This is a genomic window from Methanobrevibacter sp. UBA412 (genome assembly GCA_002495685.1).
GTDB classification, from domain to species: domain Archaea; phylum Methanobacteriota; class Methanobacteria; order Methanobacteriales; family Methanobacteriaceae; genus Methanobrevibacter_A; species Methanobrevibacter_A acididurans.
Genome location: DAGJ01000012.1, coordinates 1 through 57,671 on the forward strand (window position 1 = coordinate 1; position 57,671 = coordinate 57,671).

Consider the following 57,671-nt stretch of genomic DNA (forward strand, 5'->3'; position numbering starts at 1 on the left):
TCAAAAATTATTTTATTATATATTTTTCATCAACATTTAAATCTTTTACTCTTTCATTATAAAGAGAACCTAATGTCCTATCACAGAATAATGATAAGAAGGGAGTTATAAACAATCCCATGATTACTAAAGTGACTAAACTAGTTAAAATAACTTGAGAACTAATCATCATTACACCAAGCATAATGAATGAAATAATCATGCTCGCAGCGATTCCAATAATTACACAAATAATAACAAGCATAAATAATGCTCCAATATACCTAATCCAAGAAATTGAATTAATAATATTTAAAATATCTTTAACTTTAAATGCAAAAGTTATTTTTCCATCATTTGCAATCATGTGATTTATTGCCATTATTTGAATTAATACCATTAATATTGCACATATTATTCCAACACATGACAATATGGATCCAATTGTTAAAAATATGCCTCCATATGTCATGATATAAAACCCAGTTACTAAAAGTATAATAGGCAAAATATCATATGCAATTTCTACAACTGTTATTTTTAATCCTTCAATAAACATTAATAAAAAATTATTAAATTTAGGTAAAAAATTATTTTTATTTATAGCTTCTTTTATTACTCTATAGTCATATCCTGTTGCTAAAATTCCCAATAAAATCATTACGATTCCTAAAATTATAGATTCATATAAATTTGTAGTTGGAATTTGTGCAAAAATATGATTAATCTGTTGATAAAAAGTAGTTGCAGTTTCATTTATTAAAGTAGAACTACTTGAAGTCATAAGTGGTGTTGAAATAAGATATGATATCCCTAAATTAATTGCACTTATTAAAGCATAAAATATTCCTAAAATTATTATTTTTTCTTTTTCAATGAAAGGATAATGTAAACTTTCTTTTAAAACATCTGTTACACTCATTAGTCATCACCGTCTAAAGGTTCATAAATTAATCCAATAGCCCTACTTTCAAATATAGTTAAATATGGAGATATCAAGAATAAGTAAACTGAAATAGTTATTAATAAACCTATAATTAACCCTATATTCAAACCAAATGCACTTACAAATGCTCCAGATATACCTAATGTAATCCATATTAATGCTAAAATTATACCTACAATGATTGAAATTACTGTAATTATAATTATTAGTCCTAAATAGAATCCTATATATCTTAACCATCCTACATTAGATATTATTTTCCAAATACTTTTATAATCAAATGCATCTTTAATTGATCCATTATTTGCAACCATATTAGATACTGCCATTATTGATAAGAAATAGAATAATATAGCTAAAATAATTGATATAATTATTCCTACAAACATTACCCCTGATCCTACATTATTATTTAATCCGGATATTTGCCCACCTATAATTAAACTAGCTAAAAAAATTATACATGGAATTAAAAGGTAAATAAATTTAACTAAGAATACTTTTAATCCATCAACAAACATTGAGGTTAAATCATCAAATTTTGGTAATTTATCATCCCCATTTATCATTCCATGAGTTGCTGTATCTAGCACCCGGTAATAATACCCTAAAACCAAAAATATTGGAAGTATTAAGAAGCTGAAAAACATCATTACTCCTAATTTTAAAAGAGTTTTCCCTTCTTGTAAGGAATACTCTAATGAATCTTTATAAATATCTAGTATCATTTTTATCACATTTTTATTTATTTTTAATTAATTTTCATCATTCATATTGTCATTTTCAAGGATAAATACGTCTTCAATATACTCACAATTTAGTGCTTTGGTTATTTTATAAGCCAAAATAAGAGATGGATTATAACGTGAATTTTCTAAAGCATTAATTGTTTGTCGAGTAACTCCAACTTTATTTGCTAATTCTTGTTGGTTAATACCCTTTTCTTGGCGTATATATCTTATTTTTGTTTTCAATTAACCACCTTCAAAGGTTTTTTTCTAGAATTTTCAATATTGAGGTTGTTAAAAATACATTACAAATGTAAAATATACATTCCATATGTAAAATATAGATTACATAATATATAAACATTATGGAAAAAACTAGAAAATAGCTAATTATATTTAACAAAAAAAGAAATAATATAACAATAGAATAACTATTAAAAAAAAAAAAATAGAATCTATTAAAAAAATTAACAATGATAAATAATCTAAAAAGGAGTATGAAAATGGCAATACACCCTATTGAATTTAGATATGGAACCCCCGAAATGAAAAATATATGGGAATCAGAAAATAAATTACAAAAGAAATTAGATGTAGAATCCGCTTTAGCACAAGCAGAAGCAGAACTAAATATATTACCAAAAAATATAGCTGATGAAATTTCATCAAAAGCAAATACAAAATATGTCACCTTAGAAAGAGTTAATGAAATAGAATCTCAAACAAAACATGACATAGCAGCATTAACCAAAGGACTAGCAGAACAATGTGAAGGTGAAGCCGGAGAATATGTACACTTTGGAGCAACTTCCAACGACATAGTAGATAGCTCAAATTCTTTATTAATTAAAGATAGTATAGAAGTCTTAGAAAATAAACTAAAAAAATTAACAGAAATTTTATTAAAATTAACTGAAGAAAAAAGAGACTTAGTTACCATAGGACGAACACATGGACAACACGCTCTTCCAACAACATATGGGATGAAATTTGGAATATGGGCAGATGAAATGCATAGACAATATGATAGACTATTAAATGCTAAAAAAAATGTATGTGTTGGAATGATGGATGGTGCAGTGGGTACTACTGCAGCTCTTGGAGAAGACGGTTGGGAGATACATAAAAAAACTTCAAAAATATTAGGATTAACCCCTGCTACAATAACAAACCAAGTCGTTCAAAGAGATAACCATGTCGAATTCATAATGGTTTTAGCAAACATAGCAACAACTATGGATAAAATAGGTGTTGAAATTAGAAGTTTACAAAGAACCGAAATTATGGAAGTTGGAGAATTTTTTGACCCTAAAAAACAAGTAGGCAGTAGTACCATGCCACATAAAATGAATCCAATAACTGCAGAAAGAATTTGTGGTATTTCTAGAATAATTAGATCATACGTTGTAGCTGCGATGGAAAATAATCCCCTTTGGCATGAACGAGATTTGACAAACTCTTCTTGTGAAAGAATAATGTTTCCAGAAGCATGCATATTAACAGATTATATATTAAATCTTGGAATTAAACTTTTAAGTAATCTTGAATTCCATGAAGATAACATAGAAAAGAACTTAAATTTAACAAATGGTTTAATAATGGCTGAAAGATTAATGGCAGAACTTACTAGAAAAGGAATGGGTAAACTAACCGCATATGGTATTGTACGAAAATGTGCAATCCAAGCTAAAGAAGAAAATGAATTACTTTCAGATCTTATATTAGCAGACAAAGATGCATCTAAATATTTAAGCAAAAAAGATGTTAAAGAAATTATGAACCCTCATACTTATTTAGGTTCATCAACTATAATTATAAATGAACTATTAGAAAGTTCAAAAAATTGGTTTTAAAACTATTATACAGGAGATGACAATTAATGTCTGAATTTTTAAATCTTAAATCCATTGACTTATCATCTTTAACAATAATTGGAACAGGAATAAATGTAATTTATGCAATTATACTTACATTAATTCTTTTAATTGTTGGAGGAATAAGTGCAGGATTTAATACTATTGGCAGTCTTTTAATGATTGCACCAACAATAATTTTTGGTACAATGATAGTATCTATATTTGAACTATTTACTAGATCATATATTTATAATATCCTTGCTTCAAAATTAGAGAACATAAAAATTAAACTTTTCGAAAATAAGGAAATAAAAGAAATTTCTGTTATTCCTACAGCTGTTATGGTAACTATAATCAGTACAATAATGTTTATAATATTTTATTTAATTAATTTATTCGTTGCACAATTAGTATTCAGTGTTATTTATCAAGTTTTAATGGTTGCGGGTAATTTAACTTTAGTTTATATGCTTTATCAAATGATTTATTTAATGAGTGATCCAATTATAATCATTCTTGCAATAATTTTTGTAGTAATTGCTACTTTTATAATAACTACAATAAGCTGTTATGTTTATAATATGCTTACAAACAAAATGTATGGTGTAATGTTAGGATTAGAAAAAGAAGATGATATGACTATTATTAATTCAATAAACCCTGTTAACAGTGCCTTAATCCTAAGTATTATTGGGTTAGTTATTAGTATAATCTTAGGCATAATATTATTAATTACAACACATAATGTTTATAGTTTAATTAGTGCCATTTTAATTGGATTTATTGGAACATTTTTATGTGTATTAATAACTAGTTATTTATATAACATATTAGCTCCAAAACTTGGAAAAATTAAAATTAAATTAACTGAAAATGTAGAATAAAATTATTCCACATTTTTAATTTTTTTATAAAAATATGAATTTCAAAACATACATAAAACTTAAAATAATGATTGATTAAATAAACAAAAAACTAATTACTACTTCTTTTAATTGGCGGTACATACCTTTTAAGCATTAATGATAATGAAATTACTGTAACTGAACTAAATGCCATAGCTAAAGCAGCAAATTCTGGACGAAACATAATTCCAAATGTAGGATATAAAACACCTGCTGAAATAGGTATTAAAATTCCATTATATGCAAATGCCCAAAAAATATTCTCTTTAATTCTAGACATTACTTTATTAGAAAGTTGAATAGAAGTAACTACACTTTCAAGATCTCCTCCTACAACAACAATATCCCCACTTTCCATAGCAACATCAGTACCATTACCCATTGCTACCCCAATATCTGATTGTGAAAGAGCAGGAGCATCATTTATACCATCCCCAACAAAAAGAACTTTACCTTTTTCATCATTTTTTTGGATATTTTTAACAATTTTTAATTTATCTTCAGGAAGTACATCAGCTTCAACATTATCAATATTTACTTCATCTGCAACAATTGTTGCAGTTTTTTCATTATCCCCTGTAACCATATAAGTAGATATATCCATAGAGTGCAAAGCATTAATTGTTTCTTTAGAATTATATTTAATTTTATCAACTAATGTTAAAATTCCTTTAACTTCTTCATCAATAGCTAAAAATATTACGGTTTTATTTTGAGAAACTAAATCATGATATGTTTCTAAGACCGATGATTCAATTTTAATATTTTCACTTTCTAAAAGATTTAAATTACCCACTAAAATATTTTGACCATTAATCTTACAGTTAAGACCTTTACCAGTAATATTATTGAAATCATCAATATCAAATAAATTAATATTTAATTCATTAGATTTATTGATAATAGCTTTAGCTATAGGATGTTGAGAATTATTTTCAATACTTACAACATACTTTAAAACTAAATTTTCATTAATTCCATAAGAAATAATATCTTCAACTTCAGGTTTTCCTTCAGTTATAGTACCTGTTTTATCAAAAATAGCAACATCAACATCTCCTGCCGTTTCAAGAGTATCACTATTTTTAATAAGAATACCATATTCAGCAGATCGACCTATACCAACAGTAACTGCTGTTGGAGTAGCTAAACCTAATGCACATGGACATGCAACTACTAAAATAGAAATAAAAGTAGTTAATGCAAAAAGTAATGTAGATCCTAAAATATAATACCAAATAATAAAAACTGTAATAGCTATTGACAAAATAATTGGAATAAAATAAGTAACTGCAGAATCAGCAACCCTTTGAACCGGTGGCTTAGAACTTTGAGCTTTTTCAACCATAGTAATGATTTGAGATAAAATTGTTTCTTTACCTATTTTTTGAGCTTCAATTTTTAATATTCCATTTTGATTTATAGTCCCTGCAAATACATTTTCATTAAATTCTTTAATTTTTGGTATTGGTTCACCAGTTATCATAGATTCATCAACATAACTAGAACCTCCAACAACTTTAGCATCTGCAGGTATTTTATCACCTGGTTTAACTAATAAAATATCTCCTACTTTAATATTATCTATAGGTATCTCTTTTTGATTAATTATTTTATTATTATGAAGTTCTAATAAAATAGCTGTTTTAGGTTGTAACCCCATTAAATTTTTAATTGATGAAGAAGTTTTATTTTTTGCTTTTGATTCTAAATATCTACCAATTAAAAGAAAAGATGGAAGCATTAATGAAGTTTCATAAAACATAAAAGAGCTGTTAAGAATTATATTAAAAGTTCCAAGTATACTTGATATAAATGCAACTAAAATACCCATTGTATACATTACATCCATATTAAGGTTTCTATGGAATAAACCTTGAAATCCTGCTTTTAATATTGGTAAACTAACATATAAAAAAGGAATAATTGTTATAATTAATGATAATTCCCCCATTGTAATAAATGGAACATGTATAGGAAAATACATTAAAAATGTTAATATTGCTGAGAATATAAAACCAACAATGATTCTGTTCCTTTTATCATTTAAATCATTTTGGTAAATTTGTTTTTCATCAATATTTAATTGCCCATCAATTCCTAATAACTCAAAACCTAATGAGTCAATGACTTTTTCCATATCATTTTTATTTACCTTAGATTTATCATATTTGATTGAAACTTTTTGTGTAGTTAAATCAGCATGAACATCAAATATACCATTTAATTTATTTAAAAAATTTTCAACATTCATAACACAAGAAGCACAATGCATTCCATTTAATCGTAAAGTTATTTCATCTGAATGTGTTTTAAATCCTAATGTTTCAACTACATGATTAATTTCATTAAATGAAACTTTTTTAGGATTAATTTGAATGTGAAGTTTGTTATTTGTTAAATCTGCATTAACTTTATTAACTCCTTCAATTTTATTGAATGCATTATTAAGATTTAATACACAAGAAGCACAATGCATTCCTTCTATAGGAATATCCAATGTTTTTAACTTAACCATTACAATCTCCTTTCTATATTAGGTTAATAAAAGAATTTAATTAATATTTATTTTACTACTTTAAAACCTACTTCTTTAACTGCTTCATTTATATCTTCACTTGAAACATTATCAGAATCTAATTCTAATTTAACTATACCGGAATCTAAATCTGCATTAGCTTTCAAAATTCCTTCTACATCTTCAAGAGAATTTTGAACTGCTAATACACAAGAGTTACAATGCATACCGTCAACTTTGATATCTTTTTTAATCATATGTTCATCTCCATTAATTAACTATTGTTAATATATTATTATATGTACTATATAATTTTTAATAAAAATTATTATCCATTTTTTAAAAATTTTTATGTTTAAAACTTATCAATATATTAAATATAAATTTAAGCAAAAAAATTTATTTAAAATAAGCATACTTTTATGAAAAAATCATGAAAATAAATTAAAGTGTATTCTTTATAACATTACCATCTTGAACAACTAAAGAAATATTATTAGAATCACCTAAAGAACTAATATTTTCTAAAGGATTTTTATTAGACAAAATAACATCAGCACTTTTCATTGGCTCAATTGAACCAATTTTATCATCAATCCCTAAAAATTTAGCAGGTTCAATAGTTCCAGCTGCAATAGCTTCAGAAGAATTCATACCTAAATCAACTAAAAATTTAAGTTCTTCAAGATTATGACCATGAGGAATAACCCCAGAATCACTACCCATAAACATTTTAACCCCTTCTTCATAAGCAATGATTTTATTTTCCTTTTGAACTTTGTTTAATTCTTTAACTTTAGCTTTTTTTTCATCATCCAAATAATTACCATTTTTAAATAAAGTATCAATTACCATAATAGTTGGAATAATAGGAGTTCCTTTTTTGGCCATTAACTTTGCTAAAGATTTATCAATATAAGTACCATGTTCAATTGAATTAACACCTGCTTTAAAAGCATTTTTAATACCTTCTAAACCATGAGCATGAGCAGCCACTTTAGATTTTCTCATTTTAGCTTCTTTAACAATAGCAATTAACTCTTTTAAATTAAATTGAGGATATAATGATGAATCATTTTCACTTAAAGCCCCACCTGTTACCATTACTTTAATAAAATCTGCTCTAGCCCTAAATACTTCTCGAGTTTTACGAATAACATTTTCAACACCATCACATAAAGGATTAGGTAAACCCGGATATTTAATTCCCATATTAAAACCAGAATTAAAAGTTAAATCAAAATGACCTCCAGTAATTGAAAGAGGAGTTACACTCAATAACATTTTAGGTGATGGAAACAAACCTTTTTTTTGAGCCATTTTAGCACCAATATCTGCAAGACCACAATCACGAACTGTGGTAACTCCAGCATCAATGGTATCATGCATATTAATAATACCATTGAAAAAATGAGTTGATAATGGATTTTTCATATTATCTTCTTTTTTAAAGCCATTAGCAAAAAGATGAGTGTGCATATCAATGAATCCTGGAAGCATAAATTTGTTATCACCGTCAATAATTTGAGCTTCAACCCTATTTGAAACATCAATATTTTTATCAATATTAAAAATTTTTCCATTTTGAATATATACTGAAACATCAGATAATGGTTCAGATTCATTAGGATTTATTAAATTAACATTTTCAATTAATAATTCCTGCATAAGTTAACACCCAAAAAAATTTTAAATTTAAAATAAAATATGTATTAAGCCCTTATTACAATCTACTTCAACAGTAACTCCATTAATTAAATTATCTGTAGAAGAAGGAGAATCAACCATAGGTATGTCAGACATTATTGCACCAGTAGCTATTATAGGTTCTGCATTTAAACATATAATAGCTTTAGGAGCTGTCCCATTCTTCTTCATTTGAAATATAACATAAGAACCTACTGTAGAACCTTTTCCTCCAGGGATAAATAAAATTTTATTTTTAATACATTGACCACTTAGGTCATGATGAGGATCAATAACTACACCAGAATCTGGATTAACTCCCCCTAAAAAACTTAATGGTTTATTACTAACTATTAATTCACCAGTACTTTTCCCTCTTGAAATTTTTCTACATTTTATCATAAAATCAACCTAAAACCATAATTTGAATAAATAATATAATTTATTATTAAATTTTTTAAACTAAACAACATCCACTTTCATAACTTCCCTTAAAACAGCAGTTGCATAAGAACCTTTATTAATAGAAAATTCAACTAAAACACCCTCATCAGTGGATGAAGCCATAGTATCCCAAATTTGAAATCTCATTGATCTTCTCAAACCATGACTTCCAAGTTTTGGCATTTTAGGACACTCAAAATCTTCTCTTGTCAAATTATAACTATTCAAAATGGATTTTTCCATATCCCCAACTTCACCCTCAGCAAAAGGAACTTTAGTTCCAAATAATGGAGAAGTTTGATTAACTTCAAAATTAGAAACTAAATGTTGAAATTCCTCATGAGTTTTATCTCTAACAATCCTTTCTTCATTATCAATTACAATATCTCCATCAATATATTTATCTAATCCCATTTTCACTCTATGACTAACAACATTATTAAAAATAAATGATTGATATGCATTAACAAACATTCTTTGTAAAGGCTTTGGAAGTGCATGAATAGCACGTTTATAAGAATCATCATCTAAAATATCTTTTTTCTTAGATTCTTTTAAAAGTTCTTTAATCATCATCTTTTCATAACGCATTCCTTTAGGCATTAATTCAAAAGATTTTTCTAAATTCCCATCATCATAAGCTTGACGAGCTAATTGATTTTCATTTCGTTCTTCAGGAGAAGGATTACCAATATACAACCTTACTGCTTCTTTTAAATCATTGTGTATTAAAGCTTCACCAACAAGATGAGTATTTGTTCTAGGTTTTCCAAATCTTTGCCAACCAAAATAATTAGGAACACCTGTAAATTCTAACTCTTTTAATATTTTTGAAGCTCTTGAAGCAGCATCCGAAATAATTTCAGTATTATCTCCATCTGTTTCCATTCCATTTATATCTTTAATTAAAATTTTAAATTTATTACCTTTTAATTGGCCCATACGTAACTTTTTTCTTCCACGAATAATTTTTAAAAATTGGGTTTTATAAATATTTCCAGCTAAATCCTCAACTTGTTTCAATTGTTCTTCTGAATCCATATTTGCAACACAAAGCCACTGACGAGTTAAAGCTTTTTTATCTTTCATTCCAGCAAAACCCATCCGTTTACGGTCTATATGTAAATCTCTAGAAATATCTAACATAACATCTAAAGTTGTTCTTCCAATTTTCTCAATCCAAATCCATATATTTGGACCTTCACCTTCTGGAACTATTTCTGGAATTTCTTCCACATAAAAATCTTCATAACGATTTCTAATAGTTCCTCCAATCCCTTTATCTTTTGTAACATATACATTTGCATTAAGCATGAACAAAACCTCAAGAAAATAAATATTTGAAAAAAGTATAGTTTTCTATAAAAAATAATATTTGTAAGTTTAAAAATTATTTATAATGCCCTGACCGGGATTTGAACCCGGGGAATAGGATCCGCAATCCTACGTGTTATCCAAGCTACACCATCAGGGCAATGAATTATTAAAAATAATATTGTTTTTATAAACTTAAAATTTATAAGTTTATAATTTTATATTACTCTTTTTAGTATATAACTATTATTATTAAATTTTTAAAAAATAAAAAGGAAAAAAATTATTTTTGATTATTAATATAATCAATAACTTTTTCTTTCTTTTTAATTGAATTATTAGCTGCTTTTTGAACTTTCTCTTTCATTATTTCAAAATCTTCAGGAGTATTTTCACCACGAAGCTTTTTTATTTTAGTATAAGCAGCTTCCCTGAATAAAGGTTCAAGAATATCTACGTTTCCATCTTCTTTTATTAATCTAGGAGTCTTTTTATTATCTACTTTACCAATTTCAAAAATATTAACTCCTGCAGATTGAATTACATTAGTAACATCATATACAATTTCAGGAGGAACAATTAACATTAAGGAATCAGTTGAAACACCTAAAGGATCTATATTTAGAGTATCTAACATTTTGAGTACATTAGGAGCTACAGTTTTTCTTAATTTATCTTGATAAAATTCCAATCCTACCCCAGTTACAGATGAAATCTCATGAGCATCACCACGAAGACCCCCATTAGTTACATCAGTCATAGCATGTATGTCTTTAATTAAATCATTATTAAATAAAGCATTAGAAGCTTTAATGAAACTAATATCAAGAGTATCCCATACAACATCGAAAAAACCATTATATAATGCTGTAGTAGTTATAGTTCCTCCTCCAGAACCTTCAGTCATTAAAACAACATCCCCGGGTGTTGCTCCTTTCCGTGCAGTAGGAGGATATTTAGAGACACCAACACTCCCTACTGCTGAAACAAATCGATCTCCTAAAACCATATCTCCACCAACTCTTAGGGTGCTTCCAGCAACAATTGGAGTATCTATTAATTCTGAAACTGCAGCAACACCTGCAGTAAAATCAAATATTTTTCCAACATCTCCATCATCAGCCAAATGAACATCACTTAATATAGCTATAGGATCTGCTCCCATCACACATACATCTCTAAGTGTTGCTCGAGTTACATGAAACCCTCCTAAAAATGGATAATCACTTAAACGAGAATGTATACCATCTACTGCAGTTGTTACATAAACATCTTGATCAGTGTTTACTTTTACTACACCCCCATCATCTTGAGCTGAAGGATTTACTAATGAAGAGGTATTAGCACTGGACACAATTTCAGCAATTTTTCTATGTACAAAAAAGTCACCAGCACCTCTAGATCCAACACCCATTTTACCCATTGAAATATCCGCTTTTGGTATATTTATTATTTCTTTTAGAAATTCATCATTTGAGTTTTCAACTTTTAATGTGTTTTTAACTTCTTCAATTACACTTTTTGCCATTAATTTAGAATAATTTTCATCAACATTTTTATATTCTCTAATTCTATCTGCTAAAAGTGTTTCAAGTGTTTTTTCATCTGTTGTTTTAATTCTACGTCTAACAAAACCTTCAATATCCATTTTTACACCAAAATAATGAAATAAAAAAAAGTAATATATTTAAATTTTAATCAATAAATATCATGATTTTTTTTATTAAAATAATTAATTTAATATTATAATAGTTTGATTTTATTGTTTTATATAATTTATGTAAATCATGAAAACTTTTTAAAATAAATAAGAATATTTTAAATTTTAGAGACCTAAAAAATATTTAAAAAGAATAAAAAAGTATATGTTAAAACTTTATTTAATTTTAAAAAAATATGAAAACTAAAAATTTTGACTTAAAAACACGATTATAAAAATTATAACATGACATAATTAAAAAAACGTTCCAGAAATTGGAACAAATACATAAAAATATAATTTTTATAAGCTAAAATTTAAATAATATAAAAAAAATAAGTAAAATAGTGCTAACTTCATTTTTGTTAGCTTTTTTTAAAAAAAAATATAATAAAGAGAAAAAATAATATGAAAAAATTTAATAAAATTATTTTAATATTATTATTAATCACAGTAGTTACAACATCATTATCTGTAGTTTCTGCAGCGGATATTGATAATGGAACTGGAATCTCTAATGATAATAATATTAACTATGCTCAATTAAGTGTTGAATCTCAAAATAATACAAATGACGTGAATAATGCAGAAAGTATTAATTTATTAAGTGATGGAAGTAATAATACAAACAACAATACAAATATTACCCCTCAAACTAATAATACAAAAGAATTTAATGTAACAGTTGAAGACTTTGGACAAATATATAAAAATCCAAAAAATTTAACCATCAACTTAACCAATTTTACCAATGGAAAAGTTATAGTAGGACAACATATTGCATTAAACTTAACCCGTTTAAGTGATGGTGCAAGCAAAATCTACTGGGCAACCACTGATACAAATGGTCAAGCATTTTTAGATATAAACCTATTTCCAGGATATTATAGTGTAGATGCAAGTTGTGGCGATGGATCTAATTTTAAAAACTTTACAGTATATAAAATACCTAGTGGAGTAATTCAAAATAATTTTGAAGTAAACCATAAAGGTGAAAGTTTTAGAAGTATCTTATACAATTTATATTTCCAAGTTTTAGGAAATCAAAAAGTTTATTATACCATTAGTAATGGTAATTCTAATAAAACTTATACAACAACCACCGATAGTAATGGATATGCAAGATTACCTATTAATTTAGGTGCTGGAAAATATACTATTACTTTTTCATACAATGGTGATGGTATAACTTCAGGTTGTTCCGAAACTAATAATATTACAATTTATCCTTCTTCACATAAAATGCCAACTACTGTAGGTATCAGCGGAACACAAAATAACACATTTAATATTACTAAAGGAAAAAATCTTACAATAATTGTTCAAGAAAGTAATGGTTTATTATTCCCAAATACAAAAGTAACCGTTAAGATTATTAAAGGAAGTTTAAGTAAAACTTATACTGTAACTACAAACAGTAACGGAATTGGAACATTACCTATTAATTTAAGTGCAGGAGATTATACTGTTAAATGTTCTTATGCTGGAAGTTATTATTATGCAGCTTCAAGTTCAAGTACTGTATTAACAGTTAACAATGCTTAATAAAGTAAAATTAGAATATATCGGAAGAATAAATAATATTTTTTCTTCCATTTTTTTATTATAAAAATTTAAATACTATTTTTTTAAATTAACAAAATTTTTTAAAATTTTAAGTCCCGCAACACCACTTTTTTCTGGATGAAACTGTGTTGCAAAACAATTATTATTAGATAAAGAAGCTACTAGATTTACACCATAATCCGTGATCCCTGAAACAATTTCTTCATCTTCAGGATTTGCATGATAAGAATGAACAAAATAAAAATATTTACCATCCACTCCTTCTAAAATAGGGCAATTTTTTAGCACATTCAATTTATTCCATCCCATATGAGGAATTTTTCTACCGTAAGGTATTTTATTAACACTACCTTTAAATATATTAAGGCCTTTAATACCAACAGCTTCTTCACTAGAAGACAATAAAACTTGTAAACCTAAACATATCCCCAAAAATGGTTTATCATCATTAATATGTTCATATATTAAATCTTTAAATGGTTCAATATTTTTCATAACACTTCCAAAAGCACCTACTCCGGGAAGAACTAAAAATTCAGAATCAGCTATTTTTTCAGGATTACTGGTAATTTCTGCATTATAACCTATTTTAGTAAAACCATTATGAATACTTCTAAGATTTCCACTATTATAATTAATTATTGTTATCATTTATAATCCTTCTTTACTCATTTTCCCAATTAATTACTGATCTAATCATCATGCCAAAATCTGAATCAACAATTTTTTCTGTTCCTAATGTTTTTGAATGAGCATCTAACTCTGCTATTACATAATCATAACCTAAATCTTTTAAGGGTTGAACTAACCTTGGCCCATCAGTTATAGCTATAGATTTACAGCTAAAATTTTCTATATGTAAAGCATGAGGAACTCCAAATACAACTACCAAATCAAAATCATTAGCTTCTAAAAATTTTTCAGCAATTTTTGGAGCAATCGGATATTCATCTAAACCTCCAGTAATATAATCAATATTAACATTATTTTCTTTTAAATCATTTTTTACATTAATAGCATGATTTCTTATTCTAGGTAACCCAATATTTTCATCCAAATTGGCAAGAATCATAGGTTTATTATTAGGATTAATATCTTCATAATTAAAATTTATTATATCTGCAAATAGATAAGATGTCTCTTTTTTAGCATTTAAAATGAAACAAACTTTTTTGTTTTCAGCCAAATATTTAACAATGATTTTAGCTACTTTCTCTTTATTGTCTCCAAAATTTGGTTTAATATAATTACCTTTAGCCATACCTCTTGTTTTCTCAATTTCGGTAGCTAATTTAAGCATTTTAATTTGACGATTTGCTTCTTCTTGAGGAATTACATCATATTCAGCAGCAGACTTTAATACTGCAATAGCACCTTCTGTATTATCACCTTCACCGAAACCACCATGGGAGGCTACAGGCAAAATTATAGAATCTAAATTTAATTTTTCAATAGGTTCTTTTAAATCTTCCCCAATAATCATACTAGCACAGGTACCAACAATACCTATAAGTTTTGGTTTAAACACTTCATTAACTTCTTTAAGTGTTTGTTCTAACTTTTCTGAAGCACCTAAAATAAAATCATTTTCTGTCATTGCTGTAGTGACTACACGAACACCATCAGTTTCGAGAAGCCTACCAGTTCTAAAACAGCAGCCATGAGGACCATGCATAATAATAACATCAGCATTTAAATCTCTTAAAGTATATAATGAAGCCGCAATAGGGCTAGGACGTGGATGCATCAATTTTTTACTCACCTGATAAAATTTAATCTAATATACTTTATTGAATACAAAAGTTATATAAGTTTCTAAAAAAAGTTTAAAAAAAAAATAAATTTAACTTAAAGTTGATTTAATCCTATCTTCTTGAGTCATTGAGGCTAATTTTTCAACTTTATTAATGTTTAAGTTTAAACCATTTGCAATTCTAGTCCCATACTCAATATCTGCTTTATAAAATAAAGCAACTTGCCTATATTGAATGTTTTCATTAACTCCTGAAATACTATTAAGTATGTTAGAAATTAAATGTGATTTATCTTCCTTATTTAAAACTCTTCTATAAAATTCACCTACTTGTTCAAAATCAACATCTTCTACCTGTTGAGTGTGTCTATCAATTACTGCTTGGACATCAATAGTTGGAGCCTTAAAACATGCTTCAGGTTTAGGACCTTCTAAAGAATTTGGATAATAATTAGGATAATGACTTCCTTTATTTACATTCATCGGCCCATCCATTTGATAAGTAGAAACTTGATTTTTTGTTTGATTTATGGGTATTTGATGATGATTTGCACCTAATCTCCATCTTTGTGTATCTTCATATGCAAATAAACGTCCTTGTAATAATTTATCCGGAGATGGACCAATACCTGGCACAAAATTAGAAGGTGCAAATGCAGATTGCTCAACTTCATTAAAATAGTTATTAGGGTTTTTATTTAATACAAGTTTACCTAATGGTATTAAAGGATAATCAGAATGATACCATACTTTTGTAACATCAAATGGATCAAATTTATAATTTTTAGCTTCTTCATTTGTCATTATCTGAACAAAAACATTCCATTCCGGATAATTCCCATTTTCTATAGAATTGTATAAATCTTCTGTTGCATAATCCGGATTTTCACCAGCCATTTTAACAGAATCTTCATCTGTAAAATTTTTTATGCCCTGTTTTGTTAAAAAATGATATTTTACCCATACATATTCTTCATTCTCATTATACCACATATAAGCATGTGATGAAAACCCATGCATATGTCTAAAATCTCTCGGTGTTCCCCGATCAGTAAATAAAAATGTTAATTGATGTAATGATTCAGGAGTTAAAGAAAAAAAATCCCAAACCATATTTGCATCAGACAAATTTGAAGTTGGATGTCTTTTTTGAGTATGAATAAAATCTGGAAATTTAATTGCATCCCTTATAAAAAATATTGGAGTATTATTACCCACTAAATCATAATTCCCTTCTTCAGTATAAAATTTAACAGCAAACCCTCGTGGATCCCGTACAGAATCAGCAGACCCTCTTTCACCACCTACTGTAGACATTCTAACAAAAACATCTGTTTTTTTACCTACTTCAGATAAAAATTTAGCCCTAGTATATTCAGACAAATCATGAGTAACCTCAAAATAACCATGAGCTCCAGCACCTTTAGCATGCACCACTCTTTCAGGTATTCTTTCCCTATCAAAATGTGCTAATTTTTCAACAAGATATGTATCTTGTAATAAAGCATAACTAGATTTTTTACCTGTAGTAATAGATGATTGATCATTTGCTACAGGGGCACCTTTATTAGTTGTTAATATTTTTTTTACCATAATATTACCTTATAACAATTAATTACTAAAATATAGTATTAAATAGTAAAAAAAGTTTTCGTTTTATAATATTATGAAAAAATAAATATTTTTAATAAAAAAAGTTCAAAAAAAGAAAATAAAAAAAATTAATGTGTGGTAATACTAATTATATCTCCATCAATTAATTCATAATCACTAGCTATGCGCATATTTTTTCTAGCATCAACAGCAAACATGAATTTATCACCAATATCAGAGTGAATTATATATGCTAATTCATGTGGATTAGAACCTTTAGGAACTAAAATACCATCAGGAAGAACATTACCCTTTTGATCAGTAAATTTATGTTCATCTTGAACTGGATAAACAACAATCATATTAAGTAATTCGAATATTGCTTTATTTAAAGCTTCTTGAATACCGGTACTGCCATATTTTTCTAAAATGTTAGTTCTAATATATTCAAGTGCTTTTATTTGATTAGCATTTAATTTTTCTGGATTTAATATTTCAAAATCAGAATCTCCTGAAACATATTTAATTAAACCAGATTCAGCAGCTCTTACTAAAGCAAGTTCAGATTCCGCTGAAGCAGGAACTACATTAGAATATTTTTCTTTAATACGTTCAATATTTTTATCAGCACCAGGTAAATCCGCTTTATTAGCAACTATTAACATTGGTTTAGCAATATTTAAAATTTTTCTAGTTAATTCTATTAAATCTTTTTCTTCCCATTTTGTATAATCCGGTTCAAAACCTCTTAAAGCTTCAATAATATCTTCAAGCATTATACCAGTACCAGATAATTGATCATAAATCACTTTTGAAATATCTAAGTGTTCCGCACCAACTTTACGAATTAATCTTGTCCAATTTCTGTTAAGTATTCCATACATCCACATTACTATCTCATTTTCAAGAAATCCTATATCTTCTAAAGGATCATGTGAACCTAAATCCACGGGATTTCCTTCTTCATCAGTAGACCCTGAAGCATCAATAACATGAAGAAAAACTTTTGCTTGAGTTAAATCGTCCAAAAATTTATTACCTAAACCTTTACCTTCATGAGCTCCTGGAACTAATCCTGCAACATCAATAAGTTCTATTGGAATAAGTCTTGTTCCATCTATGCATATAGAATTTCTCGGATTACATGAAACATTTAATTCTTTACATGGGCATTTACATGTAACATGCGCAACTGCTTTGTTTGCATCTATAGTAGTGAATGGATAATTAGCCATTTCAACTTTTGATGCTGTTGCTGAATTAAAAAATGATGATTTACCTACATTTGGTTTTCCTGTAACTGCAATTTGAATCATTTAATCACCCCTATAATAATTTTTTTAATATGTGAAAAATTTTTTAAAAATAAAAAAAAATAGTTAAATCTTATTTTATATAAGATAATTACTTAAAAAAATTATAATAATTATTTATAAAAATTTAATGATAAATAAAAAAATCAACCTATATATCTGAGATCATCATCAGATTGACCCATGGATTTATTTACCATATCTTGTTCCATTTGTTGAGCTTGATTTAATAATTTTCGAGTTTCTTCAGCTCTTTCTTCTAATTCATCAGTATTAATATTAAATTTTAAAATTAAAGATAATTTTTGAAGAATAGCCTCAGCAGCTTCAGCATCAATAAAATAGCCTGGAGTTTCGCCCATTAAACAAGCCCCTGACATATTTCTTAATTTTCCTAATCCTAGAATAAGCCCAGAAGCCCCAACAATTCCACCATCAGCAGAACGTATTTCAATACCTGCTTCTTTAAGAAGTTCTATATTTTCGAGGTTTGTAGCTGCTCCAAAAACTTTTGTTTCTTCAACCGGTTTGCCTGTTGCTAAACCGCCTAATGTAAATAATTGTTTAACTCCATAACTTTCTATAAAATCTAATATTAAGCCACAAAGTTCATATTGACCTTCTGGTGATAATCCTTGAGTATTTCCCACTAATAGAATAAAATCTTGAGAATTTTCTCCTTGAGATTTTAAATAGTAAAGTTCATTTACCATACATTCAATAATTCCATCTTCCCCAACAAATACTTGAGGAGGAAAATGAGGAGAATATATTTCGGCAAATTTAGTGGCTCCTAATTCATCAATCATATGATCTGCAGCTAATTTACCTACATGACCAATTCCAGGAAGTGCTTCTATAAAAATAGGATTATCTAAATTAATCTCTTCAATCACATTAATTTGAGTATTTTTCATAATATTCCTCCTTAAAGGAATTTTTACTTATTATCCATTTCTTCTTTCAATTTTCGACGATATTTGCCATATTTATCTTCAATTGAATATTTAGGTGGATAAACAACTTTTAATTCTCCACCACAATTAGGACAAGTATCTTTTATAGTATAAATGTCACATAAGGGGCATTTACGCATTTTCATTTTCATGTTAAATCACTACTAAAAAAAAGTTAAAAAAAGTAAAAATTATAAAATTAAAAATAATTTTAATCTAATTCTCGTAAAAATTCGCCTTTACCATTAGAATCTTCAATGACTTTAATACAATTATCTGCAGCTTTTTTTAGTGTTTTTTCTGCTAAGATATAATCAGTTGATTTAACTGTGATTCTATAACGTGGAGCACCAACACATTGAACTTCTACATCTTCAATTTTTTCAGCAGATTCGAGAGCTTTTCTAACTATATCTACACCATTTGATTCATAAGTTTCTATATCAACATAACCAGTTATATGAACTTCTGGAGGAGTTATATTATTTTTAGCTACTTCTGTGATAGCTTCAGCCCATTCTTCATTGATACCTTCATCAGTAAGTGAAGATTTTCCTTCATCAGCAGCAATTTCAAACGCACCATAAACATCACCAAAAATATCCATGATTTCATAACCTACTTCCTTGTAAGCTGTGTTTAAATCTTTATTTAAAGATTTAGCTGCTAATTCTAAGAATTTTTCAGCTTTTTGTTCAACTTTCCATTGTTGAATCTTTTTTGTTCTTTGATCTTCTCTTATTCTTTTTAGTGATGCATCAACATGCCCTTTTTTTGGATTAACTCTTAATACTCGAGCAACAATCTTTTGATTTTCTCTTACATGATCTCGAATATTTTTAACCCAACCAGATGAAACTTCAGAAATATGAATAAAAGCTTCTTTTCCAGAATATTCCTCAAGTTTTGCGAATGCACCATAATTAAGAACTTTATAAACTGTACCAACAATTAGTTCTCCTTCTTCTGGCCATTCTTGACTTTTTCTTACCATTTAAACACCTGAATAGTTTTTAAGATTAAAATTAAAAATAAATTTTTAATTAAAATCTATATTTTATATAAAATTAAAAAAACTAAAAACCAATTTTTAAAATTTTAATGAAAAAAAATAAAAAAAGAATTTAGTTTAAAACTTCTTCAATATGAGCTATTATCTTTGCTTTAGAACCACGTGATTTTACAATAGTTTTACCGCAGATAATACATTTTACATCAGAAGCTGCACGATCAAAGATAATTTGTTCATTATCACAATCTAAACATTTAACCTTTAAAAAGTTTCCTCTACCTTTACTAGCCATTTTATCACCTATTTAGATACAAATTCAGGTTTTCCTGTTCTGAAAGAATTACCGATATGAGATTTACCACATTCTTTACATTTATATCTTAAATCTAATTTTTTAATCGGTTTGTTACCTGCAGGTAAAGGTCTTGGATAACCTCTGTAACCAGCGGTAACTCTTCTAAATTGTCTTTGACCCCATTTTAATTCACTTGCTTTTCGTTTTTTAGCTGTATGAACTTCATGAATTGTATGTTTTTTACAATTAGGACAATATCTTCTTTTTTCTTTTGGTATCTTCATTTAATCACCTTAATACAATCTGAATTTTTCAGATTTCCTTTTTTCATCTATTTTTTCTAAAAATACTATAAAGGAATCAATTAAATTTCCCAATAGCTGATGACATATCTATAAAAATAATTACAATAAACAACACCCAAGAATCTATTAAATTTCTTAGTAGCTGAATATTACATTACTAAACTAAAAAGATTTTATTAAATATCTTATTAATTTATAAATGTATTTTTTAAGAATTAACTTAATAGAGTTAATCTTAAATTATTTAACAATAAATAAAAATTAATTTATATAAAATTTTTATTACCATAAAATAGATACATATTGTATTTTATAATCAATTAATATTTAAATTTAATGTTTTTTTATTTAAAAAAGTATTAAAAATATTAAGGAATTTTAATTAATCTTGCTTTCCTATACTTTACAAAAATTTTTGCATTATCCCTTGGCATTACAACAATGTCTTGAGAAAAAAAAGGACCATAAACTTTTTCATCGACCCCAATTATTGGTTCTACATCTTTGAAAATGAGTAATGTGTCATTTATAGAGTTTTGATTAATATTTTTTGAATAATTATTATATTCCTCTTGAGTCTCTTCGTTAAAATCTACAAATTGATTATCAATTCTATTTAAAATATCAGATAAATTAGAATTTTCTTGCTGAGTAGATTTATTATTTTTTATTTCATTTTCTTTATTTAAATCAGAATTTTTGGATTGATTTTTTAATAAATTAGAATTACTTTTTCGTAATTGCTTTTCAATGGGTTCAAACTTTTCATCAGATAAAACTTTAGCATTTTTAATTTTTTGAAGTTCATCTAAAACTTCATCATTTTTAAAATTTTTGGAATTTTCTGAATTTTTAAAATCACTGCTTTGTTTATTATTTTCTTTTTCATTTAAAGTATTAATTTCTTTTAAAGATTCACCTGAAGCTTTTTTTACATTATTAGATTTAAATTCTATATTATCTTCTTTATCTTCTAATTCTTCAGTAAATTTATCCAAAGATATATTTCCCCTATGATCCCTTAAAGTATCAATTAATGAAAAATATAAAGTTTCTTCTTCTTTAGTTAAATTTAAAGGAGTTGTATCAAGAAAATCAAATTGGGGTTTTCCTTTTTTAAATAAATGATATGACCTATGAATATTCATTAATGCAGCTTCAGTTATTTTATGTTCTCTGCGTTCACATATTTCTGTAGCAATTCTTTGAGCATCTTTTAAAAGGTATTGTTTATCTGAAAAAGGATCCGGACCTACAGTGGTTTTAAGTTCATTAATATAATTATTAACATTTTTATAAAAATTATCTCCTACTCTAGCTAAAGAACTATTATTTCGCTCTTTTTTCTGAATTTGACGTAAAGTTTGAAAAAATTCTTCCACTATAATCCTCTCTAATTAATTTATTAAATAAAAAATAATTTTATGAAAATATGTAAAAAAATAAGTAAAAAAAGTTAAAAAATAGAAAACGAAATTAATCGTCCGCTTCTATTCTAGGAGCAAGTAAAAAACTAAGCTCTCCATCTTCTGAGACCATTTTAAGACTTAAATGTAAAGGCATATCATTTCCAAGTTTAATGGTTGCAACATCTGAAAATTTATCAGCTTTTAACATTTCTCTTATTTTTTCTAATGAAAAAATAGATTTTGCTTCTGTATCAATTTTTTCACCATGTAAATATTCTATGTTTGCATCCCCAAATTCACCTTCAGCTGATGCTCTAAATTTTTCAGAATCAACAATTAAAGCTATTTTATCAGAAAATATATCCATATCTTGAATAGAATCTTTTAGAAGAGCGAAAGGAATATCAAACTTAGTAGGGTGCTCTAATTCTGGAGGAGAAGGAGCTTCATACTCCATATCAATTAGTCTAATCTTAAAAGTTCTCTTAGCTTCGCCTTCAAAGGTAATAATAAAATTTCCTTCATCTAATGACATTATCACACGATCATTAGATTTAGAACGTTTTAATACCTTCATTAATTCATCAGTATCTATATTAATCTTTTCAGGTTCATCGCAAACATATTCATCAAATAAACTTGCCTTTAACTCTAAATGCACAAATGTGATATGACTACGATCTAAGGCATCCAAACGGATACCTTCACTATCAGTTTGTATTTGCACTTCATCAACAATGGAAGATATTGCATCAAAACTTGTTTTTAAAATGTTAGGATCACTTAATTCAGCTTTAAACATTCAAAATCATCTCTCAATTAAAATTCAACAAAAGACCAATTAACTAATTAATTAGTCAACAAATAAGTTAATATTAAAATATAATATTATGATACTATAATTTAGTTTTTCATCTTATATAAATTTTTAAAAAAATAAAAATATAAAATTTATTATTTTTCATCATCAAAAGATTCAGATTTCTTAACTAAATTATCCACAGAATCTAAAGCTTCCTCAAATGAAACTGAATTATTATTAACACTTGAATCTTTTTTATCAACACGTTTTTCAGTAAAAGAAACCTTATTTTCTTTTTTAGAAGAATTTGAGTTAAAATCTATATTTTTATTTATTTTTTCGAAATTAAAAATTGATTTAATATCATTTTTAATTTTTCCATTTTTAGAATTTATAGTATCGTTAGAATCAGAAGAATTAATATTAGATTTTGGATTAGTAGAAATATCAGATTTTTTAGAATCAGAAAAATCATCTGTCTCCTCAATATTTTTTATATTATCAAAAGTTTTGCCTAAAGAATTTTTAGACGAAAAATTTATAAAAAATGATATAGCTAAAATGATAAAACCTAAAATAATCAAAAATACAGAAGATGTAGCTGTTTCACCAGATAAAACATTATCCACTACTTTATCTGAACTAGTTCCAAAAAGGTAAACACCTAATACAACAAATAGAATACCAATTACTATTGTAATAAATGTTATTAAAAAAGATTTATTAATATATTTATTAAAAAATTTATTAGAACTTTTCAAGATAGGTATTTCTGTATCTGAATCTTTAAAATTTTCTTCAGATTTAGGATTCTCTCCTTCATTTAAGTTATTATTGGATTTTTCCTTAATAATATCCCAAGATTATAAATTTAATTAATAAAAATTTTAGTCGTATTCTCTCCAAGTATGCTTACACTTTAAACATTTGAAAAATCTTGTAGGAGCTTCATCAGCACTACGAGTTTGTTGTAACCACCATTCTGCTTTACCATGTCCACATTCAGGGCATATAACATTGGTGGTTGGACGAGTAGTGACATTTCCATCAGTCATGACAACAGTATCTTTAGTATTAATTTCTTCAGACACTTTTTCATATTCATTGCCTTTTTTTAAAGTTTTTGTTTCGCCACAAGTTTTACATTCAAGTTTATCGCCATTTGGAAGCATCATTCCTCCACATTTCGGACAAAAATCCATAATTTACCTCCAATATAATGATATTAATTAAAAATTTTTGATTTTTATTAAACCTTTAAAGTAAGATTTAATTATATTACTTATTTGTTATAATTACTAATATTTAAAGTTAATTTTATTTCATTTTAAAAAAATTAAGAAAAATAAAAAAATTAGTATGAAAAAATTAATTCAAATAATCAAATATATCATGTAAAATTTGTTTATGATCAAAAGCTAAGTCAATATTACGTAAATCTTCAAATGAAAATATTTTAATTTCCTTAGCATCATCATCTGCACATCGCATATTCATGTCCCCTTCAGCCAAATACACAACCGTGATTGTATGGCCCCTAGGATCTCTTAAAGGATCTGAATAAACTTTAAATTGTTTTTTCAAATTGACATCAATACTAGTTTCTTCTTTAGCTTCACGAATTGCAGCATTTTCAGTAGTTTCACCATAATCAACAAAACCACCTGGAAATGCCCAACAATCTTTAAAAGGATTATTTTTACGTTTAATAAGAATAAAATCTTTATTTTCATTATAAATAAAAATATCAACAGTTATTGATGGTTTTTTATGATAGGACATTAAACCATGCCTCAGATTAAATAGATTCTACTAATGCTTTAAAATCATTAGATTCATCTTTTAAATGATTAGCTGCTTTAACAAGAGAATTTCTAGGTCTTTTAGTTCTTTTAGTTTTAATAGTCATATGTGGTTCGCCTATTATTGGGTGATCTATTCCATAAACAGCATATTCCACATCATCATCTTCCATTAAATATTTTCTTAGTACATTACAAATAGTATGGTCTTCACCATGTATTATAATTTCAAGTTCTAGTGTTTTATCAGTTACAATTTCAATTTCCATATTATCATTCCATAAATAAAAATAATTATTATTCAACATAATTTGAAGATATTTTTCTTTTTTCTTTGTGATTACATCTTTCACAATAAAGTTCATTTCTTTTGGAAGGTTTCATATAATTTCTACAACGTGTACACATTGCTTTAATTACTCCACAATTATCTTCAATTGTGGTTAAATCCACATTATCTCCCATGACTTTAATTATTTCTGCTTCTATAATATCTCCTATTCTAAATGCTTCATTTAATCTATCTAAATAACCTTTGGTGACTTGAGATATATGAATAGCAGCTTTATAAGGTAAAGCAAATTCACGAGAACAGCCCTTTTTAGTTTGAATATCAACTAAAGCCCGTTGTCCTCGAAGATCTTTAATCTGTCCAAAAATAATATCTCCTTTTTTTAGTAAAACTGGACCTCCAGATTTAGAAATAACCTCAATTTCTTTAGATTTAATATTTATATATACATTTCCTGATGTAGTTGATTTTATAAATCCCTCATCATCATATGCTCCTTGACCAGGCAAAAATTGTTCACTAACAGCTAAAAAATCACCAGGCATAACTAAATCTCCAGATTCTATTTTCATAATACACCTCTAAAAAAGTAAGGATTAAATAATTTTTATATACAAAAATATATTTTTATAAATTATTTCGACAATTTTATCTTAATAAATATATTTATTAATTTAATCTTATATATTAATTTGTTTATTAAAATTTAATATTTATATTTTTCATGAAACAATATTTCATCTAACTGATAATTCTCCCAAGTTCTTTTATTTAAAACTATTTCTAGTTCTTTAGGAGTAATTAATGGTTTTTTATACATTTGAGAATCATCAATTGCAATTCTAGGACAAGCAGTTACAACAAAACCTTTCAAATCAGTATAAGGCAATAAAACATCAGGATTAATATTATCTAGAACAATAATATAACTTTCCATGCCTTCATCTTTTAACATCCCTTTAATTTTTTTAGCTAATTGCATTCGATATTGTCCTTCTTTAGAAGATACTAATATTCCCCATTTTTTTACTGATTGTGATTTAATAATTCTAGCAAACCTAATTCTAAGGATTTTATCTGCATATTCAGCCATGTTTCTAATAGTTCCACCATACGGATCAATAGCCAATACTGGTGATTTAGTAAACAAATAAATCCCTAATGGATGAAAATTTCCACTACCCACAAATAAATATACTTCAGCATCTAAATTTTTAATTGAAGAAAAATTACAACCTAAAACTTGTCCTTTTCTAGTGCTTTTAGATGATCCAATAACAACTTCTTTTCCATGATCTTCTAAATAATCTTTCATCTCATTAAGAACATTCAATTGCTGTGTTGTAGTTGCTAAAGCGATTTTAGAATAATTTTCTAATTGTGGAAGTGCTTCTTCTAAATATTTTTTAACATCCACATCTGCATACGCTTCAATAAACATAGTGGGAATTTTATAATTAATAGGTAAAGGAGTATGCCCATAATGAATAATTAAATCAACTATTCCAATCATTTTTTTATCAGAAACATCACATGCCCCAAAACAGGGATCTCCAGAAATTAAAACTGTAGCATCAGTTAAATCTTCGATTTGTTTAGCAATAGAGACAGCTTGTGTTTTTAATCCCTCAGGAAATTGAAGACCCACAGTTTTAGCATTAAAAGATTCAATTTTTTTAATTACTTTTTCCAAATCCATATTATAAATAGACATTTTTATCAAACAAACTTAATTTTTTAATCATTCACAGATTCTATTACAACGTGACCATTAACAACATCTAATTTAATTAAAGTGAGAATAGACATCCCAATTTCATCTTCAACTATTTTTTTCCCTTTGCCTTTTTCAATTACAGCCACAGCAGTATCAACTGTAACTCCCATATCAGTTAAAGCATTAATAACTGCAATTAAAGTTCCTCCAGTACTTACAACATCATCAATTAATAAAATATTATCGTTTTTATTTAAATCATTGATATAAAGAATTGACTCACCATAACCTGTTTTTTTATGTACTTGATGTTCATTTGGTAAACCATAATGTCTTTTCCTTATAACCACAAAGGGAATATTAGTTTTAAGGGATAAAGCTGTAGCTAAATGAATACCCATTGCTTCAATAGCAACTATCTTATCAATATTCTCAAAATTAATTTTTTGGGTTAATGTATCCGCAATTTCTCTTAATAATTCTGGTTTTACAGCAGGTATACCATCAGTAACGGGATGGATAAAATAATTATAATTCCCTTTTTTAACAATCGGAGCTTCTTCTAATGTTTTTTTTAATTCTTCTAGCATCTTTAACACACACATTAAAACTATAAAAATAAACTTTAATATAAATTATTTTTAGCAATTTTTTTTTAACAAAATTTTATTAATAATTAAAAAATCAGTTTTTTAACATATTCTAATTATATAATATTATTTATAATAAATATGATTGTTAAATATAATTATATAATAAAAGATATCTTAATAGTTATATAATATATTAAAAAATTTAACATTAAATTATTATTTCATTTATTAAAATTTTATCAAAAAAAATAACACAGTGATAAAAATGTTAGGAAATTTAGGAGAAAATCTAACAAATACTATGAAAAAATTAGCAGGAATGACTGTTATTGATAAGAAAACTATCAAAGAAGTAGTTAGAGAAATACAAAGAGCATTAATACAGTCCGATGTTAATATAAAATTAGTTCAATCATTATCAAAAAAAATTGAAGAAAGAGCAATTGAAGAAAAACCTCCAAAAGGAATAACCCCTAGAGAACATGTTATAACAATTATTTACGAAGAAATGGTACAATTACTTGGTTCTGAGGCTGTAGATTTAAATATTGACCAAAAACCATTTAAAATATTGTTTTTAGGTTTGCAAGGAAGTGGTAAAACAACCACCATAGGTAAATTATGTAAATATTTACAAAAAAAAGGATTTTCACCAGCTATTGTATGTACTGATACATGGAGACCTGCAGCATACGAACAATTAAAACAATTAACAGAAGAAATGCAAATCTCATTATATGGAGATCCCAACAATAAAGATGCATTAGATTTAGCTAAAAAAGGACTTAAAGAATTTAAAAATCAAAAGGTAATAATTTTTGATACAGCTGGAAGACATAAAGAGGAATCTGATTTATTAAAAGAAATGAAAGAATTAGATGAAGTTATAAATCCAACTGAATCCATATTAGTTATTGATGGAACAATAGGCCAACAGGCAGGAGCTCAAGCAAAAGCATTCTCAGAAGCAACAGAAATTGGATCTATAATCATTTCAAAATTAGATGGTACTGCTAAAGGTGGAGGTGCTTTATCTGCAGTTGCAGAAACTGGAGCTCCTATTAAATTTATTGGTACCGGTGAAAGAATTGATGACTTTGAAGCTTTTAACCCTGAAAGATTTATTTCCAGATTATTAGGTATGGGGGATATAAAAAGTTTAGTTGAAAAAGCTGAAGAAGTTGTAGATGAAGATGTTGCAACAGAAACTATGAATGCAATGTTAAGTGGAAAATTCACCTTGAAAGATATGAAAAATCAATTTGATATGATGAATAAAATGGGACCAATGCAACAAATAATGAACATGATCCCCGGAATGGGTGCTAAAATACCTAAAGAAGCTTCAAAAATGACTGAAGACAAAATTGTAATCTATAAAATAATGATGTCTTCCATGACAAATAAAGAAATGGAAAATCCTAAAATAATTAAACATTCTAGAATAGCTAGAATAGCAAGAGGTGCAGGAGTAGAAGAATCAGAAGTTAAAGATCTTCTAAAATATTACAATAACACTAAAAAAGCTATGAAAGGAATTGGAAGAAGAGGAATGGGTGGAGGAGCTATGAATCGTTTAATGGGACAATTCATGAAATAAATATAAGATTTTTAAATTAAAAAAAAGAAGATACAATGGATGAAGAAACTAAAACAAAAATATTAGAACTTATGGAACTTACTGAGGGTAAAATCTGTAATCATTGCTTAGGTCGTAAATTTTCAGATGTGATTGAGGGTGATGGAAATTTTGAGCGCGGTAAAAAAATCCGTGAAGAATTAAAATTAAACGACTTAGAAGAAAATGATGAATGTGATATATGTAAAAATTTATTTAAATACTTAGATGAAACAATACTTAAAAAAGTTGAAGCTAAAGTAAAATATTTAAATTTAGAATATGAAACTTTTGTAGTTGGTTCAAAATTAGAACCTGCGATTACAGAGAAGGATGAATATTTAAATAAAAGATTAGATCTTGATGTAGAACCTATAAAAAAGGAAGTTAATAGAACTATTGGGAAACTTTTAGAAAAAAATTTAAATAAAGAAGTCGATTTTATTACTCAAGATATAGTAATTATGGTTGATTTAAAAAATGTATTCAATAAAGAACCTAAAGTATTAAAAGATGGTACTTTAGATAATATTAAAGTTAGAATACAAATAAATCCAATATTTATTGAAGGCAGATATAATAAATACATTCGAGGTATTCCACAAACTAAATGGCCATGCCGAAATTGTAAAGGTAAAGGCTGCGAAAAGTGTAATGGAACAGGTAAACAATACCCAGAATCTGTAGAAGAATTATTGTCTGAAACTGTATTAAAAGAAAGTAAAGGATATGAAGCTAAATTTCACGGTGCTGGAAGAGAAGACATTGATGTTAGAATGTTAGGAACTGGAAGACCATTTGTACTAGAAATTAAAGAACCAAAAATAAGAAATTTAGATTTAAAAAAAATAGAAAAAGAAGTAAATATTCTTAATACTAATAAAACTAAATACAATGATTTAAAATTTGTTAAACGAAATAGAAAAGCTGAGATAAAAGTTTCATCCTCTGATAATTACAAAGTTTATAGGGCTTTAGTAAAATGTGATGAAGAAATTAATAAAAATGATTTAGAAAAATTAAATAAATTACATATAATTGAACAAAGAACTCCTATTAGAGTAGCTCATAGAAGAGCAGACAAAATTAGAATCAAGGAAGTTAAAAATATTAAAACTAATTACATTGATTTTCATAGCTTTGAAATTATAATAAAAACTCAAGGTGGACTTTATATCAAAGAACTCATTTCAGGAGATGAAGGTAGAAGCCAACCCAATATAAGTGAATTATTAAATAATAAATCTATTTGCGAAGAATTAGATGTAATTGAAGTAGGAATGGAATGAAATAATTTTAAATATTTTCTTAAAAATGAAAAAGTTTTTATATAATTTGAACTAAATAAGAAATTGTTAAAATAGTAAACTATATTAACATGTTAATAACAATAATTTATTATTATCAATTTACTAAAATTTCATTTATTTTAATAATTTTTTTATTCTGAAATATTTTTGAAATTTATCTATTTACTTTATAATTTTAGAACTAAATTAATTAACTAAATATATTAGTCTTTTTAATATAAATTAAAATCTGCTGATAATTAATTAAATACTGAAATTATTTAAATTTATAAAAAAGTGATAATTTAGCTATAAACCCAATAAAGGGAATTAATATTATCGAGGTATGAAAAATGAAAAGATCAAGAGGATTTAAAAGTAGAAGTAGAAATAAATTAACAAAAACTGCTAGACCAGGACGTTCTAATCCTATTACAAAAAAAATTCAACAATTTGAAGAAGGAGAAATAGTTCATATTATTATTGATCCAAGTATACAAAAAGGACAACCACATTCCAGATTTCACGGGAAAACTGCTAAAGTAGTTGGACAAAAAGGTGAAGCTTATATACTTTCTTTAAATGATGGAAATAAAGCTAAAGAATTAATAGTTAGACCAGACCACTTAAAAGCTCAAGAGTGATCTCAATGATTGGGAAAAAAACTTTGGATGTGAATCCAATTCCTGCTGCTGAAGTGAAAGAAATTTTAGAAGAGTTTAGTGAAAAAAATGAACTTAGCTATGAACAAAATTTAACTTTAGCACATGTAACAAACTTCCAAAAACTTCCTTTAGAAGATACAGAAAAATTAATCAAAGAATTAGAATCTATTGTAAAAACAAAATATGCAATACGAATAGCTGATTTAATGCCAAAAGACCTAGCTGATTTAAGATTAATATTTGCTAAAGAAAAATTTCCAATGAAAAAAGATGAAATGGAAGATGTTCTCAAAATTTTAAATAAATATCAAGTAGAAGAGTAAAATCTCTACTTAATATTACTATTTTTAAATTTTTTTAAAAAAATATTACTATTTTTAAAAATCCAAATTTTTAATAATTTGGTAGTTTTAACCTGCTTTAATAAAAGGACTATTTTTAAAAGTTTTAGAATTAAATCTTAATCTTCAAGTTTTAAGATTATAATTTAATAAAAAAATCTTAATATAAACAAAAAATAATAAAAGTAAATACAAAAATTATTATATTAGGTTAAATAAAAAGTAAATTAATTAAGATTAAAAATAAAGATAAAATATTACACGATGGTGATTAAATGGATATTAATAACCCTAAAAAAGAAGATGAGGCAATAATACTGGATTATTTGAGTTTAGGTTATGTTAAACCAGATATGACATCTTTCAGAGGAAATGCAGTTGCTCAAGCCATTGGTACACAAAGATTCAATTTATTAGAGTTAAGTCCTAAAAAAGGTGAAGACTTAGAAATTTTAGAAAAAGTTTACATTGGAGCAGGCAAAAGAGAAAAAATTAGCACAGTGAAAAGAAAATTAAACTTAGATGACTTAACCGCAACAAGTAGAATTGAAATAGATTTTGCAATTAAAGAAATAATAGAATCACAAGAAGAGAAATATGTAAAATTTTTCAATGAAGCAGGACCAATAAGCACAAGATTGCATAAATTAGAATTAATACCAGGAATTGGAAAAAAACATAGAGAGGAATTATTAAAAGCAAGAAATGATAGACCATTTGAAAGTTTTGAAGATATAAAAACTAGAGTTCCATTACTAACTGATCCAGTTGGAATGTTAGTAAATAGGGTGAAATTGGAATTAGATAATACTAAAGTTAAAAGAGGTAAAAATAAGTATTATTTATTCACTCAAATTCCGTCTAAAAATCATGGAAAAAAAAGACACCCAAACAATAGAAACAGAAAATATAAACAAAGATAAACTTTAATGAAAAAAGAGTACAACCTTTTTTCAACCCCTTTTTCTAATTTTAAATAAAATTTTTCCTTAAAAATAAAAATGATGTGATTAATTGAAAATTGAAGAAAACAAATCATCATTAGCTAAAGAAACTAAAAAAATTCTTCAAAAAAATAAAATTCACTTAAATAATAATTTAGGACAGAATTATTTAATAGATGAATTCAAAAGAAATCAAATTATATCATTTGCAAACCTAAAAAATGATGACAATATCCTAGAAATCGGTCCGGGTATTGGAACTTTAACTATTGAACTAGCTAAAAAAGTTAATAAAGTAACAGCTATTGAACAAGATACTAATATTTTTAAGATTTTAAAAAAAAGATTAAAAAATGAGAATATTAATAATGTTGAATTAATTAACGAGGATGCATTAAAAGTCAAATTTCCAGATTTTAATAAAATTGTTTCAAACTTACCTTACCAAATTTCATCTCCAATAACATTTAAACTTTTAGATTATTCATTTGACTTAGGTATTTTAATGTACCAAAAAGAATTTGGAGAACGCATGGTTGCTAAATCTGGAAACAGAAATTATTCTCGACTTTCAGCAATGTTATATTTTAAAAGTTTGATTGAAATCTTAGATAATGTATCTCCAGAATCATTTATTCCAAAACCAAAAGTTGAATCAGTTATATTAAAATTAACTCCTAAAAAAAATATAAATTTAAAAATTAGTGATGAAGAATTTAAAAATTATGAAATTGTTTGTAAAACTTTATTTCAACACAAAAATAAAAAATGTAAGAATGCTTTAATCGATTCTCGTCAAATATTAGGATATAAAGACAAAAAATTATTGAAATCTAAACTAAATGAAATTGATGTTAATGAATTATTTCTAAAACGTGCCGTAAATATGAGTCCGGAAGAAATATTATTATTATCTAAAAAATTAGAAACTGTAATCAAAAAATAATTATTTTTTAGAGGAATAAACATGAAAATTGGAGAATTTGAATTGGAAACAGAAGATTTAGTATATATACCGTCAGATGATACTTTTCTTTTAGCTGAAAATCTTGATATAAATTATGGTGATACTGTACTCGAAATTGGAACGGGAACAGGATTAGTAGCTATGTATGCGTCCCAATTAACAAATAAAATAACTGTTACGGATATTAATTTTAATGCATTGCAATTAGCTGAAAAAAATTTTAAAAAAAATAATATTGATAATATTGAAATAATTTTTGGAAATCTATTTGAACCATTGAAAAATAGAAAGTTTGATGTAATTTTATTCAACACTCCATATTTACCTACTTCTAATGATGAAATTTTAGACAATGATTTAAATTATGCTTTTGATGGTGGACCAGATGGAAGAAAAGTCATAGACATATTCTTAAATCAGGTCAAAAATTATTTAAATGAAAATGGAAAATTACAGATGATTCAGTCATCTTTATCTGATATTGATAAAACATTGCAAAAATTAGACCATAAAGGATTTATATCTGAAGTAGGTGCTAGTGAAAAATTCTTTTTTGAAGAAATAGTTTTAATAAATGGATACTTAATTTAAAAAAAAAATAAAAAAATAATATTTATTGAATTTCACCATTAAATACTAATTTTGCTGGACCTTCCATGAAAACACCAATTTCATTATCTTCTTCATAAATCTTAAATTTAAGATCCCCTCCAGGCAAATGAAGGAGAATATTCTCATTAAAAAAGCCTAATTTATAACCTGCAATAGCTGTAGAAGTTGCACCAGTACCACAAGCTAAAGTTACTCCTGCTCCTCTTTCCCAAGTTTTCATTTCTCCTTCATTAGGAGAAAAAACTTTAACAAAGTGAACATTTATTTTTTCAGGAAATACTTTATGACATTCTATAGCTGGACCGAACCTATTGATATCAACATTATTTAAGTCATCAACAAAGATGATTGCATGAGGATTTCCAACATTAATTGCAGTAACATTAAAATGTTCCCCATCAACAAGCAAATCTTGATTTAAAAATTCTTCCTGATTTGAAATCATTGGAATTTCATTTGTTTTAAATGTTGATAAGCCCATATTAACTTTAAATGATACAGGCTCATTATTTTCAACTTGAACCTCTAAAGTTAATATATTACACATAGTTTCTATTGTCATGGATTTTTTGTTGATTATATTATTTCGGTATACATAATCTCCGAAACAACGAATTCCATTTCCACACATTTCTGCCTCAGAACCATCGGGATTAAACATCCGATATCTTAAATCTGCCTTTTCAGAGTTTGAAATAAATAGTAACCCATCAGATCCTACACCAAAATGTCTATCACAAAGAAATTTACATGCTTCGGGTTTATTTTGTTCTGAAATAATTTCTTCTTTTGTTTCATCAATGATTATAAAATCATTACCAATACCATGCATCTTTGAAAATTTTAATCCTTTTAAATCCATTGTTAACCTCAAATTTTAATTTTTTAAATGATCTGGAATAATCTGTTTATTAAATAAATCATCAAATTTTTCTTCTTCACGAACTAAGATAGGTTTTCCGTTACTTATAAGAACTTCTGCAGGTAAAGGTCTAGAATTATAGTTAGATGCCATTGTAAAACCGTAAGCTCCTGCATTTAATATTCCTAATATATCTCCTTCTTGAATTTTTGGTAAAAATCTATCTCTTGCAAATAAATCTCCAGATTCACATACATTTCCAGCAACATCTACTTTTTCAACTGGGTCTTCATTCATTTTATTAGCTAAAACTATATGGTGGTATGAACCGTACATAGTAGGTCTTAATAATGTGTTAAATCCTGCATCAGTTCCAATAAATTTCCTATAACTTTGTTTAACACTGTTAACAGATACTAATAAAACAGAAGCGTCTCCTACAATATATCTTCCAGGCTCTAAATATAATGTTGGTTCTTTCATATCATATTCTTGGAGTTTTTGTTTAAATAACTCTACATTTTCTTTTGCAAAATTATCAATATCTAATAATTTTTCATCAGGTGTATATGGTATTCCTATGCCTCCACCAAAATCTATGAATTCGAAATCAATATCTGCTTCTTTATGTACTTTACCTGCAATATCCATTGTAGATTTAATTGCTAGTTTAAATGGTTCTGGATCTAAAATTCCAGACCCTATATGAGAATGCATACCTACAGGATTAAATCCTAATTTTTTAGCTAATTTATATGCTTCAACTGCTTCAGTTTCCATTATACCAAATTTAGCCATTACTCCACCAGTAATACAATGTTTATGATGTCCTGCTTCAACCATTGGATTAACTCTAAAAGATATTTTAGTACCATTAGGATTTATAACTTCAGCTAATCTTTTAAGAGCAGACATAGAATCTATATTTAACACAACATCTTCATCTGCAACAAATTTCATTTCTTCATTTTTGATATTGTTTCCAGTGAAAAGAATTTTATCAGAAGAAAATCCTAATTTTTTACATGTATAAACTTCACCTGGAGATACAGTATCTATGCAGCAACCTTCATCTTTTAAAATAGACATTACCGCGAGGTTAGTATTCGCTTTACATGCATAAAATACCTTGAAATCTTTATAATATTTTGAAAATGCATTATAAAATCTTTGATAATTTTCTCTTATTCTGTTTTCATCAATAACATATAAAGGAGTGCCAAATTCTTTTACTATATCGCAAACATCTGCACCACCAATAGTTAAATGGTTTTTTTCATTAGTTTTAATATTTAAATCCATGATTTAACTCCAAAGTGTATTTAAATTAATTATTATTTTTTGAATATTTAACTAGATTCAATATAATATTCATTATTAAAAAAATTTATTGTTATTATTATATATAATTAATCTCGGAATAAATTAATAAAATTTATAAAAATTCAATTAACTTTTTCAATACGGTATGTTCTTAAATTTAATTTAAGTCATATTAAATTTCATATTAGAAATTTATTTCTTTATAATGGTTTAAATATAAATTTAACAAAAAAATATATTTTAGAACATCACGTATAAACTAAATTTTTAATTAATAATAAGTAAAAATAAAATATTCTAAAAATTAAAGATAATTTATCTATTTAACGAACAATAAATAAATCAATGAAGAGAATTTTAAAAATAAAATATGTGAATTTTTTTGAAAAAAAATGAATTATATAGTGTGATAAATTATGGTAAAACCTTACGGATTAACAATGAGAGGAATTGTAAAAAAAGACGATGAAATTTTACTCATAAAAAGACATTCTAAATCTAAAACTGGAGCATGTCAATGGGAACTTCCTGGAGGAAAAGTTGAAAAATGTGAATTCTTTGATGAAGCACTAATTAGAGAATTTAAAGAAGAAACAAATTTAAATGTAAGATTAGGAGATTTTTATGAGGCTATACAACAAGATTTTATCAATAGACGAACTGTACAAATAATTATTTATGTAATTCCTGAAAATTGGGAAGTTAAAATAAGTAATGAACATGAAGATTATACTTGGGCAGATATAAAAAAAATAAAAACATTAAATATTACAGAAGGATTAAAAAAGTTATTAGAAAAAAAGAATTGGGTAATTTAAAACATTTATATTTTTTTAATGTTTAATTAATATTTGAAAATACCTCATCTAATAATGGAATCATTTTATCAACATCAGATTTAGAAATTAAAAGTGGTGGAGCAAATCTTAAAACATTACCGGCAGTACAATTAATTAATACTCTTCTTTTTCTCATTTCATCAACAATTTCTCCACCAGGCATATTTAATTCAATACCTATTAATAATCCTAATCCTCGTACTTCAGTTATAAAATCATATTTAGATTTTAATTCTAAAAATTTATTTTTTAAGTATTTTCCAACTTCCTCTGCATTTTCAGATAATTTTTTTTCAATAATTTCATCAACTGCAGCATTAGCTGCAGCACAAGATAATGGATTTCCTCCAAAGGTAGATCCATGATCCCCTGGAACAAAACCTTCAGACACTTTATTTGAGGTTAAAGTTGCACCTATAGGAACTCCTCCACCTAAACCCTTAGCAAGAGAAATTATATCTGGTTTAATATCAAAGTATTGTGAAGCTAATATTTTTCCAGTTCTTCCTAAACCAGTTTGAACCTCATCAATAATTAATAAAACATCTTTTTCTTTACAATAAGCATCCAATTCTTCAAAATATCCTTCAGGAGCCATGTTTAACCCGCCTTCACCTTGAATTATTTCAATCAATACAGCTGCAGTATTATCATCTATAGCTCCTTTCATCGCATTCATATCACCAAAATTTACATGTTTAAAACCAGGAGGTAATGGTTTAAATGGTAATTTATATTGATCTTGACCAGTCGCAGTAACTGTTAACATTGTTCTTCCATGAAAAGAATTATAAGTTGCAACAATATCCCCTTTTCCGGTGTATTTTCTTGCTAATTTAATAGCAGCCTCATTTGCTTCAGCACCACTATTTGAAAAGAATACTTTATCTAATCCTGAAAATTCTGCAATTTTTTTAGATAAAATAGCTGCAGGTTCATTATAGTATATATTAGAACAATGAATCATTTTTTCAGCTTGAGTTTTAATAGCATTTACCACTTTATCATCAGTTTGTCCAACATTATTAACTGCTATACCTGCAAAAAAATCTAAATATTCATTCCCGTCTATATCATAAACAAATTGTCCATGACCATGATCTAAGGCTATAGGTTGTCTCCCATAAGTATGCATTATATGTTTATCATATGTATCAATAATTTCATCAGTATTCATATTATTCCTCTTAAAATATTTTTTTTAATATTATTAGTAAATCATAAAATTAGTTTATTATAATAAAATGTGATTATAAATTATGTTTTTTAAAGTATAAATAAGTACAATTATAAATTTAAATTATGTATGAGTTGATTTTATGGTGAATGTAAGATTAGGTAAATCTGAAATAGTAGTAAATAAAAATGGGTTTGGAGCATTACCAATTCAAAGAGTTCCAATGAAAGAAAGTATTAAAATAATTCAAAAAGCTTACGAAGGAGGTATAAATTATTATGATACTGCCCGTGCTTATACTGACAGTGAAAAAAAGTTAGGTATAGCTCTTAATAATGTCAGAGATAAAGTTGTAATTGCTTCTAAAACAAGGGCTTTAAATGTCGAAGATTTTTGGAAAGATTTAAATCAAAGCCTTAAAGAATTACAAACTGATTATATAGATTTATATCAGTTCCATAATCCCCCATTTGTCCCAAAACTTAATGATAATACTGGTCTTTATGAAGCAATGATTGAAGCTAAAGAAAAAGGATTCATAAAACATATAGGAATTACATTTCATAAGTTGAATTTGGCAGATGAAGCTATAAATAGTGGTTTATATGAAACATTACAATTCCCTTTTTCTTATTTAAGTGGAAAAGAAGATTTAAATATAATTAAATCATGCAAAAAAGAAGATGTAGGATTCATTGCAATGAAAGCTTTTTCAGGTGGATTAATTACCAATGGATATGCTAGTTTTGGATTTATGGAAAAATATGATAATGTTTTACCAATTTGGGGAATACAAAAGGAAAAAGAATTAGATGAAGCCCTTAATAATTTAAAATCTCCTGTTAAATTAAATAAAAAATTAATCGAAGATATAAATAATGATAAAAAAGATTTAATTGGGGAATTTTGTAGAGGATGTGGATATTGTTCTCCTTGTTCTGTTGATATCAAAATATTTATGTGTGCAAGAATGTCATTATTTTTAAGACGTTTCCCCCCGGAGTTATATTTAACTGAAGATAATCAGAAGATGATGAAACAAATCGAGGAATGTACACATTGTAATAAATGTAAAGAAAGATGTCCATATGAATTGGATATCCCTACTCTCCTAAAAGAAAATTATGAAGATTACAAAAACATAATAGATGGAAAAACAAAAGTTAGTTATGTAAAAGAATAAAATTAGATTAATTTATATAGATTAATTTAATATATAAAAAATATAATTAAAAAATATTTAAAGAGTTAAAAAAATGAAAACTGCAACTATAGAAACAGAAAAAGGAAATATTATATTAGAATTATTTCCCAATGAAGCACCAGGAACCGTAGCAAATTTTGAAAAACTTGCAAATTCAGAATTTTATGATGGCTTAACTTTTCATAGAGTTATTCCAGATTTTGTAATACAAGGTGGAGATCCAAATGGTAATGGAACAGGTGGACCTGGATACACAATTAAATGTGAAACTGAAGGAAATCCTCATAAACATGGCGTAGGAGCATTATCTATGGCTCATGCAGGTAAAGATACTGGAGGAAGCCAATTTTTCATAACTCATTCTCCTCAACCTCATCTTGATGGTGTACACACTGTATTTGGAAAAGTTATTGAAGGTATGGATGTAGTAAATGCTATAGAACAAGGAGATGTCATGAATAAAGTAAGAGTTAAAGGATAAAATCCTTTACAAAACTCTTTTTTATTATAAGATATTTTAAAAAAATATTTTTATAAAAAATCTTTTAAATCCATATTAATTAATTTATAATAAGTTTTATGTGATCGAACAACATCTTCCATAGTTATATTTTTATCTTCTCTTTTTACTGCACTAGAAGCAGCTAAAAATATTAATAAATAATTTTCTGTTAAATTAAATCTAGTATTGTACATATCCATATTCTTAGAATTAACATTTGTAATATTATTTCTAATATTTTGAATTTTACTAAAAAGTTTTTTACTTTTTTTATCCCATTTTATAGTCTTTAATTTGTCATAAAAATTTTGAGTAGGTGGAGTATAATCTAAATCTTGATTAAATTCATCAAATAAAACCATTACTTTATCCATTAAGTTAAATATTCTTTCAACACGAACTAAGTGAGATGATTTAACATTACAAATAGTAGATAATAATGTAAATGTACTAATAAACATAGTATATATTATTAAGTCCCCATGTAATGAGGGCAAATAAATTAAAGGCTTACTTAAAACAGAAGCATAAGTTAATTGAGGATATTTGTTAGAAAATGATTCATTATTAGATGAATTTTTATCAACGGAAATATTTAGTCTCTCATAATCTTTTTCTGCAGTATTTTTAGCTTCTTTAAAAATTTTTAAGTAAATCTCACAACCAAATAAGTTTTTAGTATGTTCTAAAATATTGGATAATCCTTGAATATTGCCAAATTCCTGTTTAATTTTTTTAATTTGGTTGATAGTATAATTTTTTTCATCTGAAATGGAGTAATTAATATCTTTCATATAATTTCCTACTTAATTAAATTTTAGTTAATTTATCCATTAAACCAGATTTACGAGCATAATGAAAAAGGTATAATTGTGCATATCCTGCATAATCTCCAAATTTATCCATTCCAAAATCACGAACTTTATTGGCAGAGATATCTTCACCATTAAAGTAAAGATTAGATATTATTCTTTTTATCCATACATCAGAAGGAAAAGCTTCTTTAAAACCAAAACCATATAATAAAATACAATCCGCAACTTTAGGGCCAACACCTGGAATTTTTATAATAGTTTGAAATGCTTCATCATATTCCATTTTAAATATATCATTATAATTTAGTTGATTTGTAAATATATCTGAAGTTTTTTTCATATATTTAGCCCTATAACCCACACCACATGATTTAAGATTATTAACACAACATTCAATCTCTGTATGATGGTTTAATGCTTCATATTCTTCTAAATCATCTTCATAAACTTTAGATAAAGTTGAGGGAGTAGGAAATGTGAAAAAATTTCCAGAAGGAAATAAGATTTCTTTACCCCATTTGTAATTGATTTGAGAAATAGATTTAGTCCAACGATTAATTGAATTATTAGCACTGCAAATAGATGAAATAATACATTCAAAAGGATTTTTAGCTAAAAATAGGCGTAACCCATTACAAAATTTTATAGAATCAATTAATTTAGAATCCATCATTAAAAACTTGTAAAATTTATCTAAATCAAAATCTAAATTATATATTTTAACAATTTCAGAACATATTTCTTTTTCTAACGATTTTTTATTAATGGATGAATCTAAATTTAATGGTAATTCATAATTTAAATTGAATGATTTAAAATTCTTTTGGGATAATTTTATAAGCACAGGAGATTCTTTTAAAATTAATAAACTTTGATACTCACCTTCCTCATTTATAACCCATGGAGGTTGTGAAGTTTGACCAGATGATTGAGTTAATTCCAAATTTATTAATTTATTAAATTTCATCATTTTAACATCCTATTACATACGAACATTAACACCATGTTCTTTTAAATATTTTTTTACAACTGGAACAGGATATTCATTAAAATGGAATATACTTGCAGCTAAAGCAGCACTTGCATTAGCAATTGTAAATGCTTCTTTAATATGTTCAGGTGTTCCAACTCCTCCAGAAGCTATTACAGGAATATCCACATTATCATTTATAGCTTTTGTAAGATCTAAATCGTAACCATCTTTAGTTCCATCACCATCCATAGAAGTCAATAATATTTCACCTGCCCCTTTCTCTTGACATTTTTGAGCCCAAGAAATTGCATCAATACCAGTAAATTCTCTACCTCCATATATACTACAATCAAACCAACAAAGACCTTTATCTGTTTCTATTACATTCTTATCAAGTGCTTGAGTTTCATCATCAATATATCTTCTTTTAGCATCTATACCTATGACTACTGCTTGGGAACCCACAACTTCAGCAGCTTCGGTTAAAAGATTAGGATTATGAATAGCTGCAGTATTTGTAGAACATTTATCCGCTCCAGCTTTAAGCATATTTACATAATCTTCTACTTTACGTATTCCTCCACCTACACATATAGGGATGAAAACATTCTCAGTTAATCTTTCAATAACTTCTTTCATGGTCCCTCTTCTTTCATGAGAAGCTGTTATATCCAGTATAACTATTTCATCAGCACCATCTTCATAATAGCGAGTAGCTAATTCTACAGGATTACCTGCATAACGAATTTGTTTAAATTCAACCCCTTTAACAACTCTACCTTCTGGAATCTGTAAATCACAATCTAAACATGGAATAATTCTTTTAGTTAACATTAAATACTCCCTTAATAATATCTTTTTATACATTTAATTTTAAAAAATTACAATCTTTATAAAAATTACAGTATTATATAATATGTTTTGATATTTAAAAAATACTAAGGATTTATTAATAATAAAAATTAAATTATTTAATAGTATTATATTTTTAATATAATATTAAATAATGGTCCTATGGTCTAGCCTGGAATGACGCGGGACTTCGGATCCCGAGATCGGGGGTTCAAATCCCCCTAGGTCCGTCTTTTTTTATTAAATATTCAAAAATTATCATCAATGATTATTGCATCTTTAAAAAAGTCAGGAATTAAAGATTTATATAATGGACTTTTAAGTAACATTTTTATATCACTATCAAGGATATAAGTTACACAAGAATCATCTTCAGCTCTCATTCCCCTACCATATGCTTGCATTAATGTCATGACTGTTTTATATGCATACCAACGTTGATCTCTTTTTCTTCTCATATTAACTTGTTTATCTCCCAAATAAGGAAATGGTATTTTGTATATAACTTGGAATCTACATTTATCATATGGTAAATCCACACCCTCACTCATTGATGGAGAAACTAAAACTAATGGCTCCTGATTTTTTTCAAAATATTTTAAAATTCTTTCTCGATTAGTGGAATTATGAGAAATCAAACGTGAATTTGGTAAATTACGAGTTATATAATTTTGACATTTATAACTGTTTGTGTGTATTAATCCTTTATCGTTCTCATGTAGTTTAAGGATTTTATTAAGTATTGGGAGAGTTTTTGGAGCAGTGTGTTTTACTCTATTAGCAGACATTTTTCCAGCTAATTTAAGTTCAATTGGCCTTTTTTCAGGAGGAAATGGACTATCTGCTTTAATATGGTAAACTTCTTTTGGATTAAGTCCTAACCATTTAGAGAACATTTTATGAGATAAGATAGTAGCACTTAAAAAGATTACAACATCCCCATATTTAAATAAATAATCTTCAGCATAGTGATGAATTCTAAGTGGTTTAAAAGAAACTCCTTCATCGGTAGGGTCTATAACCCAATTTCGAGGTTCTTTTTGAAGATTTTCTTTCAATTTCTTCAATCTAAATGTAGTAGAATTAATTCTTTCTATTTTATTTTTTGGAAGATCTTTAATATCTATATCTTTATATGCATCATAAATTGCATCTATTTCATTGATCCAATCCTCAATTCCTCCATTATAAAGAGTTTTAGGACTTATAACTTTATGAATATCTTTTTCTAAACGTTTATTATAAAGATTTAATTCTAAAATTCTCATTAATTTATTTTCTATATTATGGGCTTCATCAAGGATTAATAAACTACGTTGACCGAAATGTTTGACATAATTTAATTCTAAAATAGCATAATCGTAATTCATTAAAGTTATTGGAGAATTTATAGCATTTGCTTTTTGTTGCCAATAATTACAATGATTTTCAGATTGATAAAATAAAACACCTCCATTAGAATCTTCAAAAGCTTCTGTAGCATCAAGAGTTGGATTTTTTACTACTCCAAATGGGCAGGTAAATTTAGAGGAAGAAGGTGATGTTTTACATGTTCCCATATCACAAGTTGTGTCTAAATTTTCATTCAAACAACCAAAATTGGATCTCCCTTTAACAAGAGGAAAATGAAATTCATTCATATATTGAGATTGTAATTGTTTAGTCATTGTTAATATATATGCAGATTCATACATTCTAGCTAATGTTGTGGCAATAGCTGATTTACCTGTTCCGGTACCTGCTTCTAAAATTATATATTTATAACCCTTAGAAATAGCATCTTCTATATCTTCGATTATTTCAAGTTGACCTGGTCTAGGGTTATTAAATGGAAAATTTTCTATAATATTTTCATTAATATTGGGATATTTATTTTTTAAAAAATCAATTTGAATTTTAGGTAAAGAATTATCTTCAAATGAATAAGATTGAGGTATTTTTACTTCTTCTAATTTTTTTTTAGTTTTAGATTTTTTAAAATTATCTAATTTTATATATTCTGTTTCGGAACTCATATTATTACTCATATATGTATTTTTAAAATGTTTAGCTATTTTAATATCTTTTGTTGATTAATTTTGCAACAAATTAACTTTTTTAACATCCACTTAAGACAAAAAATAGAATTACTCTTTTACTAAAATATTGAATCTGATAATATAAATAAATAAACCTAGAGTATGTGAAAAGTAATATAAAATTTAATTTAAAATAAAAGATATTTATTAAATGAAATGTATAATAAAAATTTAATAAGATGAGTAATTTAAAATAATTATTAAAGTGATAAATTTGGTAAAAAAAGGAAAACTAATTGGAATTGGAGTTGGGCCTGGAGACACAGAATTATTAACTATAAAAGCAGCAAATATTCTATCAAAAATTCCTGTGATATGTTCCCCAAAATCCTCAAAAGAAAAAGATAGTATAGCTTTATCAATAATTAAACCTATTATTGAAGATAGAGAAGATAAGGATACATTAAAAATTTTAGATCCTATTTTTCCAATGACTGAAGATAAAAATATTCTAGAAAAACATTGGGATGATGCTTCAAGAATAATATCCAATTTTTTAGATAAAGGACTGGACGTAGCATTTATAACATTAGGGGATCCTGCTATTTTTTCAACATTTTCTTATGTGCAAAAAAGATTATTCACAGATTACACTGTTGAAATGGTTCCAGGAATTACTGCATGTACTGCATGTGCATCAAGTATTGGTAAGCCATTAGTTGAAAAAAATGAAGTTCTTAGTATAGTCCCTAAAATTGATAATAGAATAGAATCAATATTAACAGAAGGTGATTCTATTGTTTTAATGAAACCTTCAAGAAATACTGATGAACTTGAAAATATTATTAATTTTAAATCTGAAGAAAAAGAAGTATTTTCTGTTGAAAAATGTAGTATGAAAGATGAGAAAATTATAAAAGGATTTTCTAAAGATAAACCTTATTTAACTACTACTTTAATCAAATTTAATAAAAAAAGTAATTAAATAACTAAAATTTTTAGTTATTTTAAAATTTATTCTGATTCAACTAAAGGAATGAATTCTTCATCAGTAGGTTCGACTAAGAAAGTACAGCAATTATCTCCCATAGTATAACATTTAATTTCTGTCACTTCAACTACTTGTTTTAAATAAGATGCTAATAAAGATTCAATTATTCCTGCGTCTAAAAAACATGCAGGTTTTCCGGTTTTTGGAAGTAAACCACATTCAAAACAATCAACTGAAGTAATTTCAATTGTATCACCTAATTTAATACTTAATTCTCCAAGACCATTATCTTTCCAGAAATTTATAATATTTTCAGCAAATACATTAACATCATCATCTTTTAGTTCTTCATATATTGTTTCACCAATATGTCTTCCAGTATCCAATAATATAGGGTCAATATTTATTCCTTCTTGAATTAAAGTAGATCTTAAAGTATGGAATAATAAAAAAGAAAATTGAAAATTAGTTTCATTAAGAATGTTATCAATCAAGAAATCTATTTTTCGTTCTTCCAATTCTACAGGTTCAGCAGCTTCAATTTCCCCTAAACATCTGGATTTAATATAAAATATTTTTTTTCTATGATCATTTGGATCAAATTTGTAAGATACAATACCATCTTCTCTTAATGATTTTAAATGAACGGAAATGGTGGATTTAGATTTTCCTGTGTTTTTAACTATTTCATCAAATTCCATTTCATTATTTTTAAGCATTGATAATATTGTAAGTTTTACAGGACTTTTTACAACATTGACTCCAATTTTTCCATCAATTTTTGAAAAAATTTGGATAGGAGGTTCTTTCTCTTCTAATTCTAAATTATTATTATCCATTATTAGCCTCTATTTAACGACTTTTATTAATTAATAAAAAAAATTTTAATTTTATAATTATAAGCTTATAATTAATTTTAATATTTATAATATTTATACTTGTTCCTATAATTACTAATAGTTTTAGCATATTTTTAATATCAATGAAATCTTATTAAATAGATAGACTTAACTTGAAATAATAATTATTTTATTTAATAATATTTTTAATTTTTTTTGGATATTTTTTACTTAATTTTATATTTCATTGAAAAATAATGATATCAAATATTTTATTAAAACAATACCTTTATATATTATAAATTAATAAAATAAAACTAATGTTCTAGTAAATACGAACATGTTTTTAATAATTTCTAAAAAAATATTAGAGGGAAAAAATGAAAGCAAAAGCTCAAAAAATCGCTGAAGGAGTATACTGGATAGGTGTACTTGACTGGGACTTAAGATCTTATCATGGATACACATTAGATGGTACTACTTACAATGCATACTTAGTATTTGGAAAAGATAAAACTGCATTAATTGATAATGCATATCCAGGAAAAACCGAAGAAATTATGGCACGTATAGATGATGCATTCGAACAAGAAGGAAAAGATGTAAACATAGATTATATCATACAAAACCATGTTGAAAAAGATCACAGTGGAGTATTAGTAGATCTCCATAAAAGATTCCCTGAAGCTCCAATATACTGTAGTGAAATAGCTGTAAAAGGATTAGAAAAACATTACCCCGCACTTCAAGGATTAGATTTCCAAACTGTAGGTACTGGAGATTCATTAGATTTAGGTGGAAGAACCTTTGCATTTTTAGATGCATTTTTACTTCATTGGCCAGACAGTATGTTCACTCTCTTAGTAGAAGATGGAATTTTATTCCCAAATGATGCATTTGGACAACATTTATGTTTCACCAAAAGATTTGATAAAGATATTCCTGATGAAATACTTATGGATGGGGCAAAAAAATTTTATGCAAATTTAATTACTCCTCTTTCTAAAAAAGTTCTAAAAAAATTTGATGAAATTATAGAATTAGATTTATTAGATAAAATTAAAATGATTGCACCATCACACGGTCAAATATGGACAGACCCTATGAAAGTTATTAATGCTTACAGTGGATGGGCTACTGGAAAATTAGCAGAAGATAAAATTACTATAGTATATGATACAATGCATTACTCAACTCAAACAATGGCACATGAAATTGCAGAAGGTGCAATTGCCGAAGGATATGATGTTGAAATGTTTTATTTACATGAAGATGAAAGAAGTGAAATTGTTAAAAGTATTTTAACTAGTAAAGCAGTAGCATTCGGTGATCCAACAATAAATGATTACCCATTCCCAAGTATGGGAGATATTTTATTCTATTTAAAAGGTCTTCATTTCAACAGAACAGGATTTAAAAGACCTGCTGTAACATTTGGATCCATGGGAGGAAAAGGTGGATCACCAGATATATTAGCAGAATATTTAAATGATTCTGGATTTGATGTAATAGAAAAAGATGAAATTTATTATGTACCTAATGAAGACGAAAAAATAGCAGCATATAAATTAGGTCAAGACTTAGTAGCAGCTGCAAAAAAATTAGAATTATAAACATACCCAAAAATTAATATTAATGTAAAATATATATTAAAATGAAAATTTAAATTATTGGAGGAAAAAATATGGCAGAATATGAACGTAAAATAGGAACTACAGTTAATACTGATGTAGAAAAAGAAGTAGCAGGAAATTTCAAAGGAGAAACTGCTGAAGTAGGTATTTATATGGCTATGGCTAGACAAGCATCAAGTGAAGGTTATGGAGAATTAGCTGAAGTATTTAAAAGATTAGCATTTGAAGAAGCTGAACATGCAGCAAGATTTGCTGAAATGAATGGTGTTATTAAGCCTACTTTAAGTGAAAATATTGATATGATGCTTGATGGTGAATTAAAAGCTAATGTTGAAAAAAGAGAAGCTTCTGATAAAGCAAAAGAAGCTGGTCTTGAAGATGCAAGCGATTTCTTCCGAGAAAGTTCTAAAGATGAAGGACGCCATTCAAGAATTTTAGAAGGAATTAAAGAAAGATATAATTTATAAATTTCTTTAACCTTTTTTTATTTTTAATAAAAAACTTAAAAATCAATAATCTATTTTTTGAATATAAAATAAAGTCCTTTAAAATAAAAAAACAATACATTAAAATAAATGATTACAATAATCATATATAAATAATTAATCATTTAACCTTAAATATAAAAGTTACTAATTTTAAATCATGATTTCAAACGAATCATGTACATGTAAATTATATTTTATAGAAAAATAAAAAAATTAAAAAATTTTTTTATAATAATGCTGCACTAAAACCATAAATTAAACTTATTATAATTATCATTAGCATTAAATAAGATGAAAATTTTGTCAACAATTGAACTGTTTTTTCAGACAATTTATAACTTAATAATGTTTCAAACATCAAACCCCCATCTAAAGGTTTCATAGGCAATAAATTAAATGAACCTATTGCAAAATTTAGGAAAAAAATCCAATTAAATAATTGAATCATTGGAAATATTACCCAAAGAACAGGACTTAATTGATTACTCCCTAAATCATTATTAAAACTATAATGTTTAACTGTTTGAACACCCATATAACCTAAAGTTTTATTATTTGGATTTTCTCCTAACTTAAAACTATAAATTCCTTGATCCGTCGATACATGAACCGTTTGATATGGTCTAAATGTTTTTATTGTATTTATGTAACCTTGAGAATTATCAAAACTTTGATTATTTATTGACTCTACAACCATTCCAGATTTTAAAATCCCATCTGCAGGAGCATCAGAAACAACCCTATCAATGCTTACCCCATCTTCATGAAAATACATTGGAACAACAGCAGAAGATAAAACCAAAACAATGATTAAAGAAATAACTGCAAGAACCATATTACCCATTGATCCTGCAGCATAAATTCTTAACTTACCAGATTTGGACAAATGTTTAATTTCATCTTCATCAGGTTCAACAAAAGCCCCAGGGATTATCGCAAACAATAATAAACCAATAGAATTAATTTTTACATTTTCTACTCTAGCTAATATTCCATGAGAAAATTCATGAATAATAATCACTGTGATTAAACCAATAATACCATAAAGAAATGGTATAAAAATTGGTGATCCTGGGATATCAACTCCAGGAATAACTAGTCCAACTGCAGGAGTTTGAGATATATTGGCAAATGAGTAAATTAAACTTACTGCCATGAAAATCATTAAACCAAATGAAATAATGATTCCTATATTCATATACCATTTCCAAAACTTTTTAGATTTATTAGCTATTCTGTCTATAAATCCCCTAAGTCTTTTTGTCTTCCATAATAATACTGGAAATTCAACTTCCACATCATGTTTGACTAAATAATCTTTAAAAATTAGAGCGAATAACCAAATAATAATAAAAGCTATAACATAATACCAAATTCCATTCATGTTTTCACTTACAAAAATTAAATTAATAAATATTAAAAATAGGAATTAATATTTATCCCATATCATTGAATTAAAAAATACTAAATTTACAAGGTCCCCTTTTTCTATTCCTTCATTATTTTCATCAATGATTATATAACTATTTGCTTCAACCATTGATCTAATAATTCCTGAACCTCTATTTAATATATGTTTTGCATATTTTTCATCAGCATAAGTTCTAATAAAATCAGTTCTACCTAAATTTGATGGAATTTTTAGTAAGGATTCTCTTTCAACAATTTTAAAATCAAAATTAAGCCCTTGCATTTGAATTAAATATTTTCTTGCAAAAATATCAAATTGGGCCATAGCTGCAACTGGTTGACCAGATAATGTGAAAACAATAGTATCATTAATTATACCAGACCCTACAGGTTTTCCAGGTCTTATAGAAACACCATGAAATAATAATTCTCCAGAATCTTCTACAGCATCCACAACAACATCCCCTTTACTAATTGCAGTTCCACCTGTAGTTATGATAACATCAAACTCTTTTGAATTTTCAATAAGAATAGATTTAACTTCCTCAAAATTATCATGAGCATGTTCTACTTCAACAGTAGCGCCTGTACTTTGGATTAAAGAAGAAATTGTATATTTATTTGAATTAATTATTTTAGCTTTATCTAAAGTAGAAGAAGGTTCAACTAATTCATTACCTGTAACAATTAGTTTTACTTTAGGTTTTTTATAAACTTTTATTTCTTTAAAACCAGCTGAAGCTATCAAACCTAACTCTTGAGATCTAATAAATGTATTTGAATCTAAAATTTTATCTCCCTTTTTTAAATCCTCACCTAAAGGTGAAATATTATCTTTAGGACTAACTTGAGAATGAATATCTAAATCATTACCCTCATGTGAGGTGTACTCTTCCATTAAGACCGCATTAGCCCCTTTTGGAATTGGAGCTCCTGTAGCTATCCTAATTGCTTCACCCGATTTTATTGTTTTTTCAGAAAAGTCCCCCGCACCTATAAAATCTATTAATTTAAGATGTTTATGATTATTATTAGATGCTCCAAATGTATCTTCCGCCAAAACAGCATAACCATCCATAGCAGATTTATCAAATGGTGGAGAATCATGAAAAGAATATATATTTTCAGCCAAAACTCTATTATGAGCATCTTTAATATCTATTTTTTCTATATCCATAATTTTTTGAAAATTATCTACTTTTTCTAAAGCATCATCTAATGGCATTAATTTTGAAAAAAAACCTTTCATATAATTTCTCCATCTCATCACATATTTATTATGACATATATTGTTCTATTACTCCATTGTAAGAATCATTTAATTTTTTAATTGAGATATTTATATCAGCTAATATTAATGATTTTCCTTTAACTTCCCCAATACAACTACAAGGAACATTAATTTTTGATAAAATATCATTTAATGCATCTGGTTTTACAGTGATAATATATCTTCCATGAGATTCAGAATAAATTAAATTATTAATAGTTAGTTCATCCTCTTTCGGAATTTTTGATACATCAATTTCACAACCATATTCTCCAGAAATTGCCATTTCAGATAAAGCTACTGCAATTCCTCCTTGAGAACAGTCATGCACTGCAGTGATAAATTCATTTGAATCCTCTTTAATTAAATTTAAAACAGCATTTGCATTATCAAATTCTTCATCAATTCTAACTTTTGGTGCTTTTCCTTGTTCTATGTTATGAACAGATCTATAATATTCAGAACCTCCAACTTCATCATAAGTTTTTCCAATTATGATTATTTTATCATTTTCATTTTTGAAATTCATAGTTCGAATATTCTTTAAGTTTTCAACACCAATAACTCCCACAGCAGGTGTTGGATTAATTTTTACACCTTCCATTTCATTATAAAAACTAACATTTCCACTAATAACTGGAGATTTAAATTTAGAAGCCATATCAGACATTCCCTTAATACATTCTTGGAATTGCCATAAAATTTCAGGATTTTCAGGATTTCCAAAGTTTAAACAATCAACAATAGCATAAGGAGTGGCACCCATAGAAACTACATTACGTATTGCTTCAGCAACTGAACCTGCCCCACCATCATAAGGTGATAATTTTGTGTAAATAGGATTTGAATCTGCAGTTAATGTTACAGCTGTATTTTCATCTACTTTAAGAACTGCTGCATCATCTCCAGGTTTAACAACTGTTCTTATTTGTACCTCATGGTCATATTGTTTATAAACCCATTTTTTACTTGCAATATTTGGAGAAGATAAAATTTTTATTAAAGACTCAGATAATTTTGGATCATTAACTTTAACGCAAACATCATTTTTAATTGGTTCTTTAATCTCACGATTAAGAGAAGGAGGATCTGCTAACAATAAAGTAGGTAAATTTGCAATTTCTTGATTTTCATCAAAAATAATCATATTATCTCCATCAGTAACTTCTCCAATTACTTCTGAAATAATTTCATGTTTATCACAAATAGATTTAGCTTTAGCCACATCATCAGGATTCAATACAAAAACCATTCTTTCCTGTGATTCTGATAACATTATTTCATATGGAGTCATTCCAGTTTCACGTAGAGGTATAGAATTTAAATCCACTATAGCTCCATTGTTAGAAGAATCAGCTAATTCTGAAATACAGCAAGTTAATCCTCCTCCACCTAAATCTTTTACTCCTGAAACATTAATTTTTTCAATTATTTCATAAGAAGCTTCCATTACTCTTTTTTTTGTAAAAGGATCACCTACTTGTACAGCAGGTCTATCCTCTGTTTCTGAATCAGAAGTTAATTCTTCAGAAGCAAAAGTAACACCATGAATTCCATCTCTACCTGTGCTGCCCCCCATCAAAAAGAAGACATCTCCAGGATTAGGTGCAATTCCATAAACTAGTTTATCTTTATCCACTAAACCTGCACAAAGAACATTGACTAATGGATTAGTTCTAAATGATTCATCAAATTCAACTTCTCCTGCAACAGTAGGTACTCCAACTCTATTACCATAATCAGAAATCCCTTTTACAACATGTTCAAAAAGATATCTAGATTTTTGATCTTTATCTATTGGACCAAAACGAATAGAATCTAATAAAGCAATCGGTTTTGCACCCATAGATATTATATCTCTAAGAATTCCACCAATTCCAGTACCTGCACCCCCATACGGTTCAATAGCAGAAGGATGATTATGACTCTCCATTCCAACAGCTAGAGCTAATTTATCAGTTATTGAAACTATACCCGCATCATCTCCTGGACCTAAAATTATGTTTTCACCTTCAGTCGGAAATGTTTTCAAAATAGGTCTACTACTTTTGTAAGAACAATGCTCTGAAAACATAACATCTAACATACCCTCTTCTAAGGGATTCATTTTTCTCCCAAGAATTCCCTTAATATATTCCATTTCAGAATTTTCCAAAGTCATTTAAACACCTACTAACAATAGTTTTCTTATTTTTTAACTATAGAAATCATGATTTCTTCATCTTCTATTTTCCATTTCTTTGTATATTCATCTTCAATAGCTTCAGATTCAGGCACACAAACAGATGTATTCCCTTCTACTAATGTAAAAGTAATTGCTCTAACTTCGTTTTTAATTAAATCTGACTGTTTTTGTACTAATTCTTTGAATTTTGAACTTGAATAAACTAAAACTCCAATCATAGATTCTACATCCAAATCCATATCTTTTCTCATATCTTGAATTCTTCTAATAAGTTCACGAGACATAGCTTCAGATAATATTTCCTGAGTAATTTCTGTATTTACAAAAACATTTCCACCATCAAATTCAGAACTAACTACATTATCAGGGAGTTCAGTATCATATAAAACTTCTTCAGAAGAAAGTTCTATTTCTTTTAAATTTCCTTCTCTATCTTCAGTCTTTACAATATATTTACCATTAGATTCTAATTCTTTTTTAATAATATTACCATCAGCATTAGCAAAGTGTTTTTTTACTAATCCTAAATCTCCTTTAAGTTTAGGGCCTAATATCTTTAAATTTGGTTTAGCTACAAATGATAAATCTTTAAACTCTTTTGCTGTTAAAACATTTTTTGTATTAGATTGGTCTTTAATAATATCTTCAAAATAGTTAACTGCATTTATAATTTTTTCATCTTGTGAAACAATTGTGATATCATTTACTGGCCATCTTAATTTGTATCTAACTATATCTCTTGCCCTAGCAGATGCTTCAATGATATTTCTTACTGAATCCATCATTTCTTCAAGATTAGTATCTATAAGATTTTCATCAAATTGCCATTTTTCCATGTGTATACTTTCTTTAGATGTTTGTTTAACATTAACAACTAAATTATGATAAATTTCTTCACTTAAATGTGGTGTTATAGGAGCCATTACTTTAATTAATATTTCAAGAGCTGTGTAAAGACTGTAATAAGCACCTAATTTATCAGGATCATTACTTTCAACCCAAGTTCTTCCTCTTATTAATCTTACATACCATCTACTTAAATCTTCTAATATAAAATGGTTGATTTTTCGAGTTGCTAAATGGAAATATAAATTATTTAAATCTTCACCTACTTCTTTAGACAAAGTATTAGCTTTAGATATAATCCATTTATCTTCTTTTCTTAAGTTTATATTGTCTTTAGTACAATTTTCAGGATTAAAATTATCTAATGACATATAAGTAGTTGAAAATACATACACATTCCACAGAATATTAAACATTTTTTTAACATTGTTTAATTCATCCCACACAAATTTAAGATCATCCCAAGGTTTACATGCCCAAAGAAGATAAAATCTTAATATATCCGCACCATACTTTTCAATAACTTCTTCAGGTCTAACAACATTACCTAAAGATTTACTCATTTTTTTACCATCTTCATCTAATACAAAACCATGCATTAAAACTTTCTTATAGGGTACTTCATCTAAAGATATAACACCTGCACCTAATTGAGAATAAAACCATCCTCTAGTTTGATCATGACCTTCTGTTATAAAATCATAAGGATACCATTTTTTAAAGCCTTCTTCTTTTTGAGGATAATATAAAGATGCCCATCCAGCAACTCCTGAATCAATCCAAACATCTAAAACATCAGGTATTCTAGTCATCTCATGTCCACAATCACATTTAAATTTTATTTCATCAACATAAGGTCTGTGGACTAATTCATCATCATTAGCTTGAATTTCATATATAGATTTATTCTTTAATTCATTTACTGAACCAATTACTTCAATTTTGCCACAATTTGGGCATTCCCATATAGGAATAGGTATTCCCCAATATCTTTGTCTTGAAATTGTCCAATCTTTAGCATTTTCAACCCAATCTTTAAATCTTTGTTGTCCTGCCCATTCAGGAATCCAATTAACACGATTTAATTGATTAAGCATTTCTTGTTTTATTTCAGTAACTTTTAAAAACCATTGTTCAGTAGCTAAATAGATTATCGGAGTTTTACATCTCCAACAAGTTCCATATCTATGGATTATTGTTTCATTTCTTAATAAAGATCCATTATTTTCCAAATCATTTAATATATTTTCATTGAACTTTTTAACAAATCCACCAACATATATTCCTGCATCTTCAGTAAATTTTCCTTCTTCATTTACTGGACAAAATATTGGTAAATCAAATTCTTTACCAATTTCAAAATCATCAGGCCCATGACCTGGTGCGGTATGTACACAACCTGTCCCTTCTCCTAATTCTACATGATCACCAGGTAATATTTTATGAACATTTTCTATTTTATCCATTTCCAATTGTTTTGGGATTTCATTAAATAAGGGATAAACATAATCTAATCCTTCAAGATCTGTACCTTTAACTATTTTGATAATTTGATAGTTTATAGTTTCTATAACTTCTTTTTCATATTCAATATCTTCGTTTTCAGCATAATCTTTTTCAATTTTGTGTTTTAAAACTTTTTTAGTTATAGGTTCTCCAAAAATAGGTTCAACTAAATCTTCAGCTAAAATTAATATTTCATTATTAATTTTCACAAATGCATAATTAAAATCAGAATTAACACAAATAGCTAAGTTTGCTGGAAGAGTCCAAGGAGTTGTTGTCCATACTAATACATATTCTTTAAGATTTTCATTATTTTCTTCTTTAGATAAAATGTTATCTTTTAAAGGGAATTTAACATATATGGAAGGATCTTCTTTTTCTTCATAATCTATTTCAGCTGCTGCTAAAGCTGTTTCACAATGAGGACACCAGCTTATTACTCGTAAATCTTTAGTGAGTAAATTTTTTTCATTAGATCTTTTAAGAGTCCACCATGCAGATTCCATATACTTAGGATCCAAAGTCATGTAAGGATTTTTCCAATCCATCCATACACCTAAACTTTGAAATTGTTTAGTCATAGCTTCTTTATTTTCCATTGCAAATTCTTTACATTTATTTACAAAACTAGCTATTCCAATTTTATTTTCAATTTCTTTTTTACTTTTTATACCCATTAATTCTTCTACTTTATGTTCAATTGGAAGACCATGAGTATCCCATCCTGCTTGTCTTCTTAAAGAATACCCATTCATAGATTTATATCTTAAATGAGTATCCTTTAAAACTTTATTCCATGCAGTACCTAAATGGATTTTACCACTACAATATGGAGGTCCATCTAAAAATGAATATTGTGGACCATTTGCATTTAATTTATTAACTTTAGAAAAAATTTGATTTTGTGACCAAAAATTTTGGACTTTATCCTCAATTTTTGAATACTGATATGATTTTTCTGCCTCTTTTAATGGCATGTATTATCTCCTGTAAATGTTATGATAATGTTTTTCTATGATTAAATAAGTGTATTATTTGAAATATTAAATAAAAATAATTTATATTCCATCTTTAAATCATGAATAATTATTTTAAAAATAAAAAAATGAAAAAATTAATTAGTGTTTAGAAAGTTCTAGCTTTACCTTTTACAACATCTTCAGTTATAGAAGAAATATTTTCGAGCCAGTCATTCATAATATTTTCAACTTTTTTATCAACATCTTCTAATTTATAACCTTTATCTAATATAACTTGAGAAGTTGCTGCTTTAGGTTGATCTATAGGTTTACCAATTTGACTTAAAATCATCAAATTAATTTCTTTAATTCCTTCTACATTTTCTACAACATCTTCTGCAATTCTATTAGATAATATATTGTAAATTTTTCCAACATGATTTATTGGATTTTTTCCAGAAGTAGCTTCCATAGACATTGGTCTGCATGGAGTAATTAAACCATTTGCACGGTTACCTCTTCCAACAGAACCATCATCTCCCATTTCAGCAGAAGTACCAGTAACAGTTAAGTAATAACCAGATTCATCAGTAGCTTCATCATTATCTGCAGTGTTCACAAAAACGTTAATTTCTCTATTAGTGAATTTAGTTGCATAATCTGCAACAATATCTTTTAATTCTTCACGAATAGATTTGTATTCATCTACATCAGAAATATATTTAGAAACCATTGCACAAGCAATAGTTAAGGTTATTTTTTCTCCTTCTCTTAATCCCATTACTTTTATATCTTCACCAATAGCAGGGTGTTGTTTTTTAAATGCTTTTGAATTTAATAATTTTTCAACATTTAAAACAATAGTTTCAGTTTCAGAAAATGGAGCATAACCTACACCGAAAGAAGTATCATTAGAAGATGGAGCACCAGCTCTTCCGAAAACATCAACTAAATCTCCAGACCCATGCCCAATTTTACATTCAACAACAGCATCGGATTCTACATTAAGATTAATAATAGCATCATCAATGAAATCTTTAGCAGATTCAATTGCCACAC

Annotated in this window: 56 protein-coding genes and 2 tRNA genes (1 of these 58 running past the window's edge); 17 read left to right on the plus strand and 41 right to left on the minus strand. The window is 26.8% G+C overall.

Going from position 1 to position 57,671, the window contains the following annotated elements; translation table 11 throughout:
* Positions 1 to 7 precede the first annotated feature (7 nt).
* Genes BP997_RS03435 through BP997_RS03445 form a run of 3 tightly spaced genes read right to left on the minus strand, consistent with a single transcriptional unit; the run spans position 8 to position 1,899 of the window.
* Entirely contained in the window at positions 8 to 901 is an 894-nt protein-coding gene (locus tag BP997_RS03435) for a DUF4013 domain-containing protein (protein ID WP_413825037.1), read from the minus strand.
* Positions 901 to 1,653 carry a DUF4013 domain-containing protein gene (locus BP997_RS03440; RefSeq protein ID WP_409198171.1) on the minus strand — a complete coding sequence of 251 codons (753 nt, stop codon included), beginning with the start codon at positions 1,651 to 1,653 and terminating at the stop codon, positions 901 to 903. The genes BP997_RS03435 and BP997_RS03440 overlap by 1 nt, the downstream gene beginning before the upstream one ends.
* A 27-nt stretch (positions 1,654 to 1,680) precedes the next feature.
* Complete coding sequence (locus BP997_RS03445) at positions 1,681 to 1,899, minus strand: helix-turn-helix transcriptional regulator (protein ID WP_409198172.1); 219 nt, start codon at positions 1,897 to 1,899, stop codon at positions 1,681 to 1,683.
* A 257-nt stretch (positions 1,900 to 2,156) separates the two neighbouring features.
* On the opposite strand from BP997_RS03445, the gene purB reads away from it, so the two are divergent.
* Both purB and BP997_RS03455 read left to right on the plus strand, forming a co-directional pair.
* The gene (gene purB, locus BP997_RS03450; protein ID WP_409198173.1) at positions 2,157 to 3,506 is read left to right on the plus strand and encodes an adenylosuccinate lyase; all 1,350 of its coding nucleotides are present in this window, start codon (positions 2,157 to 2,159) and stop codon (positions 3,504 to 3,506) included.
* Between the two features lie 26 nt (positions 3,507 to 3,532).
* Complete coding sequence (locus tag BP997_RS03455) at positions 3,533 to 4,393, plus strand: hypothetical protein (RefSeq protein WP_413825034.1); 861 nt, start codon at positions 3,533 to 3,535, stop codon at positions 4,391 to 4,393.
* Positions 4,394 to 4,484: 91 nt separating this feature from the next.
* On the opposite strand, the gene BP997_RS03460 is transcribed toward BP997_RS03455, so the two are convergent.
* The 7 genes from BP997_RS03460 to BP997_RS03490 form a co-directional block, all read right to left on the minus strand.
* Positions 4,485 to 6,932 (minus strand): heavy metal translocating P-type ATPase, encoded by a 2,448-nt coding sequence (locus BP997_RS03460; RefSeq protein ID WP_413825032.1) that lies wholly within the window; start codon positions 6,930 to 6,932, stop codon positions 4,485 to 4,487.
* Positions 6,933 to 6,979: 47 nt separating this feature from the next.
* Entirely contained in the window at positions 6,980 to 7,189 is a 210-nt protein-coding gene (locus BP997_RS03465) for a heavy-metal-associated domain-containing protein (protein ID WP_409198176.1), read from the minus strand.
* A 187-nt stretch (positions 7,190 to 7,376) separates the two neighbouring features.
* On the minus strand, positions 7,377 to 8,600 hold the full coding sequence (locus BP997_RS03470; protein ID WP_413825030.1) for a metal-dependent hydrolase family protein: 1,224 nt from the start codon (positions 8,598 to 8,600) through the stop codon (positions 7,377 to 7,379).
* A 27-nt stretch (positions 8,601 to 8,627) separates the two neighbouring features.
* A complete protein-coding gene (locus tag BP997_RS03475; protein ID WP_413825027.1) occupies positions 8,628 to 9,020 on the minus strand; it encodes a DUF126 domain-containing protein in 393 nt (130 codons plus the stop codon).
* Positions 9,021 to 9,080: 60 nt separating this feature from the next.
* Positions 9,081 to 10,376, minus strand: coding sequence for a tRNA pseudouridine(13) synthase TruD (gene truD, locus BP997_RS03480; RefSeq protein ID WP_409198179.1), 1,296 nt, complete (start codon positions 10,374 to 10,376; stop codon positions 9,081 to 9,083).
* An 86-nt stretch (positions 10,377 to 10,462) separates the two neighbouring features.
* A tRNA-Arg gene (locus BP997_RS03485) sits at positions 10,463 to 10,536 on the minus strand.
* A 123-nt stretch (positions 10,537 to 10,659) separates the two neighbouring features.
* Positions 10,660 to 12,024, minus strand: a complete 1,365-nt coding sequence (locus tag BP997_RS03490) for an AIR synthase-related protein (protein ID WP_413825025.1) — start codon at positions 12,022 to 12,024, stop codon at positions 10,660 to 10,662.
* A gap of 459 nt (positions 12,025 to 12,483) precedes the next feature.
* On the opposite strand from BP997_RS03490, the gene BP997_RS03495 reads away from it, so the two are divergent.
* A complete protein-coding gene (locus BP997_RS03495; RefSeq protein ID WP_413825023.1) occupies positions 12,484 to 13,620 on the plus strand; it encodes a carboxypeptidase-like regulatory domain-containing protein in 1,137 nt (378 codons plus the stop codon).
* A 75-nt stretch (positions 13,621 to 13,695) separates the two neighbouring features.
* On the opposite strand, the gene hisH is transcribed toward BP997_RS03495, so the two are convergent.
* From hisH to hpt, 18 genes are all read right to left on the minus strand, one after another.
* Positions 13,696 to 14,292: an imidazole glycerol phosphate synthase subunit HisH gene (hisH, locus tag BP997_RS03500; protein ID WP_409198182.1), complete on the minus strand. Its 597-nt coding sequence runs from the start codon at positions 14,290 to 14,292 to the stop codon at positions 13,696 to 13,698.
* A 13-nt stretch (positions 14,293 to 14,305) separates the two neighbouring features.
* Complete coding sequence (cfbD, locus tag BP997_RS03505; RefSeq protein ID WP_413825045.1) at positions 14,306 to 15,388, minus strand: Ni-sirohydrochlorin a,c-diamide reductive cyclase catalytic subunit; 1,083 nt, start codon at positions 15,386 to 15,388, stop codon at positions 14,306 to 14,308.
* A 96-nt stretch (positions 15,389 to 15,484) separates the two neighbouring features.
* Complete coding sequence (locus BP997_RS03510) at positions 15,485 to 16,987, minus strand: catalase (protein ID WP_409198183.1); 1,503 nt, start codon at positions 16,985 to 16,987, stop codon at positions 15,485 to 15,487.
* 128 nt (positions 16,988 to 17,115) lie between these two features.
* On the minus strand, positions 17,116 to 18,303 hold the full coding sequence (locus BP997_RS03515) for a redox-regulated ATPase YchF (protein ID WP_413825021.1): 1,188 nt from the start codon (positions 18,301 to 18,303) through the stop codon (positions 17,116 to 17,118).
* 143 nt (positions 18,304 to 18,446) lie between these two features.
* Entirely contained in the window at positions 18,447 to 19,217 is a 771-nt protein-coding gene (locus BP997_RS03520) for a proteasome assembly chaperone family protein (protein ID WP_409198185.1), read from the minus strand.
* A gap of 23 nt (positions 19,218 to 19,240) precedes the next feature.
* Positions 19,241 to 19,408: an RNA-protein complex protein Nop10 gene (locus BP997_RS03525; RefSeq protein WP_409198186.1), complete on the minus strand. Its 168-nt coding sequence runs from the start codon at positions 19,406 to 19,408 to the stop codon at positions 19,241 to 19,243.
* Between the two features lie 59 nt (positions 19,409 to 19,467).
* Positions 19,468 to 20,250, minus strand: coding sequence for a translation initiation factor IF-2 subunit alpha (locus BP997_RS03530; RefSeq protein ID WP_409198187.1), 783 nt, complete (start codon positions 20,248 to 20,250; stop codon positions 19,468 to 19,470).
* A 130-nt stretch (positions 20,251 to 20,380) separates the two neighbouring features.
* Positions 20,381 to 20,560, minus strand: coding sequence for a 30S ribosomal protein S27e (locus BP997_RS03535; protein ID WP_409198188.1), 180 nt, complete (start codon positions 20,558 to 20,560; stop codon positions 20,381 to 20,383).
* Between the two features lie 8 nt (positions 20,561 to 20,568).
* Entirely contained in the window at positions 20,569 to 20,847 is a 279-nt protein-coding gene (locus BP997_RS03540; protein WP_409198189.1) for a 50S ribosomal protein L44e, read from the minus strand.
* 389 nt (positions 20,848 to 21,236) lie between these two features.
* On the minus strand, positions 21,237 to 22,250 hold the full coding sequence (locus tag BP997_RS03545) for a hypothetical protein (protein ID WP_409198190.1): 1,014 nt from the start codon (positions 22,248 to 22,250) through the stop codon (positions 21,237 to 21,239).
* A 94-nt stretch (positions 22,251 to 22,344) separates the two neighbouring features.
* The gene (gene pcn, locus BP997_RS03550) at positions 22,345 to 23,079 is read right to left on the minus strand and encodes a proliferating cell nuclear antigen (pcna) (protein WP_409198191.1); all 735 of its coding nucleotides are present in this window, start codon (positions 23,077 to 23,079) and stop codon (positions 22,345 to 22,347) included.
* A gap of 152 nt (positions 23,080 to 23,231) precedes the next feature.
* On the minus strand, positions 23,232 to 23,840 hold the full coding sequence (locus tag BP997_RS03555) for a hypothetical protein (RefSeq protein ID WP_413825019.1): 609 nt from the start codon (positions 23,838 to 23,840) through the stop codon (positions 23,232 to 23,234).
* Between the two features lie 126 nt (positions 23,841 to 23,966).
* On the minus strand, positions 23,967 to 24,281 hold the full coding sequence (locus BP997_RS03560; protein WP_409198193.1) for a transcription factor S: 315 nt from the start codon (positions 24,279 to 24,281) through the stop codon (positions 23,967 to 23,969).
* 166 nt (positions 24,282 to 24,447) lie between these two features.
* Entirely contained in the window at positions 24,448 to 24,861 is a 414-nt protein-coding gene (locus BP997_RS03565) for an NUDIX domain-containing protein (protein ID WP_409198194.1), read from the minus strand.
* A gap of 16 nt (positions 24,862 to 24,877) precedes the next feature.
* A complete protein-coding gene (locus BP997_RS03570) occupies positions 24,878 to 25,150 on the minus strand; it encodes a DNA-directed RNA polymerase subunit L (protein ID WP_409198195.1) in 273 nt (90 codons plus the stop codon).
* A 28-nt stretch (positions 25,151 to 25,178) separates the two neighbouring features.
* On the minus strand, positions 25,179 to 25,745 hold the full coding sequence (locus BP997_RS03575) for an exosome complex RNA-binding protein Csl4 (protein ID WP_413825016.1): 567 nt from the start codon (positions 25,743 to 25,745) through the stop codon (positions 25,179 to 25,181).
* A gap of 134 nt (positions 25,746 to 25,879) precedes the next feature.
* Positions 25,880 to 26,887, minus strand: a complete 1,008-nt coding sequence (gene dph2 / locus BP997_RS03580; protein WP_409198199.1) for a diphthamide biosynthesis enzyme Dph2 — start codon at positions 26,885 to 26,887, stop codon at positions 25,880 to 25,882.
* 23 nt (positions 26,888 to 26,910) lie between these two features.
* A complete protein-coding gene (hpt, locus tag BP997_RS03585; RefSeq protein ID WP_413825014.1) occupies positions 26,911 to 27,480 on the minus strand; it encodes a hypoxanthine/guanine phosphoribosyltransferase in 570 nt (189 codons plus the stop codon).
* A gap of 262 nt (positions 27,481 to 27,742) precedes the next feature.
* On the opposite strand from hpt, the gene BP997_RS03590 reads away from it, so the two are divergent.
* The 7 genes from BP997_RS03590 (at position 27,743) to BP997_RS03620 (ending at position 33,898) form a co-directional block, all read left to right on the plus strand.
* Complete coding sequence (locus BP997_RS03590; protein WP_409199109.1) at positions 27,743 to 29,083, plus strand: signal recognition particle protein Srp54; 1,341 nt, start codon at positions 27,743 to 27,745, stop codon at positions 29,081 to 29,083.
* 35 nt (positions 29,084 to 29,118) lie between these two features.
* On the plus strand, positions 29,119 to 30,390 hold the full coding sequence (locus tag BP997_RS03595; RefSeq protein WP_413825011.1) for a tRNA pseudouridine(54/55) synthase Pus10: 1,272 nt from the start codon (positions 29,119 to 29,121) through the stop codon (positions 30,388 to 30,390).
* Between the two features lie 353 nt (positions 30,391 to 30,743).
* Positions 30,744 to 31,034, plus strand: coding sequence for a 50S ribosomal protein L21e (locus tag BP997_RS03600; RefSeq protein ID WP_409198202.1), 291 nt, complete (start codon positions 30,744 to 30,746; stop codon positions 31,032 to 31,034).
* 5 nt (positions 31,035 to 31,039) lie between these two features.
* The gene (locus BP997_RS03605) at positions 31,040 to 31,378 is read left to right on the plus strand and encodes an RNA polymerase Rpb4 family protein (RefSeq protein WP_409198203.1); all 339 of its coding nucleotides are present in this window, start codon (positions 31,040 to 31,042) and stop codon (positions 31,376 to 31,378) included.
* Positions 31,379 to 31,671: 293 nt separating this feature from the next.
* A complete protein-coding gene (locus tag BP997_RS03610; RefSeq protein WP_413825009.1) occupies positions 31,672 to 32,319 on the plus strand; it encodes a DUF655 domain-containing protein in 648 nt (215 codons plus the stop codon).
* Positions 32,320 to 32,410: 91 nt separating this feature from the next.
* A complete protein-coding gene (gene rsmA, locus BP997_RS03615; protein ID WP_413825007.1) occupies positions 32,411 to 33,286 on the plus strand; it encodes a 16S rRNA (adenine(1518)-N(6)/adenine(1519)-N(6))-dimethyltransferase RsmA in 876 nt (291 codons plus the stop codon).
* Between the two features lie 21 nt (positions 33,287 to 33,307).
* The gene (locus tag BP997_RS03620; RefSeq protein ID WP_413825005.1) at positions 33,308 to 33,898 is read left to right on the plus strand and encodes a HemK2/MTQ2 family protein methyltransferase; all 591 of its coding nucleotides are present in this window, start codon (positions 33,308 to 33,310) and stop codon (positions 33,896 to 33,898) included.
* A gap of 22 nt (positions 33,899 to 33,920) precedes the next feature.
* Here the strand turns inward: BP997_RS03620 and dapF are convergent, their stop codons facing one another.
* Together dapF and lysA are read right to left on the minus strand one after the other, a co-directional pair.
* The gene (gene dapF, locus BP997_RS03625) at positions 33,921 to 34,781 is read right to left on the minus strand and encodes a diaminopimelate epimerase (protein ID WP_413825003.1); all 861 of its coding nucleotides are present in this window, start codon (positions 34,779 to 34,781) and stop codon (positions 33,921 to 33,923) included.
* A 15-nt stretch (positions 34,782 to 34,796) separates the two neighbouring features.
* Positions 34,797 to 36,083 carry a diaminopimelate decarboxylase gene (gene lysA, locus BP997_RS03630; RefSeq protein WP_413825001.1) on the minus strand — a complete coding sequence of 429 codons (1,287 nt, stop codon included), beginning with the start codon at positions 36,081 to 36,083 and terminating at the stop codon, positions 34,797 to 34,799.
* A gap of 437 nt (positions 36,084 to 36,520) precedes the next feature.
* Here lysA and BP997_RS03635 point away from each other — a divergent pair, with 437 nt between their 5' ends.
* Positions 36,521 to 36,922, plus strand: coding sequence for an NUDIX hydrolase (locus tag BP997_RS03635; RefSeq protein ID WP_413824999.1), 402 nt, complete (start codon positions 36,521 to 36,523; stop codon positions 36,920 to 36,922).
* A 22-nt stretch (positions 36,923 to 36,944) separates the two neighbouring features.
* Here the strand turns inward: BP997_RS03635 and BP997_RS03640 are convergent, their stop codons facing one another.
* Entirely contained in the window at positions 36,945 to 38,120 is a 1,176-nt protein-coding gene (locus BP997_RS03640) for an aspartate aminotransferase family protein (RefSeq protein ID WP_413824997.1), read from the minus strand.
* A 142-nt stretch (positions 38,121 to 38,262) separates the two neighbouring features.
* On the opposite strand from BP997_RS03640, the gene BP997_RS03645 reads away from it, so the two are divergent.
* Both BP997_RS03645 and BP997_RS03650 read left to right on the plus strand, forming a co-directional pair.
* Positions 38,263 to 39,303, plus strand: coding sequence for an aldo/keto reductase (locus BP997_RS03645; RefSeq protein ID WP_413824995.1), 1,041 nt, complete (start codon positions 38,263 to 38,265; stop codon positions 39,301 to 39,303).
* A 73-nt stretch (positions 39,304 to 39,376) separates the two neighbouring features.
* Positions 39,377 to 39,805: a peptidylprolyl isomerase gene (locus BP997_RS03650; protein WP_409198212.1), complete on the plus strand. Its 429-nt coding sequence runs from the start codon at positions 39,377 to 39,379 to the stop codon at positions 39,803 to 39,805.
* Positions 39,806 to 39,855: 50 nt separating this feature from the next.
* On the opposite strand, the gene BP997_RS03655 is transcribed toward BP997_RS03650, so the two are convergent.
* From BP997_RS03655 to hisF, 3 genes are read right to left on the minus strand one after another with little or no spacing between them, the layout of a single operon-like run.
* Positions 39,856 to 40,620 carry a hypothetical protein gene (locus BP997_RS03655; RefSeq protein ID WP_413824993.1) on the minus strand — a complete coding sequence of 255 codons (765 nt, stop codon included), beginning with the start codon at positions 40,618 to 40,620 and terminating at the stop codon, positions 39,856 to 39,858.
* Between the two features lie 16 nt (positions 40,621 to 40,636).
* Positions 40,637 to 41,608 (minus strand): DNA glycosylase, encoded by a 972-nt coding sequence (locus tag BP997_RS03660; protein ID WP_413825042.1) that lies wholly within the window; start codon positions 41,606 to 41,608, stop codon positions 40,637 to 40,639.
* 15 nt (positions 41,609 to 41,623) lie between these two features.
* Positions 41,624 to 42,448, minus strand: coding sequence for an imidazole glycerol phosphate synthase subunit HisF (gene hisF / locus BP997_RS03665; RefSeq protein ID WP_413824991.1), 825 nt, complete (start codon positions 42,446 to 42,448; stop codon positions 41,624 to 41,626).
* A 174-nt stretch (positions 42,449 to 42,622) separates the two neighbouring features.
* Here hisF and BP997_RS03670 point away from each other — a divergent pair.
* Positions 42,623 to 42,696 (plus strand) — tRNA-Arg (locus BP997_RS03670).
* Between the two features lie 18 nt (positions 42,697 to 42,714).
* Here BP997_RS03670 and BP997_RS03675 read toward each other — a convergent pair.
* Positions 42,715 to 44,493: a helicase C-terminal domain-containing protein gene (locus BP997_RS03675; RefSeq protein WP_413824988.1), complete on the minus strand. Its 1,779-nt coding sequence runs from the start codon at positions 44,491 to 44,493 to the stop codon at positions 42,715 to 42,717.
* 265 nt (positions 44,494 to 44,758) lie between these two features.
* Between BP997_RS03675 and cobI the strand changes: the two genes are divergently transcribed.
* Positions 44,759 to 45,469 carry a precorrin-2 C(20)-methyltransferase gene (gene cobI, locus BP997_RS03680; protein ID WP_409198216.1) on the plus strand — a complete coding sequence of 237 codons (711 nt, stop codon included), beginning with the start codon at positions 44,759 to 44,761 and terminating at the stop codon, positions 45,467 to 45,469.
* 29 nt (positions 45,470 to 45,498) lie between these two features.
* On the opposite strand, the gene BP997_RS03685 is transcribed toward cobI, so the two are convergent.
* Positions 45,499 to 46,314 carry a V4R domain-containing protein gene (locus tag BP997_RS03685; protein ID WP_409198217.1) on the minus strand — a complete coding sequence of 272 codons (816 nt, stop codon included), beginning with the start codon at positions 46,312 to 46,314 and terminating at the stop codon, positions 45,499 to 45,501.
* A gap of 380 nt (positions 46,315 to 46,694) precedes the next feature.
* On the opposite strand from BP997_RS03685, the gene BP997_RS03690 reads away from it, so the two are divergent.
* Complete coding sequence (locus tag BP997_RS03690) at positions 46,695 to 47,927, plus strand: FprA family A-type flavoprotein (RefSeq protein ID WP_409198218.1); 1,233 nt, start codon at positions 46,695 to 46,697, stop codon at positions 47,925 to 47,927.
* 71 nt (positions 47,928 to 47,998) lie between these two features.
* Positions 47,999 to 48,415, plus strand: coding sequence for a ferritin-like domain-containing protein (locus BP997_RS03695; RefSeq protein ID WP_409198219.1), 417 nt, complete (start codon positions 47,999 to 48,001; stop codon positions 48,413 to 48,415).
* Positions 48,416 to 48,662: 247 nt separating this feature from the next.
* Here BP997_RS03695 and BP997_RS03700 read toward each other — a convergent pair whose 3' ends face one another.
* From BP997_RS03700 to BP997_RS03720, 5 genes are all read right to left on the minus strand, one after another.
* Positions 48,663 to 49,820: a site-2 protease family protein gene (locus tag BP997_RS03700; RefSeq protein ID WP_409198220.1), complete on the minus strand. Its 1,158-nt coding sequence runs from the start codon at positions 49,818 to 49,820 to the stop codon at positions 48,663 to 48,665.
* Positions 49,821 to 49,865: 45 nt separating this feature from the next.
* The gene (gene glp, locus BP997_RS03705) at positions 49,866 to 51,095 is read right to left on the minus strand and encodes a gephyrin-like molybdotransferase Glp (RefSeq protein WP_409198221.1); all 1,230 of its coding nucleotides are present in this window, start codon (positions 51,093 to 51,095) and stop codon (positions 49,866 to 49,868) included.
* A 28-nt stretch (positions 51,096 to 51,123) separates the two neighbouring features.
* Positions 51,124 to 53,277, minus strand: coding sequence for a phosphoribosylformylglycinamidine synthase subunit PurL (purL, locus tag BP997_RS03710; RefSeq protein ID WP_413824986.1), 2,154 nt, complete (start codon positions 53,275 to 53,277; stop codon positions 51,124 to 51,126).
* Positions 53,278 to 53,303: 26 nt separating this feature from the next.
* A complete protein-coding gene (gene ileS / locus BP997_RS03715; protein ID WP_413824983.1) occupies positions 53,304 to 56,630 on the minus strand; it encodes an isoleucine--tRNA ligase in 3,327 nt (1,108 codons plus the stop codon).
* Between the two features lie 148 nt (positions 56,631 to 56,778).
* Positions 56,779 to 57,671, minus strand: the 3' portion of a protein-coding gene (locus tag BP997_RS03720; protein WP_413824980.1) for a methionine adenosyltransferase. The gene runs 313 nt beyond the window's last position; the window shows 893 of its 1,206 coding nt (coding positions 314-1,206); the start codon falls outside the window, past its right edge; the stop codon is at positions 56,779 to 56,781.

What these genes read in the sequence shown, in the direction of transcription:
- BP997_RS03435 (WP_413825037.1), bottom strand. Translation starts at nt 901, where the DNA reads ATGAGTGTAACAGATGTTTTAAAAGAAAGTTTACATTATCCTTTCATT.
- BP997_RS03440 (WP_409198171.1), bottom strand. Translation starts at nt 1,653, where the DNA reads ATGATACTAGATATTTATAAAGATTCATTAGAGTATTCCTTACAAGAA.
- purB (WP_409198173.1), top strand. Translation starts at nt 2,157, where the DNA reads ATGGCAATACACCCTATTGAATTTAGATATGGAACCCCCGAAATGAAA.
- BP997_RS03455 (WP_413825034.1), top strand. Translation starts at nt 3,533, where the DNA reads ATGTCTGAATTTTTAAATCTTAAATCCATTGACTTATCATCTTTAACA.
- BP997_RS03460 (WP_413825032.1), bottom strand. Translation starts at nt 6,932, where the DNA reads ATGGTTAAGTTAAAAACATTGGATATTCCTATAGAAGGAATGCATTGT.
- BP997_RS03465 (WP_409198176.1), bottom strand. Translation starts at nt 7,189, where the DNA reads ATGATTAAAAAAGATATCAAAGTTGACGGTATGCATTGTAACTCTTGT.
- BP997_RS03470 (WP_413825030.1), bottom strand. Translation starts at nt 8,600, where the DNA reads ATGCAGGAATTATTAATTGAAAATGTTAATTTAATAAATCCTAATGAA.
- BP997_RS03475 (WP_413825027.1), bottom strand. Translation starts at nt 9,020, where the DNA reads ATGATAAAATGTAGAAAAATTTCAAGAGGGAAAAGTACTGGTGAATTA.
- truD (WP_409198179.1), bottom strand. Translation starts at nt 10,376, where the DNA reads ATGCTTAATGCAAATGTATATGTTACAAAAGATAAAGGGATTGGAGGA.
- BP997_RS03490 (WP_413825025.1), bottom strand. Translation starts at nt 12,024, where the DNA reads ATGGATATTGAAGGTTTTGTTAGACGTAGAATTAAAACAACAGATGAA.
- BP997_RS03495 (WP_413825023.1), top strand. Translation starts at nt 12,484, where the DNA reads ATGAAAAAATTTAATAAAATTATTTTAATATTATTATTAATCACAGTA.
- hisH (WP_409198182.1), bottom strand. Translation starts at nt 14,292, where the DNA reads ATGATAACAATAATTAATTATAATAGTGGAAATCTTAGAAGTATTCAT.
- cfbD (WP_413825045.1), bottom strand. Translation starts at nt 15,388, where the DNA reads ATGCATCCACGTCCTAGCCCTATTGCGGCTTCATTATATACTTTAAGA.
- BP997_RS03510 (WP_409198183.1), bottom strand. Translation starts at nt 16,987, where the DNA reads ATGGTAAAAAAAATATTAACAACTAATAAAGGTGCCCCTGTAGCAAAT.
- BP997_RS03515 (WP_413825021.1), bottom strand. Translation starts at nt 18,303, where the DNA reads ATGATTCAAATTGCAGTTACAGGAAAACCAAATGTAGGTAAATCATCA.
- BP997_RS03520 (WP_409198185.1), bottom strand. Translation starts at nt 19,217, where the DNA reads ATGAAAAATACTCAAATTAATGTGATTGAAGAGATTAATTTAGATAAT.
- BP997_RS03525 (WP_409198186.1), bottom strand. Translation starts at nt 19,408, where the DNA reads ATGAAAATGAAAATGCGTAAATGCCCCTTATGTGACATTTATACTATA.
- BP997_RS03530 (WP_409198187.1), bottom strand. Translation starts at nt 20,250, where the DNA reads ATGGTAAGAAAAAGTCAAGAATGGCCAGAAGAAGGAGAACTAATTGTT.
- BP997_RS03535 (WP_409198188.1), bottom strand. Translation starts at nt 20,560, where the DNA reads ATGGCTAGTAAAGGTAGAGGAAACTTTTTAAAGGTTAAATGTTTAGAT.
- BP997_RS03540 (WP_409198189.1), bottom strand. Translation starts at nt 20,847, where the DNA reads ATGAAGATACCAAAAGAAAAAAGAAGATATTGTCCTAATTGTAAAAAA.
- pcn (WP_409198191.1), bottom strand. Translation starts at nt 23,079, where the DNA reads ATGTTTAAAGCTGAATTAAGTGATCCTAACATTTTAAAAACAAGTTTT.
- BP997_RS03560 (WP_409198193.1), bottom strand. Translation starts at nt 24,281, where the DNA reads ATGGATTTTTGTCCGAAATGTGGAGGAATGATGCTTCCAAATGGCGAT.
- BP997_RS03565 (WP_409198194.1), bottom strand. Translation starts at nt 24,861, where the DNA reads ATGTCCTATCATAAAAAACCATCAATAACTGTTGATATTTTTATTTAT.
- BP997_RS03570 (WP_409198195.1), bottom strand. Translation starts at nt 25,150, where the DNA reads ATGGAAATTGAAATTGTAACTGATAAAACACTAGAACTTGAAATTATA.
- BP997_RS03575 (WP_413825016.1), bottom strand. Translation starts at nt 25,745, where the DNA reads ATGAAAATAGAATCTGGAGATTTAGTTATGCCTGGTGATTTTTTAGCT.
- dph2 (WP_409198199.1), bottom strand. Translation starts at nt 26,887, where the DNA reads ATGTCTATTTATAATATGGATTTGGAAAAAGTAATTAAAAAAATTGAA.
- hpt (WP_413825014.1), bottom strand. Translation starts at nt 27,480, where the DNA reads ATGCTAGAAGAATTAAAAAAAACATTAGAAGAAGCTCCGATTGTTAAA.
- BP997_RS03595 (WP_413825011.1), top strand. Translation starts at nt 29,119, where the DNA reads ATGGATGAAGAAACTAAAACAAAAATATTAGAACTTATGGAACTTACT.
- BP997_RS03600 (WP_409198202.1), top strand. Translation starts at nt 30,744, where the DNA reads ATGAAAAGATCAAGAGGATTTAAAAGTAGAAGTAGAAATAAATTAACA.
- BP997_RS03605 (WP_409198203.1), top strand. Translation starts at nt 31,040, where the DNA reads ATGATTGGGAAAAAAACTTTGGATGTGAATCCAATTCCTGCTGCTGAA.
- BP997_RS03610 (WP_413825009.1), top strand. Translation starts at nt 31,672, where the DNA reads ATGGATATTAATAACCCTAAAAAAGAAGATGAGGCAATAATACTGGAT.
- BP997_RS03620 (WP_413825005.1), top strand. Translation starts at nt 33,308, where the DNA reads ATGAAAATTGGAGAATTTGAATTGGAAACAGAAGATTTAGTATATATA.
- dapF (WP_413825003.1), bottom strand. Translation starts at nt 34,781, where the DNA reads ATGGATTTAAAAGGATTAAAATTTTCAAAGATGCATGGTATTGGTAAT.
- lysA (WP_413825001.1), bottom strand. Translation starts at nt 36,083, where the DNA reads ATGGATTTAAATATTAAAACTAATGAAAAAAACCATTTAACTATTGGT.
- BP997_RS03635 (WP_413824999.1), top strand. Translation starts at nt 36,521, where the DNA reads ATGGTAAAACCTTACGGATTAACAATGAGAGGAATTGTAAAAAAAGAC.
- BP997_RS03640 (WP_413824997.1), bottom strand. Translation starts at nt 38,120, where the DNA reads ATGAATACTGATGAAATTATTGATACATATGATAAACATATAATGCAT.
- BP997_RS03645 (WP_413824995.1), top strand. Translation starts at nt 38,263, where the DNA reads ATGGTGAATGTAAGATTAGGTAAATCTGAAATAGTAGTAAATAAAAAT.
- BP997_RS03650 (WP_409198212.1), top strand. Translation starts at nt 39,377, where the DNA reads ATGAAAACTGCAACTATAGAAACAGAAAAAGGAAATATTATATTAGAA.
- BP997_RS03655 (WP_413824993.1), bottom strand. Translation starts at nt 40,620, where the DNA reads ATGAAAGATATTAATTACTCCATTTCAGATGAAAAAAATTATACTATC.
- BP997_RS03660 (WP_413825042.1), bottom strand. Translation starts at nt 41,608, where the DNA reads ATGAAATTTAATAAATTAATAAATTTGGAATTAACTCAATCATCTGGT.
- hisF (WP_413824991.1), bottom strand. Translation starts at nt 42,448, where the DNA reads ATGTTAACTAAAAGAATTATTCCATGTTTAGATTGTGATTTACAGATT.
- BP997_RS03675 (WP_413824988.1), bottom strand. Translation starts at nt 44,493, where the DNA reads ATGAGTAATAATATGAGTTCCGAAACAGAATATATAAAATTAGATAAT.
- BP997_RS03685 (WP_409198217.1), bottom strand. Translation starts at nt 46,314, where the DNA reads ATGGATAATAATAATTTAGAATTAGAAGAGAAAGAACCTCCTATCCAA.
- BP997_RS03690 (WP_409198218.1), top strand. Translation starts at nt 46,695, where the DNA reads ATGAAAGCAAAAGCTCAAAAAATCGCTGAAGGAGTATACTGGATAGGT.
- BP997_RS03695 (WP_409198219.1), top strand. Translation starts at nt 47,999, where the DNA reads ATGGCAGAATATGAACGTAAAATAGGAACTACAGTTAATACTGATGTA.
- BP997_RS03700 (WP_409198220.1), bottom strand. Translation starts at nt 49,820, where the DNA reads ATGAATGGAATTTGGTATTATGTTATAGCTTTTATTATTATTTGGTTA.
- glp (WP_409198221.1), bottom strand. Translation starts at nt 51,095, where the DNA reads ATGAAAGGTTTTTTTTCAAAATTAATGCCATTAGATGATGCTTTAGAA.
- purL (WP_413824986.1), bottom strand. Translation starts at nt 53,277, where the DNA reads ATGACTTTGGAAAATTCTGAAATGGAATATATTAAGGGAATTCTTGGG.
- ileS (WP_413824983.1), bottom strand. Translation starts at nt 56,630, where the DNA reads ATGCCATTAAAAGAGGCAGAAAAATCATATCAGTATTCAAAAATTGAG.